The sequence below is a fragment of the Microcoleus sp. S36b_A4 genome (assembly GCF_036700645.1).
Taxonomy (GTDB): domain Bacteria; phylum Cyanobacteriota; class Cyanobacteriia; order Cyanobacteriales; family Microcoleaceae; genus Microcoleus.
In genome coordinates, this window is sequence record NZ_JAUBPI010000049.1 from 1 (window position 1) to 44857 (window position 44857).

At 44.6% G+C, this 44857-nt stretch carries 34 protein-coding genes; 15 read left to right on the forward strand and 19 right to left on the reverse strand.

Going from position 1 to position 44857, the window contains the following annotated elements; translation table 11 throughout:
• Nucleotides 1-71: 71 nt before the first annotated feature.
• Nucleotides 72-1589, forward strand: a complete 1518-nt coding sequence (locus QUA03_RS16785; RefSeq protein ID WP_333213391.1) for a polynucleotide kinase-phosphatase — start codon at nucleotides 72-74, stop codon at nucleotides 1587-1589.
• Nucleotides 1590-1865: 276 nt separating this feature from the next.
• Here QUA03_RS16785 and QUA03_RS16790 read toward each other — a convergent pair whose 3' ends face one another.
• Nucleotides 1866-3074: an argininosuccinate synthase gene (locus QUA03_RS16790; RefSeq protein ID WP_333213392.1), complete on the reverse strand. Its 1209-nt coding sequence runs from the start codon at nucleotides 3072-3074 to the stop codon at nucleotides 1866-1868.
• 308 nt (nucleotides 3075-3382) lie between these two features.
• Between QUA03_RS16790 and QUA03_RS16795 the strand changes: the two genes are divergently transcribed.
• The 3 genes from QUA03_RS16795 (at nucleotide 3383) to argZ (ending at nucleotide 10528) form a co-directional block, all read left to right on the forward strand.
• Nucleotides 3383-4321, forward strand: coding sequence for a glycosyltransferase (locus QUA03_RS16795; protein ID WP_333213393.1), 939 nt, complete (start codon nucleotides 3383-3385; stop codon nucleotides 4319-4321).
• A 562-nt stretch (nucleotides 4322-4883) separates the two neighbouring features.
• Nucleotides 4884-8036, forward strand: a complete 3153-nt coding sequence (locus QUA03_RS16800) for a PAS domain-containing protein (protein WP_333213394.1) — start codon at nucleotides 4884-4886, stop codon at nucleotides 8034-8036.
• Between the two features lie 377 nt (nucleotides 8037-8413).
• Entirely contained in the window at nucleotides 8414-10528 is a 2115-nt protein-coding gene (argZ, locus tag QUA03_RS16805; RefSeq protein ID WP_333213395.1) for a bifunctional arginine dihydrolase/ornithine cyclodeaminase, read from the forward strand.
• Nucleotides 10529-10937: 409 nt separating this feature from the next.
• Here the strand turns inward: argZ and QUA03_RS16810 are convergent, their stop codons facing one another.
• The 5 genes from QUA03_RS16810 to QUA03_RS16830 form a co-directional block, all read right to left on the reverse strand.
• The gene (locus tag QUA03_RS16810; protein ID WP_333082657.1) at nucleotides 10938-12083 is read right to left on the reverse strand and encodes a citrate synthase; all 1146 of its coding nucleotides are present in this window, start codon (nucleotides 12081-12083) and stop codon (nucleotides 10938-10940) included.
• Nucleotides 12084-12316: 233 nt separating this feature from the next.
• Nucleotides 12317-12811 carry a phosphohistidine phosphatase SixA gene (gene sixA, locus QUA03_RS16815; RefSeq protein ID WP_333213396.1) on the reverse strand — a complete coding sequence of 165 codons (495 nt, stop codon included), beginning with the start codon at nucleotides 12809-12811 and terminating at the stop codon, nucleotides 12317-12319.
• A gap of 67 nt (nucleotides 12812-12878) precedes the next feature.
• On the reverse strand, nucleotides 12879-16520 hold the full coding sequence (locus QUA03_RS16820) for a diguanylate cyclase domain-containing protein (protein WP_333213397.1): 3642 nt from the start codon (nucleotides 16518-16520) through the stop codon (nucleotides 12879-12881).
• An 869-nt stretch (nucleotides 16521-17389) separates the two neighbouring features.
• Nucleotides 17390-18664, reverse strand: a complete 1275-nt coding sequence (locus QUA03_RS16825; RefSeq protein ID WP_333213398.1) for a bifunctional oligoribonuclease/PAP phosphatase NrnA — start codon at nucleotides 18662-18664, stop codon at nucleotides 17390-17392.
• Between the two features lie 246 nt (nucleotides 18665-18910).
• Nucleotides 18911-19408 (reverse strand): HNH endonuclease, encoded by a 498-nt coding sequence (locus tag QUA03_RS16830; protein WP_333082663.1) that lies wholly within the window; start codon nucleotides 19406-19408, stop codon nucleotides 18911-18913.
• A 345-nt stretch (nucleotides 19409-19753) separates the two neighbouring features.
• Between QUA03_RS16830 and QUA03_RS16835 the strand changes: the two genes are divergently transcribed.
• Entirely contained in the window at nucleotides 19754-20218 is a 465-nt protein-coding gene (locus tag QUA03_RS16835; protein WP_333213399.1) for a COP23 domain-containing protein, read from the forward strand.
• Between the two features lie 74 nt (nucleotides 20219-20292).
• Here the strand turns inward: QUA03_RS16835 and QUA03_RS16840 are convergent, their stop codons facing one another.
• Nucleotides 20293-23067, reverse strand: coding sequence for an AAA-like domain-containing protein (locus QUA03_RS16840; protein ID WP_333213400.1), 2775 nt, complete (start codon nucleotides 23065-23067; stop codon nucleotides 20293-20295).
• Nucleotides 23068-23181: 114 nt separating this feature from the next.
• Between QUA03_RS16840 and QUA03_RS16845 the strand changes: the two genes are divergently transcribed.
• Complete coding sequence (locus tag QUA03_RS16845) at nucleotides 23182-23949, forward strand: 5-formyltetrahydrofolate cyclo-ligase (protein WP_333213401.1); 768 nt, start codon at nucleotides 23182-23184, stop codon at nucleotides 23947-23949.
• 196 nt (nucleotides 23950-24145) lie between these two features.
• Here QUA03_RS16845 and QUA03_RS16850 read toward each other — a convergent pair whose 3' ends face one another.
• Nucleotides 24146-26011, reverse strand: a complete 1866-nt coding sequence (locus QUA03_RS16850) for an AAA-like domain-containing protein (protein ID WP_333213402.1) — start codon at nucleotides 26009-26011, stop codon at nucleotides 24146-24148.
• A 276-nt stretch (nucleotides 26012-26287) separates the two neighbouring features.
• Here QUA03_RS16850 and QUA03_RS16855 point away from each other — a divergent pair, with 276 nt between their 5' ends.
• From QUA03_RS16855 to QUA03_RS16865, 3 genes are all read left to right on the forward strand, one after another.
• Nucleotides 26288-26461, forward strand: a complete 174-nt coding sequence (locus tag QUA03_RS16855; RefSeq protein ID WP_333040368.1) for a hypothetical protein — start codon at nucleotides 26288-26290, stop codon at nucleotides 26459-26461.
• A 40-nt stretch (nucleotides 26462-26501) separates the two neighbouring features.
• On the forward strand, nucleotides 26502-26834 hold the full coding sequence (locus QUA03_RS16860) for a hypothetical protein (RefSeq protein WP_333213403.1): 333 nt from the start codon (nucleotides 26502-26504) through the stop codon (nucleotides 26832-26834).
• Nucleotides 26835-27126: 292 nt separating this feature from the next.
• Complete coding sequence (locus QUA03_RS16865; protein WP_333213404.1) at nucleotides 27127-28458, forward strand: serine hydrolase; 1332 nt, start codon at nucleotides 27127-27129, stop codon at nucleotides 28456-28458.
• A gap of 86 nt (nucleotides 28459-28544) precedes the next feature.
• Here the strand turns inward: QUA03_RS16865 and QUA03_RS16870 are convergent, their stop codons facing one another.
• The 5 genes from QUA03_RS16870 to QUA03_RS16890 form a co-directional block, all read right to left on the reverse strand.
• Nucleotides 28545-28916: a DUF4342 domain-containing protein gene (locus QUA03_RS16870; RefSeq protein WP_333213405.1), complete on the reverse strand. Its 372-nt coding sequence runs from the start codon at nucleotides 28914-28916 to the stop codon at nucleotides 28545-28547.
• A 494-nt stretch (nucleotides 28917-29410) separates the two neighbouring features.
• Entirely contained in the window at nucleotides 29411-29908 is a 498-nt protein-coding gene (locus QUA03_RS16875; protein WP_333213406.1) for a cupin domain-containing protein, read from the reverse strand.
• Between the two features lie 59 nt (nucleotides 29909-29967).
• A complete protein-coding gene (locus QUA03_RS16880) occupies nucleotides 29968-30543 on the reverse strand; it encodes a TMEM175 family protein (RefSeq protein ID WP_333213407.1) in 576 nt (191 codons plus the stop codon).
• A gap of 306 nt (nucleotides 30544-30849) precedes the next feature.
• Complete coding sequence (locus QUA03_RS16885; RefSeq protein ID WP_333213420.1) at nucleotides 30850-31101, reverse strand: nucleotidyltransferase domain-containing protein; 252 nt, start codon at nucleotides 31099-31101, stop codon at nucleotides 30850-30852.
• A gap of 112 nt (nucleotides 31102-31213) precedes the next feature.
• Complete coding sequence (locus QUA03_RS16890) at nucleotides 31214-31345, reverse strand: hypothetical protein (RefSeq protein ID WP_333213408.1); 132 nt, start codon at nucleotides 31343-31345, stop codon at nucleotides 31214-31216.
• 590 nt (nucleotides 31346-31935) lie between these two features.
• On the opposite strand from QUA03_RS16890, the gene QUA03_RS16895 reads away from it, so the two are divergent.
• On the forward strand, nucleotides 31936-33207 hold the full coding sequence (locus QUA03_RS16895) for a transporter substrate-binding domain-containing protein (protein ID WP_333213409.1): 1272 nt from the start codon (nucleotides 31936-31938) through the stop codon (nucleotides 33205-33207).
• Between the two features lie 24 nt (nucleotides 33208-33231).
• Here the strand turns inward: QUA03_RS16895 and QUA03_RS16900 are convergent, their stop codons facing one another.
• Nucleotides 33232-33453 carry a DUF433 domain-containing protein gene (locus QUA03_RS16900; protein ID WP_333213410.1) on the reverse strand — a complete coding sequence of 74 codons (222 nt, stop codon included), beginning with the start codon at nucleotides 33451-33453 and terminating at the stop codon, nucleotides 33232-33234.
• A 295-nt stretch (nucleotides 33454-33748) separates the two neighbouring features.
• Between QUA03_RS16900 and QUA03_RS16905 the strand changes: the two genes are divergently transcribed.
• The gene (locus tag QUA03_RS16905; RefSeq protein WP_333213411.1) at nucleotides 33749-35674 is read left to right on the forward strand and encodes an ABC-F family ATP-binding cassette domain-containing protein; all 1926 of its coding nucleotides are present in this window, start codon (nucleotides 33749-33751) and stop codon (nucleotides 35672-35674) included.
• Nucleotides 35675-35850: 176 nt separating this feature from the next.
• Here the strand turns inward: QUA03_RS16905 and QUA03_RS16910 are convergent, their stop codons facing one another.
• Nucleotides 35851-36510, reverse strand: a complete 660-nt coding sequence (locus QUA03_RS16910; protein WP_333213412.1) for a DUF2290 domain-containing protein — start codon at nucleotides 36508-36510, stop codon at nucleotides 35851-35853.
• A gap of 77 nt (nucleotides 36511-36587) precedes the next feature.
• Nucleotides 36588-38702, reverse strand: a complete 2115-nt coding sequence (locus QUA03_RS16915) for an ATP-binding domain-containing protein (RefSeq protein WP_333213413.1) — start codon at nucleotides 38700-38702, stop codon at nucleotides 36588-36590.
• 35 nt (nucleotides 38703-38737) lie between these two features.
• On the opposite strand from QUA03_RS16915, the gene QUA03_RS16920 reads away from it, so the two are divergent.
• The 4 genes from QUA03_RS16920 to QUA03_RS16935 all read left to right on the forward strand — a co-directional run bounded on the left by QUA03_RS16920 (nucleotide 38738) and on the right by QUA03_RS16935 (nucleotide 41695).
• Nucleotides 38738-38887 carry a hypothetical protein gene (locus tag QUA03_RS16920; protein ID WP_333213414.1) on the forward strand — a complete coding sequence of 50 codons (150 nt, stop codon included), beginning with the start codon at nucleotides 38738-38740 and terminating at the stop codon, nucleotides 38885-38887.
• Nucleotides 38888-39206: 319 nt separating this feature from the next.
• Nucleotides 39207-39434, forward strand: coding sequence for a hypothetical protein (locus tag QUA03_RS16925; protein ID WP_333213415.1), 228 nt, complete (start codon nucleotides 39207-39209; stop codon nucleotides 39432-39434).
• A 129-nt stretch (nucleotides 39435-39563) separates the two neighbouring features.
• On the forward strand, nucleotides 39564-40784 hold the full coding sequence (locus tag QUA03_RS16930; RefSeq protein ID WP_333213416.1) for a hypothetical protein: 1221 nt from the start codon (nucleotides 39564-39566) through the stop codon (nucleotides 40782-40784).
• Between the two features lie 335 nt (nucleotides 40785-41119).
• Nucleotides 41120-41695 carry a TIGR04376 family protein gene (locus QUA03_RS16935; RefSeq protein WP_333213417.1) on the forward strand — a complete coding sequence of 192 codons (576 nt, stop codon included), beginning with the start codon at nucleotides 41120-41122 and terminating at the stop codon, nucleotides 41693-41695.
• Between the two features lie 351 nt (nucleotides 41696-42046).
• Here the strand turns inward: QUA03_RS16935 and QUA03_RS16940 are convergent, their stop codons facing one another.
• From QUA03_RS16940 to QUA03_RS16950, 3 genes are all read right to left on the reverse strand, one after another.
• Nucleotides 42047-42943 carry a pirin family protein gene (locus QUA03_RS16940; RefSeq protein WP_333213418.1) on the reverse strand — a complete coding sequence of 299 codons (897 nt, stop codon included), beginning with the start codon at nucleotides 42941-42943 and terminating at the stop codon, nucleotides 42047-42049.
• Nucleotides 42944-43099: 156 nt separating this feature from the next.
• Entirely contained in the window at nucleotides 43100-43315 is a 216-nt protein-coding gene (locus QUA03_RS16945) for a hypothetical protein (protein ID WP_333076209.1), read from the reverse strand.
• 379 nt (nucleotides 43316-43694) lie between these two features.
• Nucleotides 43695-44762, reverse strand: coding sequence for an IS110 family transposase (locus QUA03_RS16950; protein ID WP_333213419.1), 1068 nt, complete (start codon nucleotides 44760-44762; stop codon nucleotides 43695-43697).
• Nucleotides 44763-44857: the final 95 nt, after the last annotated feature.

The following is a 44857-nucleotide window of genomic DNA, read 5'->3' on the forward strand; positions in this document are numbered from 1 at the left end:
CTGACCAGTTTTTTTTCAACAATTCTCTAAAAGCCTCTTGACAAAAGACTTACAGTCTTAACTTGTCACCAATGGTTGTTTACGGACACACCCCCGTTCCCGAAACAGAATGGTTGAACAATACTGTTGATATTGACACCGGCTGCGTTTTCGGAGGCAAACTAACAGCTTTGCGGTATCCGGAAAGAGAATTTGTCAGCGTTCCTGCTGCAAGAATTTACTGCGAACCTGCCAAACCGATCCTCTTTCAAGACAGCCCAACTCCACTTAACAAGAGAGACATGAATTCACCCGCGATCGATAGCGGTTTGGCTGCAGTGAATCTCACCGCCCAACAGCAGTTTGATGACGTACTGGACATTAGCGACGTACTCGGAAAACGCATTATTTCAACTCGCCTGCAAAGTAACATTACGATTAAAGAAGAAAATGCGATCGCAGCCCTAGAAGTAATGAGTCGGTTTGCCGCCAATCCCAAATGGCTGATTTATTTGCCGCCCACAATGTCTCCCGCCGCTACCTCCAACGAACCAGGACTTTTAGAACATCCAGCCGAAGCATTTAGCTACTACCAACAGCAGGGCATACCGACAGTTGTGTGCGAAGAAAAGCACATGGGTTCCCGTGCAGTTGCGATCGTGTGCCGCGACGCACCGGCAGCTTTACGCCGCTTTGGCATTCTCAGCGAGAGTATGGGCATTTGCTACACCCGCACGGGACGGCATTTTTTCGATAATTCTACCTTAGAAACAGAATTTTTAGCGCGGGTAAATGTCGCTCTCACTGCCAGCAATTTTTGGGATAAATTTCAAACCGATTGGGTGTGTTTGGACTGCGAATTAATGCCTTGGTCAGCCAAAGCTCAAGGTTTGTTGAAAGAGCAATACGCCGCCGTGGGAACAGCATCTCGTCACGGGTTTGCGGAGGCGATTAAGAACTTAGAACAGGCAAATCAGCGGGGAGTTGAAATTAATTTTTTGCTGACTAGCTATCAAGAGCGAGCCGAACTAGCCGATCGCTATGTTAAGGCCTATCAGCGCTACTGCTGGCCAGTGAAATCGCTCTTGGACCTCAAATTAGCGCCTTTCCACATCTTGGCAACCGAGGGAACAGTTCACACTGACAAAAATCACTGTTGGCACATGGAACAGATTTCACAAATTTGTAAAGCTGACCCTGAATTTCTGTTAGCTACTGAATACAAAATAGTTGAAATTGCCGATTTTGACAGCAGATCTGCAGGGATTCAATGGTGGGAAAAACTGACGGCGGCGGGAGGCGAAGGAATGGTTGTTAAACCAATGGATTTTATTGTGAAAAATAGCAAAGGACTCGTACAGCCTGCGGTAAAATGTCGCGGTAAAGAGTATTTGCGAATTATTTATGGTCTGGAATATTCTTTGCCGGCACATTTAGAAAAACTGCGATCGCGCGGACTTTCCGGCAAGCGTTCTTTGGCGTTGCGAGAGTTTGCTCTCGGTATAGAAGCATTGGAGAGATTTGTTGCGGGTGCTCCATTGAGACAAGTTCACGAGTGCGTTTTCGGAGTTTTAGCGATGGAGAGCGAACCTGTCGATCCGAGGCTGTAATCTAAAGGTAGAAAGCAGGCAAAAATCTCGATTTGACAGTAATCTGGCAGGGGTTTAAACCCCTGCCTCAAAGCTAAATTTGTCTGAAGACAGTTTAACAAATTATTAGGATAACCACCAATTACCAATTACCAATTATTACTGTATCTTACTAACTCCTAACTTAGGTAATTGGCACAGGTTGGGCGATTGCGGGAAATAAGGTGCGTCATGTACACCCTACTTTAATTCCACGAATCGGCGGCTTAACATCAGGTTTTTAACCCTAATTCTATCCTATTTGTAACCTCTATTTTTCTCCGACCAAATGCGGGTTGGGAGTCCCCAAACATAGACAAATCCTTCGGCAGCTTTGTGATCGAATTCGTCCTCTGCGCCGTAGGTGGCTAAGTCGAAACTGTACAGAGAATTCTCAGATTTGCGGCCGACAATAGTCGCATTTCCTTTGAACAGTTTGAGGCGAACGGTTCCAGTTACTCGCTTTTGCGTGTCCTGAATAAATGCGTCTAAAGCTGTTTTCAAAGGATTGTACCACAGACCGTTGTAAATCATTTGGCTGTAGGTTTCTTCGATGCCTCGCTTGTACCGCGTTACATCTGCTGTCAAGGTCAAACTTTCTAAGTCTCGGTGCGCGTGCATCAAAACTAAAATCGCTGGTGTTTCGTAAATTTCCCGCGATTTAATACCTACAAGGCGGTTTTCAATCATGTCAATCCGGCCGACTCCGTGGTTCCCAACTATTTCATTTAGCTGGGAAATTAAGGCGACTGGTGATAAATTTTTGCCGTTTAAACTGACAGGATTGCCGCAATCGAAACCGATTTCTATGTATTCGGGTGTGTCGGGAGTTTGTTCGATCGCCTTTGTCATCAAATAAACTTCCTCTGGCGGTTCCGCCCAAGGATCTTCCAGGATTCCGGCTTCAATTGCCATTCCTAATAAGTTGCGATCGATACTGTAAGGGGAAGACTTTTTCACTGGCGACGGAATGCCGCATCTCTCGCCGTATGCGATCGTTTCCTCGCGGCTCATTTTCCACTCCCGCGCTGGTGCTAAGATTTTAATCTTGGGGTTGAGCGCGCCGATCGACACATCGAACCGTACCTGATCGTTTCCTTTACCTGTGCAACCGTGGGCGATCGCATCTGCACCGTATTTTTCCGCAGCTTCTACTAACAATTTAGCAATCAGCGGGCGAGCCAGGGCAGTCGAAAGGGGATAACGGTTTTCGTAAAGTGCGTTAGCTTGAATCGCTGGAAACGCATAATCTTTGACAAATTCTTCGGTAGCATCAATAACTAAAGATTCCGAAGCACCGGATGCTAAAGCTTTTTTGCGGATCGGTTCTAATTCGTCTCCCTGTCCCAAATCAGCAGCCAGAGTAATTACCTCTTCCACACCCCACTCATTTTTGAGGTAAGGAATGCAGACGGAAGTATCGACTCCGCCCGAATATGCTAGCACAACTTTTTTAGCGCGACTCATTGCTCTTTACATCCTGAATTTAACTGACATCTTGCACCATTGTCACTAAGCTTTTCAGGGCGGGCAAGATGCCCACCCCACAAAAAAATATCATTTTTGTGGAACAGGCATCTTGCCTGTTCTTGAGAATGGTGCAAGATATCCGATTTAACCGACTTTTCATTATGCACCTAATTGAGATCGATTCTTGTCAGAAATAGTACAGATTTATATATTCTTTTTTTGCTAAACTTGGCTATTTACCAGGGGAGTTGCTGGGGAAAATCTGCTACCGTGGGATACGGTAACTGTGGCGATGAGGAAAAACCGTGTTTTTTAGTGTTGTGATTCCGACGTATAATCGTAAACCGATTTTGGCAAAATGTCTACTGGCTTTGGAAAATCAGCAGTTCGGTGAGATTGTCAGAGAGTATGAAGTAATTGTGGTGGACGACGGATCGACGGACGGGACGCTGGAGTGGTTGGCGGCAAATGCTGACTTGTTGCCTCATGTGCGATCGATCTGTCAATCTCACCAGGGCCCGGCGGCGGCCCGGAATTTGGGCGTTGAAGATGCTAAGGGCGATACGATTATTTTTATTGACAGCGATTTGGTGGTAACAGAGCATTTTTTGCAAGCACACGCCGATGCTTTACTACAGGGTTACAAAGATACTGATGCTGTTTTTACTTACGGCAGCGTGATCAATACTTGCAATTTTGAGAATCCTACCTCAGAACCTTACAAAATCACCGATTTTTCGGCGGCTTATTTTGCTACGGGAAATGTGGCAATCGCCCGCCACTGGCTGCTGGCTGCTGGACTGTTTGACAATCGCTTTCAACTGTACGGATGGGAAGATTTAGAGTTGGGAGTTAGGTTAAAACAATTAGGTTTGAAACTCATTAAATGTCCGGCTGCTGTCGGCTATCACTGGCATCCACCTTTTAGTTTAGAGCAAATTCCGGGCATGATTGACCGAGAAATTCAGCGCGGTAGAATGGGAGTTTTGTTTTATCAAAAACACCCAAGTTGGGAAGTAAGGATGATGATTCAAATGACTTTTCTGCACCAAATCCTATGGGGAGTTTTATCATTAGGTGGGATGCTGAACGAACGAACGATGACTCCTTTTTTGCAGTGGTTGATTGACCAAGGCAAACCGCAGTTAGCTCTAGAAATTGCTCGGATTTTTCTGAATTGGTATAACGTGAAAGCCGTGTACGCCGCTTGCGGGGAATTGCAGACCGAGACAAAGATACCATAAATCGGCCCGACAGCGCAAATAAAATATAAGATATTGTAGGAGTATTTCAGGGCCCATTGGTGTCAACTTAAGCTCAAATGTAGTAAAAGCCTACTGTTTGACAATTATGCCTACACTGCCCTAGCGCTGCTAAAGAAGGGGGATTTAGGGAACTCAAGACTTGGATACAAACCAGAAAAACAAATAATTTTAGTCTTAAGTTGACACCCATGTTCCGGCCTGTTTGAATTAACCTTTCCAGTGAGGATATCTACTGAAAAAAAAGCCACAAGATAAAGGCAGGCAAAACTGGTTGATAGAAATTGTACCAGCTTTACCTTTAATCAAAATTGCTTGCTTAGCCTGTGATTTGAGCAATATAGGCTGTTTTCTCACTCGGCTCCGATCGTTTTATCTACCAACATTTTCCAACGCTCATTACTTTTGATATAATGACAGATAATTTAGGAGCGTGCTATAAAGCCAATAGTTGTGCTGGTTGATCTGAGAGTGTTACCTAAAAGTGGTTAATGATTTTGAAAATATTCCCACATATACAACTTGAATAGTGTGAGGGTTTGCTATGAATACAACTGACAATAAAAATCCAAGACTAGAAACACTTAGACTTCAAAACGCTGCCTTACAAGAAAATATTTTAATGGTGGACGACCATCCAGAAAGCTTGCGGCTTTTATCCCAGCTTTTGTCTAAGCGGGGATATAAAGTGCGGCCGACACGAGATGTCAAATTGGCTCTTAACTTTGCTCTGTCGAGTCCACCAGATTTGATTTTGCTGGACATCATGATGCCCGGTATGGATGGCTATCAAGTCTGCGAACAGCTAAAAGCTTGTCCGCAAACCAAAGATATTCCTGTGATTTTTATTAGCTCTTTAAATGAAGTTTTTGATAAAGTCAAAGCTTTTTCGGTGGGCGGGGCCGACTACATTAGTAAACCATTTCAAACAGAAGAAGTGGTGAGCCGCGTCGAAAATCAACTGCTTCTGAGCCGTCTTTATAAACAAATTTTAGCACAAAATGCGCGGCTGCAAGCAGAAATAGAAGAACGCAAACGGATCGAAGCAGAACTCCGAGACAGCCAACGCTGGCTATCGGCAGTAATTCAAACACATCCTAATCTTTTGTACGTTTCCGATTTGATAGAACAGCGAACTCTGTATATCAACCGCGAAATCTATAGCGATATTGGCTACACCCTTGAAGAAATCCAGAAGATGGCAGGAGGATTTCTTCCTAACTTAATACACCCTGACGATTTACCAGGATTCTCAGAACATCTGAGCAAAATTGACGCAGCAAAAGACGGGGAAAGCTTTGAGTTTGAGTACCGAATTCAGCACAAAAATGGTGAATATCGCTGGTTTGTTAGCGTGGATACAGTGTTTGCCAGAACAGCAGACGACAAACCTTGGAAAATTTTGGGGACGGCTACTGAAATAAGCGATCGCAAACAAGCAGAACTAGAACTTAAAACAGCTTTAGCTGCTTTGGAACGGCAAATAAAACAAAAATTTCTGCTAGAAACAATTACTCTCGAAATTCGCTACAGCTTAAATCAAGAGCAAATTTTTCAAACAGCGACTGCTCAAATAGGTCGAATTTTTAATGCCGATTGCTGCTTGATTCACACCTATACAGAAGACCCAGTTCCCAGAATTTATAATGTTGCTGAGTACAGAAAAACAGCCTCTCAATCGCTTTTAGATTTAGAAATTCCCATACAGGGCAATCCTCACGTTGAGTTTTTATTGTCCCAAGATCAAGCTGTAGTTTCTGACGATGTTTTTTCCGAACCCCTGCTAGAAAATGTCCGAGATTGGTGCTGTCAAATAGGTTTGAAGTCGATGATATCCATCCGCACTTCCTATCAGGGAAAAGCTAACGGAATGATATGCTTACATCAGTACGATCGCCCCCGCCACTGGACGCAGGATGAGATCAGATTATTGAGCGCTGTGGCGGCACAGATGGGAATTGCGATCGCTCAAGCAAATCTTCTGGAACAAGATAAACAACAGCGGCTTAAACTTCAACAAAGCGAAGCTAGTCTAGCAGCAGCCCAGAAAATTGCCCATATCGGCAGTTGGGAATTTGATTTAGTCACCAATAGAATTACTTGGTCAGAAGAAGTATTCCGCATTTTTGGTCTTGACTCAAGTGCAACTGAACCGACATCTGCCAAACTTTTAAAGATGTGTCATCCCGACGACAGAGAATTATTTCAACAAACCGTCAGCCTGACTATCTCACAAGGCATTGCCTACAAAAGAGAGTTCCGATTTTTGTATCCTAGCGGTCAAATTATATACGTCGAAGGAAGGGGAGAAGCTGTTTTTAGCGAAACTGGGGAAGTAATAAAACTGTTGGGAACAGTGATGGATATTAGCGATCGCAAAAAAGCCGAAGCAGCTTTGCTTCTTAGCGAAGAACGTTTTTATCTGGCATTTGAAGGCAGTGCTACGGGATTGTGGGATTGGAATTTGACCACGGGAGAAGTCTATTTTAATCCGCGGTGGAAAACGATGCTGGGATATGAAGTAGAGGAGGTAGAAAATAGTTTCGCCACCTGGGAGAAACTGGTACATCCAGAGGATGTTCCTCCGGCTAAAGCAGCGCTAAATGCTCACCTGGAAGGCAAAAGTCCTACTTACGAAGTGGAATTTAGGATGCTGACAAAATCCGGCGAGTGGAAGTGGATTTTAGCTCAAGCGAAGGTGATGGAACACGACGCTTCGGCAAATCCTTTGCGGATGACGGGCACGCATATCGATATTAGCGATCGCAAACAAGCCGAAGCAGATTTGCAATTTAGCGAACAGCGAGAACGAGAAAAAGCGAAACAGTTAGAAAAAACTCTGGCAGACTTACAAAAAGCTCAATCTCAGCTTATTCAAGCAGAAAAAATGTCAAGTATCGGGCAAATGGTAGCGGGAGTAGCCCACGAAATTAATAACCCCATCAGCTTCATCTACGGCAATATTATTCCCGCCGCACAGTACGCTCGCGATTTGGTAAAATTGATCAATCTCTACCAGCAACACTATCCCGAACCAGTTGCCGAAATTGAGGAAGAATTGGCAGAAGTCGAAGTAGATTTTATTGCTGAGGATTTTCCGAGAATGCTGGCTTCCATGCAAGAAGGTGCTAACCGAATTAAGCAGATAGTGCTGTCTTTACGAAATTTTTCGAGACTGGACGAAACAGCTCGCAAAGTAATAGATATTCATGAAGGGATAGAGAGCACTTTGGTGATTTTGCAGCACCGATTTCAGCCACAGGTAAAACGTGGGGAAATTCAAGTTATTAAAAATTACGGCGAACTGCCCAAAGTCGAGTGTTATCCGGCTCAATTAAACCAAGTATTTATGAATTTGCTGGTGAATGCGATCGACGCTATGGAAGAGTCATCAGCAAATTGTACTTGCAAAGTTAATCAGATTCGCATTGTTACTGAAGTCAGCAGCGAAAATCAAGTGTGTGTGCGAATCTCTGACACCGGGCCCGGTATCCGTCCCGAAATTCAGTCAAGGATGTTTGACCCATTTTTTACTACCAAACCGATCGGCACCGGCACTGGTTTGGGGTTGTCGATTAGTTACCAAATTGTGAAAGACACCCACGGCGGTAAGTTGGAGTGTCATTCAGAAGTTGGCCGGGGAACAGAATTTGCGCTCCAACTGCCGATTTCGCAAAAGTTGAAAGTTAAAACTTAGGATAAGCTGTTAAATCAGGGGCGGTAAATTAACCATAATTTTTGTAGGGGCCAGTTCACCAACCATCTATAATATCAGCCAGAGATGAGCCTAAACCCACCCCGACCGTCAGATGGGGGGGAATTCAACGGATATTATATGAATCGTCTATCAGAACCTATTTTAGAGTGCGTCATAACCTGACATTTTCTCCCGTATTTGCTGCGAACGGTCTGTCATTTAGTTTAATCTTATCTTAAACATGATATAATAAAGAGTTACCCTTTTGAGACTCCAGACGTTGCGCTGCTAAAATTAGTAGTGAATATTACAGTTGCTATTATACAAACTCTGTCAACATACGTCTGCTGTAGCGTCTACCACATTTTAACTGAATTATGACTGACTCAATTCGCTTCCTCATGTGTGCTCCCGACCACTACGATGTGGATTACGTGATTAATCCGTGGATGGAGGGAAATGTCCACAAATCATCGCGCGATCGCGCCGTCGAACAGTGGGAAAAACTTTACCACGTCCTCAAAGAAAACGCCGTGGTAGACCTCGTACCGCCCGCAAAAGGCTGGCCGGATATGGTTTTCACCGCCAACGCAGGCTTACTTTTAGGCAATACCTTCGTCCTCAGCCGTTTCTATCACAAAGAACGCCAAGGCGAAGAACCCTATTTCAAAGCATGGTTTGAAAGCAAAGGTTTCACCGTGCACGAACTCCCGAAAGACTTGCCGTTTGAGGGCGCTGGCGATGCTTTACTCGATCGCGAAGGACGCTGGTTGTGGGCCGGATACGGCTTCCGTTCCGAACTCGACTCGCACCCGTTACTAGCAAAATGGCTCAACATAGAAGTGCTTTCGCTGCGTTTAGTTGACGAACGTTTCTATCACCTAGACACCTGTTTTTGTCCTCTGACAGGCGGCTATTTGCTCTACTATCCAGCAGCATTTGACTCCTACTCCAACCGCTTAATTGAAATGCGAGTTGCGCCGGAAAAACGCATTGCCATTGAAGAAGCAGATGCCGCCAATTTTGCCTGCAATGCGGTCAATATTGACAAAGTTGTGGTAATGAACAAGGTTAGCGAAGCCTTGAAAACGCGCATTACTAAGGCCGGTTTTCAAGTAATTGAAACGCCGATGAGCGAATTTCTGAAAGCGGGCGGCGCCTGTAAGTGTTTGACGCTGCGGGTAACGGAACCGGTGCAAGAAGATCGATCGGCAAACGTGATGGTAGAAAGCCGCACAATTCGCATGGACGGTCACTTGCTAGATGCTGGTTTAATCAGTCGCGCTTTGGACTTAATTGTCGATCTCGGTGGCAGTTTCCAAGTGCTCAATTTCAATCTAGGAGAGCAGCGGCAAAGCACATCATCTGCCGACGTTAAAGTTTCGGCTCCTTCCCACGATGTGATGGAAGAAATGATGGGAATGCTGATTGACTTGGGTGCAGTGCCGCCACCACAAGAGATTTGCGACGCTATTTTAGAACCCGTAGTCCAAGATGGTGTCGGACCAGACGACTTTTATGTGAGTACAATTTATCCCACGGAAGTGCGGGTAAATGGTCAGTGGGTGAAAGCGCAAAATCAGCGGATGGATGGTGCTGTTGCTATTACTGAAACTGCTGATGGCCCAGTGGCTAAATGCAAATTATTGCGCGACTTAAAAGTAGGTGAAAAAGTCGTTGTAGATGTAGTGGGTATCCGCACCATCCGCAAAACAGAATCCCGGGAACAGCGCAATTCTCAAGAATTCAGCTTTATGTCCGGCAGCGTTTCTAGCGAGCGCCGTGTAGAATTGGTGGTGGAACAAGTAGCGTGGGAATTGCGCCAAATTCGCGATCGCGGTGGCAAAGTTGTAGTTACCGCAGGGCCTGTTGTTATTCACACCGGCGGTGGCGAACATTTAGCGCATTTGATTCGCGAAGGTTACGTGCAAGCGCTGTTAGGTGGAAATGCGATCGCAGTTCACGACATGGAACAATCGAATATGGGAACCTCTTTAGGGGTTGACATGAAACGCGGTGTTGCTGTGCGGGGTGGACACCGCCATCACTTGAAAATAATTAACAGTGTGCGACGTTACGGGAGTATTGCAAAAGCTGTTGAAGCAGGCTTGGTTACTAACGGTGTGATGTACGAGTGCGTGAAGCATAATATACCGTTCTCTCTTGCCGGTTCGATCCGTGATGACGGGCCACTTCCTGACACACAAATGGATTTAGTTAAGGCTCAAGAAGAATATACTGAGCTGTTACGCGGTGCGGATATGGTGTTAATGCTGTCGTCTATGCTGCACTCAATTGGTGTGGGAAATATGACGCCGGCTGGTGTGAAGATGGTCTGTGTGGACATTAATCCGGCGGTGGTGACGAAATTGAGTGATCGGGGTTCGATCGAGTCTATTGGAGTTGTTACCGATGTGGGATTGTTCCTAAGTTTGTTGGTTAATCAATTGGATAAATTGACCAGCCGCCATCATGTAGCTCAATCTGTTTAGATTTAGCTAGTCTACTCGTTACCAGGCTCTTCCTGGTAACGCAGATGCGGAGGCTGTGGAATTAAGAGATTTAACCGCAGAGGGTGCAGAGAACGCAGAGGGAGATTCCAGAGAGATGAATAATTCCGATGAAGCGCGGATTTGATATTGATATTCCCATAAAAAATATTCCAATAAAAAGCCTCAGACCCGCAAGTCTGAGGACCGGAGTTCCTGAAAATCGTCACTTCTTACTATTGTCGCCAACAAACACCACAACATACAAGAGGGGTGCAACCCAGCACGGCAGTTTTTGGCAGATAGAGATTGCTTCCTGACTCGGAAGGCGAAAGCAATTTTTAATTCAACACTTCACGAAAGCAAAACAATTCTTCTCGCCATTTTCAGATCTGAGTTGATAATTATTGCTTTAGGATGGCAGTCTGTCCTCGATCGCAATATAAGGCTCACCGTGAGTGCCCGTATATATTTGAGTCGGGCGGTAAATGCGGTTTGCCTCTAGCTGTTCCTTCCAGTGGGCCAACCAGCCAGCAACACGGGCGATCGCAAAAACTGGTGTAAATAAGTCGATCGGAATTCCCATTTTTCGGTAAACTAGACCCGAATAGAAATCTACATTTGCATAAATTCCTTTGTGACCCAATTTCTCCTCAACCACTTCTTCCAACTCGACAGCAATGTCGTAATAATCGTCGTGACCGAAGTTCTCAAATAACTGTTCTGCTAACCCTTGGAGAATAGTTGCTCTCGGATCTTTCACCTTGTAAACTCGGTGACCGAAACCCATGATTTTGTCCTTATTTGCAACGCACTTCTCGACAAAAGGCCGCACGTTTTCTACCGAACCAATTTGCTCCAACATATCAATCACTTCTTCATTAGCTCCCCCGTGCAGTGGCCCCGCCAAAGTGCCAACTGCTGAAGCAATAACCCCGTAAGGGTCTGTCAGCGTCGAAGCTGTTACCATTGCCGAAAATGTAGAGGCATTAATTGTATGTTCAGCATGGAGAGTCAGACAAGTGTCAAAAATGCTAGCTAACAGTGGATCGGGTTCTTGCTCGTTGAGCATATAAAGAAAGTTAGCCGAGTAGTCCAAGTCATCCCTCGGCCGCACCGGGTCATTTCCCCGTCGCATTTGCTGGAACGCTGCTACCATTGTGGGAATCTTAGCTAGCAGTCGCACTACAGCTTCTCGAATGTATGCTGGGTTAGCCAGGGCTCTGCGAGAGTAGAACAAGCCCAAGGCGGCCGCTGAAGCTTGCAGGGCGTCCATGGGATGTCCTCTTTCTGGAAAGCATTTCATCATGTCCCGGATGCGATATTTGATCCGGCGGTGATAGCGAATTTCATGCTCGAAAGCTTCTAGTTCTTCCTTTGTCGGAAGTACCCCCCAGATTAATAAATATGAAGTTTCGAGAAAGGAGCTTTTGAGTGCCAGTTCCTCGATGCTAATCCCGCGATATTCCAGCAACCCTTTTTGTCCATCGACGTAGCTAATGCTGGACAAGGTGGCGGGAACACCTTCTAAACCTGGTTTGAATTCGCCGACGACCATTGCGATACCGTTTTGTGTGAGTTCAATCTACTAAAAGTACATTACCAGAAACCAAGATAGTGTCACAGTCTTGACAAATAATCATTTAATTGGGGTTCAGAAATCGGGTTTTTCAAAAGACAGCCCGATCGCACCGCTGCGTATTGTCGCCCCTTTTCTCCGGTTTCGCCGTCCGAGAATGCGGTTTTAAGAGGGCTGGCGCGTCCTGTTAATGTCGGGGCGGTTCGGTGTTTCTAGGGGAGCAAAAACTTGGGCGCCGTTAGCCAAAACATTTGGCTGCGGCCCACTGGGGAGCCTGTTTCGGGGAGGATTAAGCCGATGATACCTGCTTTTTTGAGAATCAGGGCGTCTTGCGATCGACCCCAAAGCAAAGTTTCTGCCCAGTTGCCTAAGTCTGGTTGGTGGCCAACCAGGGCCAAGCTGTGGCTACCTATTTCCTGCCACTGTTTGTACCACTCCAGCCAGTTCCCGATGTCTCCTGAAGGGGCGAGGGTGGCGGATTCTTCTATTTGGGAACTCAAACCGACTGTTTGCAGGATTTGGGCGGTTTGCTGCGCCCGCAGTAGGGGACTGGTGAGAATTAGGTCAAACTGAATTTCGAGTTCGTACAGGCGTTGGGCAATTTTCCGGGTTTTACGATCGCCCTCTTTAGTCAGGGGGCGTTCTGAGTCTGTATCATATTCTTCGGGTGCGGCGGCGATACCGTGCCGGATTAGATAAATAACCATATCTCAATACTTCCAGGCATTGGGTCCCGTTTTTCTAGGAGCTGTCTAGGATATACCTACCTTTTGCCTATTCTACAACTGTATTGAAATCTGGCGCTGTCATCTGGTTGGCGCTTGTGTAGCGATCGCGCCCTTGTCGTTTCGCATCATATAATGCTCGATCGGCGAGGGCAACGAGTTCATCCGGTGATATTTCCGCAGTGGGAATCACAGTTGCAATTCCCATGCTAACGGTCACGATCGCGCTCACATCAGATTGCTCGTGAGGGATTCCCAAATCTCGGATTGCCTCTCGGATCGACTCAGCAACAGCGATCGCGCCATCCGCATCCGTATTCGGTAGGATAGCCGCGAATTCTTCGCCCCCGTAACGTGCCAACAGATCCGATGAACGTTTAACCGCTTGTGCAGCCGATGAAGCCACTTTTACTAAACAAATATCCCCAGCTTGATGTCCGTAGCAATCGTTATATCGCTTGAAATAATCTACATCCAACATAATCAACGAAAGCAGTTGTTTCCCCTGTATCAGTCGGTGCCATTCCGACTGCAATCGCTCATCAAAACAGCGGCGGTTTGCTACTTGTGTTAACCCATCTGTCGTAGCAATTAATCTTTCTTGTTCCGCCCGGTGTCTGAGCATCTCCTCGGCCCGCTTGCGTTCTGTAATATCAGCAAAAGTCGTTACTACTGCATAGGGTTGAGACTGATTCATTTGGAACAGCGGTTGCGAATTAATCGAAATCCAAGTCAGCGTTTTATCCGATTTGTGAATGCCCATCACCACATTTGATACGGGTTTTCCCGTCCGTAGGGTAATCATTGCCGGATGCTGTTGGCAGGGGAAAGGAGAGCCATCTTCCTGAACGGTTCGCCAGTCTAAATCTATGGATGTACGCCCCATAAGTTGTTCGGGGGTCAGTCCGAGAATCCTTCCGGCACTAGCATTACAGGTAGTAATTTGTCCGTCTGCTAGCTGAAGTACGACGCCTTCAGTCATGCTTCTAATCACAGAACGATACCGTTCCTCGCTCTCCTGTAATTGACTCAGGAGAATGTTTTTAGCATCAAACTCTGAAGCCAGATGCAGGCTACCCGCCAAAAACCCCGCCATCAGTTGTAAGGTATGAATATCTGACTCTGTAAAGGCACAGGGTCTAGCGGAAACAACTTTTAAGACGCCAACCCGATCGTCCTGATAGAACAAGGGAACAACCACCAGTGACCGGATACCAATGCGCTGACAGACAGACTGCTCCACCCGTGAATCGGTTTGTGAATCATCACAAAGCATAATTTGGCCGGTCGCAATACATTTTCCCGATAAACTTGTCCCTACTTTCATCCGTAATCCAACATAGGTGCTGGCGATACCGCTGGCTGCCCGATAAACCAACTCATCCCCTTCCAAGATTTCAATCACGGCCCCATCGGCACCGATCAATTTTTGAGTTCGATCGTTAATCACCGCCATCACTGCATCCAGGTTAGGATTGCGGATGGCGATTTCCTGTTGGGTGGCAATCACCACAGCCAGACGCCCGAACTCTTGCTGTAATGCTGCTTCTGCTTGCTTGCGATCGGTGATATCCTTCATAAAGCAGTGATGCCCGATCGATCGCTCCTGCGAGTCGTAGGCTGCCAACATCACCACCTGCTTGTAAAAAATCGAACCATCTTTCCTGATACCCCGGGCCTCAACTTCCACTCGGCCCTCGGCTAGCATTTTTTGATAAGCCGTCATCATCTTGTAGCAGTCGTCGGGATGAACTGTTTTCTGCCAATTGATACCAACCATTTCTTCAGGCTGATAACCCGCTATATTGGCGTAGGCTTGATTAACGGTGAGGTAGCGTCCGAAAACATCCAGTCGCGAGATGCCTTCCACAGCATTAGCAAGAGCTGTACTCATTTCTCTGAGTTCTGTTTCCGCCTGGACAATATCCGTAATGTCTTGGGATGTACCAAACAACCGAATGACTTTTCCCTCTGCATTGAGTTGAACCTGTCCTCTGGCTTCAGTATGGCGGATAGAACCATTCCGACTCACGATTCTAAGGCGCAATAGATAAGGCTCTCCGTGAGTGAGCGCTCGTTGAACTACCCGGTGTAGCTGTTTGGCACTTTCGGGATGGTAAAGCCGCAAGTTTTCTTCATAAGTAGGTTCGCCTAGGGCCCTAGATCGTCCCAAAATCTCGAATAGTTCGGGAGACCAGGTAATTTTACCCGTACTCACGTCCCATTCCCAGCTACCGATGTGGGCAACCCGCTGGGCTTCTGACAACCGGGTTTCACTCTTTTGCAGGGCTGTTTCTACTTGCTGGCGGTCGGTAATGTCTTTTTCGTTCACGAGCAACATCGGGTTGCCTGTTACCGGGTCGTTGGTACACCGCACGTCCATCCCATGCCAGCGAATCCCCGCCAGAGTAATCACTTGAGCCTCCGTGCTAAATACTTCACCAGACTTAAGAACTGCCATTGCTCGCTCTCCTACCTGAGAGTCAACAAAGCGACTCACAAAAGCATTATCTGTCGCAGAGCCACGGTGCAGCGCCTCCCCGTAACAGCCCAAGGCCGCCGGGTTTTGCAGCAGCGGCACACCTTCGAGGGTGTAGAGCGAAACCATCAGCGTGGTGTGTCGGATTGCCTCGATCGATCGCAGGGTTTCCGGTTCGATGTGAGGAGCGGTTTCGACCTTACCCTCGACCAGGATTGCCAAACGCCCGCTATCAATCCTGATGCCAGAGCACCGACAGCCGACAGAAACAGCCTCACCGGCCGGGTAAAACGTCCACTGCTCAGACAAGGTTTGGCCTTGCTCAAACTGCTCCAGATAGCCCTGCAAGCGAATCCGAGTACACTCTGACAACATATCCCTAAAGTTGTGGCTCGCGAGTTGCTGCCGCGTCGAAGCATTCCACAGGTACAAGGAAGCTTGGTTGGCCCACCGGATTTGCCAATGCTCAATATCAAATATCCAGATCGGGTTTTGCAACAAGTCAAAGGCTTTGAGGTGGACAATTTCCCCGCTCAGGGAACAGGCTAACTCTGGTTGTAGACAATTTTGATGATTGACTCTTGGCGCGCTTTCTGTATTGGGATCAGTTTGATTTGGTTCTGTTTCGAGTTCCGGCGGTTGATTTGGCCCGATCACCGGGCGGTGAGATTCCAAGTGCCACATCCTCAACCCGATGTGCATTGCAACCTGTTGCATGATCTCAACGTCGAGAGGTTCCCACTGACGCGGACTTCGGCATTGATGAGCAATCAACAGTCCCCAAAGCTTCGGAGATTGCTGTTGTTGGCCATCTAGCAAGATTGGCGCAACTAAATTTGCCTGAACTTGGATGCGATCGAGCAATTCGACATCACAAGCTTGAAGATCACCAGCGTGAATATCAGAAATGCTGCTCGTTTGTCCCTGGCTGTAACGATCTACCCAGGTGGCTTCAAAGCAAGGATCATAAATCTGTTTTCCTAGGGTTGGCGGCCACTGGGCATCAACCGATTCTGCAAATACTACGCCATCTCTATGCGATAGGAAGCGATAAATAATTACACGATCGGTTTGCAGCAGCACCCTGGTTTCTTCTAGCGCACATTGCAAAATTGTCTCCAGAGCCACGAACTCGTTGATTTTAAGTGCAATTTCTGAAACTTTTTCTATGCTTTTCTCTAACGACCAAGAGAAAGTCTGTTTTGTAGACATCTCCGTGTTCCTTGTTTTTTTTAGCTATTTTCTACTATCCTAACCCGCGGCAAATAAATATAATAATTTGTTTGAAATTCTAGGAATTGCTGCCTGGGCTTAGAAAAAAAACATCTTTATGTGACAAGCAAAACTTTTTTGACTGCTACAATTACTTTTTTCATATCATTTAGCCAATGGTTTAGGTTGTTTGGCATCTATTTTGATTCTTTTCAAGCGTTTTTTTACTAATTATTATCGAAAGTTTCCTGCACCAACTATAACAAATTATGATTGATTTAGCGAAAAAATACTAAAATGTCAAAAAATCAACCTTGTATAATTGTTAAAAATCAAGAATTATTATGGATTTAGTAAAATAGATAAAACTAAATTTGCTCCGCCACCTGGTTTTTTTGAGCAAAATACTTCGTTGCCTCCCTTGACAATAGTTAAAATACCCAGTTTCTTTGGTGTGTATTTTGGGGAAATGGGGATAAAATTTATTAGTGTTAGTCCTGGAGAAGTCAACCGGGTTTTTTAACCTCCTTACTTCGTTAAAAGTGACATCTTGCAGGATTTTTAATAAACTTTTTATGGGCGGATTTTCCTGCCCAACCCCTACTACCCACAAGAAAATACAGTTGTTGTGGAACAGGCCGGAAAGCTTGTTGATGGCAGAAGCGCACTAGGCGTGAGTTCAAACCCTCAATAAAACTTAAAAAAGCCGGTTGATGAGAGTTAGAGTGCGGGCAAGACTGATTATCAAGTTAAGATTTTGCCCGGACTGAGAAAAAAACACGGCAACACCTGGTAGCAAGCGGAGGTCAAAAAGTGATCGCATTCCCAGGCGGTTGCTGGAATTAATACCGCACCTAAAAACTCCAGAGTTAATGATCGTAAACAGGATTGTCTTTAGGACTAATTAAATTCAGCAATTTTTGCTTAATCTGAGCATCAAATACTTCCCATTTCAGCCTTGCATAATCGCTCTTCTCATTCCCGCCGGAAAGAAATCCCACCGGAATTTCAAAACCTCCAGCTTGACTTCTGCCGCCGCCAAAAAAGCGTCCTTGAGCATCTTGACCGAAGGCTTCTTTAATAAATTCGTCGGGGTCGAGAGTAAGTTTATTAGTTCGCAGGGAGCCAATTACTACTTCAATTTCTTCGTCTTTGTCGTGAACAATTGCGTAGACAACTGCTGTGTGTACGTTCTCTTCTGTTACTAAAAAGTCCGCCGCTTGGGGAATAGAATCCCGATCGTCATAGCGGAGGTAGCCGATGCCGGCGATCGAAAAATTGTTCTGGACGGTGCGGTGTTTGAGCGATCGCTCGATCGCGTCCATCACCCACTTAGAACGAGACGACTGTAACACGGCATTCAGCAACTGCGGGTCGTAAAACCTGCTCAAATAAGCCGCAGCTAAAAAGTCCTCCTCCTGAGCTTGTCTGAGGGCGATCGTATCCGATCGCAAACCGTGCATCAAAGCTGTAGCACACTTGATGTGCAGACTGACGCTGGCGTCGAGAGCTAACATTCCCGACTGTAAATACTCGGCAAAAATCGTGGCTGTAGCGCGGATTTGAGGGCGCAAATCGATAAATTCTGCGTTCATTTCCCCCTGCAAATTGTGATGATCGATGACGGCGGCGATCGGAACTCCAGCCGCTAAAATATACCCGGTTAAGTTACAAGTCGTCCCTTGGTTGTCAATGAAAGCGCAGCCCTGAAACACCGACAAATCCTTAGTTTTTAGTGTTTCCACCGTCCAGCGCTGCAACGGCAACCCTGTCAATTTAACTAAGGCAATATTTTCTTGGTGGCTGAGGGCGCCGGCGTAGATAATCTCGCATTGGATATCGTATTGTTCGGCGATTAATTTGTAAGTCCAAGCGCTGGAAAGTGCGTCGGGATCGGGAAAATCTTGCAGCAAGATTAACTGGCGAGTGCCTTTGTGCCGATCAAACATTTGGCGCAATTGCTCGACTTTGCGATCGTGCAATTCCTCGCGGAGACGGCCGCGATTCTCTTCGGAAGCAACTTCGGCTTTGCTGCGCCGTTTCCCAGGCCCACTCACTCCGGGTACAACCTCGCTGCTGGTCTCAAGTTCACCTTCGCGCTTGCCGGATGTTTCATCGGAATTGTTAGGGGGATGGTCTTTCATCGTTAAAAATTAACAATTTAACTATTTCAGGATTTGCGCGACATTCTATCTTAAACCCGGTTTCTTTGTAGATGCCTTGTTGTCAAAGCCCATACTTCTTACTAGAAACCCGATTTAAGTGCGTAAATTCTCTCTTTAACTGTTTAACTTTTTAACTCATGTAGAGAGTGTGCGTTCCCAGGAACGAAGCAATCTCAGGACTCAGAACTTCCGCAAAAAACCCCCGCGCTTGCGCTGACAGGGGTTTTAAAGACCAATTACATATTTTTGCCATTCTTTGTGCATACCGCTCTTAACGTGTTTAGTCACTTCAAAATAAAGACCGCTGTGAGGTTTCCTAGGTGGATAGCGCAGCGACATTCCCGCTTCTTTTGGCGTGCGGCTGCCTTTATTGACATTGCAGCGGACACAAGCGGTGACGAGGTTTTCCCAACTGTCGCCTCCTCCGCGCGATCGGGGAATTACATGATCGAGGGTTAAATCGTCCCCCGCATAACTACAGTATTGACAAGAGTGTGCGTCCCGGTGCAAGATGTTCCGGCGGGTCAGCGGAATATCCTTATAGGGAACTCGGACGTAATGCCGCAGTCGGATCACAGTTGGTAGCGGGAAGTTTGGCGCAATAAATTTCCCGTTATGCTCTACCTGTTCTGCTTTTCCTTTCAGCAACAAAACTACCGCCCTTCGCCAATTGGTGATGTTAAGGGGTTCGTAGGAGGCGTTCAGCACCAGAACATTGCCCATTGTTGATTATTAAAGAGAATATTTTTTTCGATGTTAACACAGGTTCCCCTTTAGGTGGGACAACCTCAGAAAGAGCGAGGGGAGCGCAAAAAACGGTGCAAAACCACTCCTTTACCCTATACCTTTGCGCTTGCGCCCCTTGTGGCTGCACCTGTTTTCTGCCTTTGGTGTTTGTCAGCGAGCTTTTTTCCCTGAGTTTTGGCTTAGATGAGGCCAGTGTGTGCGATCGCAAAAATTTGCAGAATAAACTTTATTTTTTTCTCTAAATGCCTAATCTTCCCGGCAACAAACAGTTTAACTTTTTAGACTATTAGTAACCTTAAATGAAAAAGCTTATTACTGCTCATGAAATTTCGGCTCTTAAAGTCAGCTTTTAGCGCGTCAATTATTGCCCTTGTTGCTCCGATTTTAGCAAACAGTCCAGCCTTTGCTCAAACGCCTTCATTCTTCTGTGGCGCTGCTGGCGGTCGCCCAGCTACAATTGCTGTCCAACAAGGCAAAAATATTCCCGTTATTTTGTGGCTAGCTGATAACTATTTCAATGAATCAGGAGAAGACGCGATTACTCGGTGCACCAGAGTATCGGGAATTCTCAACAACTCACAACCGCAAGGAACTTGGGAGAATATTGTCACAGCAGGTGCATCGCCCACCGGTCAACTAATTATTTGTGCAGCTAATCCTCAAGACGGTTCCTGTAGATTATTATATCAAGTACCCAAAGGTCAAAATCCAGAACAAGCTCGACAAGAACTCTTAAGAAGAGTCACAAATCCTAATGTAAGTGTTTCGCCTGTTAAGGTAAATTGATAGTCATAAGTTATTAGCTACGGGTAGGGACAAGGCATTGCCGTGTCCCTACTTGCTAAAGTAATGTATGCACCCTACTTGCAGATAGTTGAAACTCTGGTAAAATACTTCGGTTGAGTGGCGAAAAAATTGCAGCTTTGCTTCAGCAATTCTTCTAACCCTTCAACCTGCCTCAACCATACAGTGCCGTTGCTTCCAGCTACAGCAATTTGCTTTCCGTCTCGACTCCAACTGACACTAACAACATTCTCCTCGAACTCAAATTGAGCAACCTGTCGCCCCGCTAAATTCCACAGCCGTACAGTCTTGTCAATTCCCACTGTAGCAAGCAGTTCTCCGTCGGGGCTAAAACTAATTGATTTCGCATCAAAATGCAAGGTTTGAAATTCCTTAACTAATTCTTTTTCTGAGAGATTCCACAGCCCAACTTTGCCATTCAATGTTACTGTAGCAAAGCGATACTGGTGTTGAGCTGGAGTGAAACTAATCCCTATTGCCTGAACAGGCAGTGTTTTTTTTAGCTTGCCCGACAAATTCCAAAGTCGCACTGTAGATTTGCCATCTAAAGTCGTTATGAAATCGCCCTTTGGGCTAAAATTTACGCTTCTCACTAAGCCGTTGTGACCTGGAAGTTTCTGGCTAGGTGATACTAATTGTGGCAGTTTAGACAAATCCCAAATTGCAGCATAGCTGTCTATCCCTGCCGCGGCTAATAACTTTCCTTCGGGACTAAAACTGATGCTGGTAACAGAGCCTTGGATTCCTTTCAAAGTAGAAATATTTTTACCTGATAAATTCCATATTTTAACAGTGCTATCCCTTCCGGCTGTCGCTAAAAAATTACCGTTTGGGCTAAAATTTACCATATTAACTGACCGCTGTAAAGCTTTCCATTCAGCAATTTTTTTCCCGGAAGAGTTCCACATCCTAACTGTATCGTCTATTCCGGCGGTTGCTAAGATTTGCCTATTTGGGCTAAAAGTGACGCTGGTAACTGCACCTTTATGAGCTGACCACTTAATCTTTCTTTGCGGAGTTAATGAGGCTTTGACCTGCTGTGTTTCACTAATTTCATCGAGAATTATTTGTAAGGCTAACAGCGGTCTTGTTGCCGGGTATTGTTCTAGCTTAGGTTTGTTTTCAACCAAGGTTTTTAATTTTTTACCGGAGGCGATCGCCCTCAGTAAAGCTTCTGATAAAGCTTCGGTGTTTTCGGTTTTTTGAGATACCGCTAACAATAAAGCATCGCTGCCATTTTGTTCAATTTCAATACTTGCTTGTGCTAGTTTAAACCGCTGGTAAGCAAGAGTTGAAAAGCCGATCGCTGTCAGTAACGATGCTGCCAGTACCGCAGAACCGATGCCGATCCACTGTTTGGCTTTTTGTTTGGCAGAGTCAGCTTCACTCAAAGCTTTTTCGGCATCACAGACAGCTTTTTTGGTTTCGAGTGTAGCTGAACGCAGCAGTTGATTTTGGTCGCTCAAAATAACTTTCTGGCTGGCAGTCAAAAACTGAAAATCTTCGTTTCTCAAACTTTTTCCTGCCGCCCAAACTAATGCTGACTGCAAATCATCTCCTCGCAACAGTTGGGAATCATCTTCACAGCTAGAATTTAGCCAGAGTTTGATGGCTTCGGAGTAAGGCGAGAGTTTTTCTAATTTTTGTTCAATTAAGTCTTGGTTAAATACAGCTTGATAAATAGGATTAGAAATTGTTAATTTTTCCCTGCGCTTAACGATTAATCCGCTTAATCGTAATTCCATTTGTTCGGCACTACCATCGGGGACAATTTCAGCTTGTTCTAATATTTGCTGATACAATCCGAGTCTCCTGACAATCCGTTGGTTTTCTCTGAAAAGCCGATCGCGAATTGTGGACAAATGTTCGGGCACATCTTGAGTTTCCCAATTCTCCACGATTTTCAAGCGCACTACTTTCTCCACCCACTCTTGAGAAGTGTGAATTTTATCTCTCTCCCCCTCTTGGCAAGCGGTGGCAGCATCTTTCTCCCCCTCTTGGCAAGCGGTGGCTGGGGGGGGTAAATTCGGGATTAATTGTGGATTTTCCAGCAGAAGTTTGCACAGCTTTTGAGTCAAAAAAGGCTGCCCGCCCGTCCAATACAAAACCTCTCTCAAAACTTCATGAGGGCTATCTGTCAGGTCTGCCAACCCTGCTGCTAGCGGTTGAGCTTCTGTTTCGTCAAAACCAGTTAATTCGATCGCCTTGCCAATATTAAAAGGGGTATTGCTGGTGGCATTTTGCTCGCGGCACAAATCCGTCGGCGATGCTACGCCTAAAAGGGCCCAAGTTAGGCGATCGAACTCTGAATTGTTGGCGCGCTTGTTGTAGCACGATCGAATTAAAGCTAAAAAATCGTCGGCGGGAAAATCTAGGGCGAGAATGCTGTCGATTTCGTCAATAAAAATGACAATATTGCTGGTAATGTTGGGTAAAAGTACGGTTTCGATGAATTCGCTCAATCTTTGAACCGGAGTTAAAAAATTGCGATCGCGCCACCAAGTCCGCACGTTGACAATATCCGACAGGTTAAAGTTATTTTCGAGAATGCGTAGCAAACCAGCATACCACTGTTCGGGAGTGACGCCGCGGTTGCCAATTTCCGAAATGTCGATCGCAGCACAAGCAATTCCTTCATTTCTCAGCCGCTGAATTGTCCGCACCTGCAAGCTAGATTTGCCCATTTGCCGGGAATTCAAAACATAGCAAAATTCTCCGGCTTTCAATCCGTTATATAAATCGTCGTCGGCTTGCCGCTTCACATAATTTGGAGCGTTATTTGTCAAACTCCCACCGACTTGATAATAACTGGGTTTTGTGGTAAAATTCATATAATTTATTCGGTTGAAACCGCTACTACATAAACAAAATCCGTCTTCGCAGACTGAAGAAGTGAGGCGGTATTAAAGCATAATTATGTATGATAAATTGTAGCACAATAGAGCATGAAAACTGATTGGACTGGATATAACGACGACAAAGACAAGTTAAGAGATGAAATTTGGTGTTTGCTGAAACAGCAAGCCGCATCTATTGGCGATCCGTTTGGTCATATTCCAAACTTTGTCGGTGCACAGGTGGCTGCCGAAAGATTGGCAAATTTACCAATTTGGCAACAAGCAAAAACGATTAAGTGCAATCCTGATTCGGCGCAAAATCCGGTGCGGATGCAAGCTTTGCAAGATGGAAAACGCCTGTATATGGCAGTACCGCGATTGACAGACGATCGCTGTTTTGTAGAGTTAACTGCTGAGGATTTGCAGAGACAAAATATATCAATTGCCGAAAGTGCGATCGCCCGCCAAGCTCTCGATTGCGGAAAATTGGTAAGTTTTGCAGAAATGGAGCCGATCGATTTAGTAATAGTCGGTTGTGTAGCGGTGGCGCGCAACGGGGGAAGAACCGGGAAAGGTGCAGGATTTGCGGATTTGGAATTGGCTATGTTGCAGGAATTCGGGTTAGTACAAATCGATACGCCTATTGTAACAACAGTGCATCCTTTGCAAATAGTCGCAGATTCGCGTTTACCAATGCAAGCTCACGATTGGGCGCTGAATTGGATTGTTACTGCCCAGGAGGTAATTGATACTAATACAAGTTATCCGCGTCCAATGGGGTTAAACTGGGATAGTATACGGCCGGAACAGTTGGAAAAAATTCCAATTTTGCGAAAGTTCAACGAACCGCGAAGGCGCGAAGGACGCGAAGAATGAAAGAAGAAGAAGAGGAAGAAGGTAATTTCATGATATATCTACTTTGTGGTGAACACGCGCCATGCAATGAAAGCAGTAAAACCTAGATAACCAAACACGGCTATCCAGTCTAGCCAATTATCGGATGTTATCAAAAAAATATCGTTCATGGGTATCATTCACCTGATTATTACTTGCCGCAGTTACGCATCAAATTTTACACGATCGCGCTTAAGTGCGATCTAAAATATTGTCGGTATAGTTCGCACCTCGGCACGCACTCGTTACCCTGCAACTTCACCAACCCCAAACTGTCTAATTTAAACGCCTGCATCGCCTTTAATTGCACCGGAGAGTCGGCCGCCACAATCTCTCTCATACCCTGCGCTAACTCAGGATATTCTTCCAAATTCCACAACTGCCGACGCAAATGGTCGCTGTAAATTCCCGCATCTGCGATCGCAGTTTCTTTTAATTCATCGAGTGTCAAATCCGATCGCGAAATGTGATATAATGCAACTCGCACTAAATACGGATGACCGCCGACAATTTTCATTAAGTTTTCAACTTCTGCATCCGACCAATTCAAATTATGGCGCTCTGCTAAATCTTGTATTTGCTGAGAGTTGAATTCGGGCAAATCTACAGGCAGTCCGACGTTGAAAGGCGATTGATTGATGTTCATTGGGATGTAAACTTCGGTGGAGTGAACTACAATTAATCGCAGTTTTTTCCAGATTTCTCGCCGCTTGGATTCTTCGTGCCACGCCCGCAGCAGTCCTAAAAAGTCTTCGGCAATGTCGGGATATTGGAAAACGCGATCGATCTCGTCTAATCCTAAAATTAAAGGACTGTCGATTTGCGGCAAAATGTATTTTTCAAAGTAATCTTTGCAGTTGACTTTGCTGCCAAAAATCTCGTCCCAATAATCGTCTAATTGATTGGGTAAGTGCAACTCGCGGCCGACGTAAGCGCAAAACCATTTTAAGAATTTATCTAAGTTGGCAAAGACGCCTTTATCTACTAACTGAAAAGTTAGCGGCACGGTGCAATAGCCTTGACGAGCTCCGTGATGCAAAATTCTTGCCATCAATGAAGTTTTGCCCATTTGTCTTGGTGCTTTGATTCTAATTAAGGCGCTGGGCTGCACAATAGTTTGATAACAGCGTTCTTCGATGGGCGGGCGTTCTACATAAAATTGAGAAGCAACATCGACTTGTCCTCCCGGTAATTCCGGTTCAGCGGCGGGTAGAGGTATTTCGTCGCTGCTAATTTCTAATAGCTGTTTTTGTGTTAAATTGTCCGTTTCTTCGGTAACTGGTGTGGGTTCTTCTGCTAGTAAATTCAGAACCTCTTCGATAATAATTGGAGTGTCGGCGGTGGTTTTCCATTCCCTCTGTTTGATGCGGTAGAGATAGCCCCGCAAGTCGTGATTTAGAGGCGCATTTAGCGGAAAACCGACGCGGATGGGGAGAATTATTGGTTTCTTGTCAGGGCGGGAGTCTTGCAGTTCTTTTGCTTGCTGAACTTGATATGTTATCAGTTCGCTTTGATTTCCCGTTGGCGGCAACAGTAGCAGCAAATAATCGCATTCTTGGAGGAATGAATTAATGCGATAGAACCAATTATCTCCTAATCTAATGTTATTTTCTGCTGTGAAAACTGTATGCCCGATCGCGCTTAAGGCCGTTTCTAACTCTTTTCCTAACTCGCGATCGGGTTCGGCGCTACGATAACTGACAAATACTTTAACAATTCTGTTGCTGGCTGTATCTTCCGCTGCCGGCGAATTGTCCAGCTCGTCTAAATTTGTCGGTTCCTCAAGTTTAGCCGATCGATGGTCGCTAGCAGCCAGAGTCATTTCAAAAGCCGCGAACAACTGTCGAATTTTACTCAAATCCGCACCTTCTCTACCCTGCTTAATTTTGCTGACTGTATCCGCACCGACGCCAGATTCAGCCTCGATTTCAGTCAGAGTACCTCTAATGTTATGTCGGTCAGACCATTCTTGGAGCGCCTCGTTAAGTTTCTTTAAGCCAGAGGCAGTGAGAATGCGACCGCGATCGCGTTTTGACTTGAGCACTTCGCTTGCAGTGAAAGGGGAACGAATCTAGAAATTTTAACGCCTTAAGTTCCTATTTTGGGCGATTTTAAGGAAGATAATCAACCAGCCGGAATTTAAGGAATTTTACTGCGAGAGGGTTTTTGGGCGATCGACTCCTGAAACTCTGTCCTGATAACGGCTTCAACAGTTGAATATATTTGAGGATAAAAAGTTTTTCTTAACTCCCCAATCTCCGCCACTAATCACCACTTAACTTTTTAGAGTAGATACACCAAGCAAAAAAGGAGCAGCCAAATGAGCAAAATCTTACACAGGCTGGCAATGGCCGCTTTGGGAACCGCCGCCATTTTCACAATTAATACACTTAATAATTTAACAGAAGCATCAGCGGCTGGTAAATTTGACGAACCAGAAATTTATCAAAACACAGTTTTTCCACTCGGCGTACCGGGTCAGTTCCATAAATAGGCAAATTCATTGATTGATTTAATTTAATTAAGGAGAAATTATGAAGTCTACACTGTGTTCGCCACAACCTATAGCTACCAAATCTGACTCGGTTGATGCTGAGGCGATCGATGCCTGCACTGCGCTTGCATGGATGGAATTGGTAGCATTAGATGCTAGCGCTCTCACAGGGGATGATTGGCTGGCTTTGTGCGATGATATAGATAGCGGGGAAATCTACCGCTGCTGGTTTTTGTGGCGCGATCGCGAAGTTAGCGGTAATTGGGAAGCTTACGATCCTTTGAGCGATCGCCGATTTGTTGCTAAAGGAAAAGTTTTTCTCAAAGCCGCGATCGACTCCCTCGAAGATGCTAGAAATCGCGAACTCGCCTAACTTGAATTCATCTCACGCGAATAAAATTTTTGTCTGCAAAACAAGAATTATGCCAAGAGAATCCACAACTGTACAAACTTTCGTCCGCCTGGGCGAGACTGGAAAAAAAAGAGGTAGTAGAAGCGGATTTGAGATCAGTCCCGGAAACCGACTATTCTCAAAGAAAATAAAAAAAATTACGGCTGCAGGCAAAAGTTGACTGTATGATGCTAGGTGCTTCGTCTCGAAAGCGGTTGATCAGGTTTTTTCAGCCGCTTTCTCGTTGCAGCCGTTAAACTCTTTCTCTTCACACATGACTCCTAAACTGCGATGGCTGTTGCCGGCCGCCCTTAGCCTTTTCTCGATCGCCCTGCCCGCAAAAGCTGATACACTAACATCTTGGCACTTCGATCCCAGGGAAAACCAACTCAATTTAACCACAGATTCAGGAGTTCAGCCGGAAGTTAAACTAATCGCCAATCCCACCCGCTTAGTAATTGACCTACCGGGAATAGTCTTGGAATATCCCGAAAGCCCTCAAAGTTACAACTCAGCTATTCAACAAATTAGAGTTGGGCAGTTTGACACCGGAACTACCAGGTTAGTAATAGAATTAACTCCCGGTTATAAGTTAGACCCGCAACAAGTCCGAGTCATTAGAGAATCTGCCACGCGCTGGTCGTTTCAGTTGCCAAATCCCCAGCAAATAGCTGGAAATGAGTCTTTTATCCCCACAGCTATTACCCGCATAGAACAAGCAGCAGGTCAAGTTAGACCCACTGTTTCGCCGGGAAATCAGAGAAACTATTCCACTGATTTGGCAATGTCAGCAGGCTCGGAAATGACAGCCATCAAGCCTCAAATCGAAAGTGCGATCGAACAGTATAGATCCCTCAGCGCCGGAATGTTTTTTCTGGATTTAGATACAGGAAACTATTTGGATATCAAGGGCGATCGAGTATTTCCGGCCGCGAGTACCATCAAACTACCAATTCTGATTGCTTTTTATCAAGATGTAGACGCAGGCAAAGTTAGCCTCGACGAAACATTAGTTATGAAGTCCGACTTAGTTGCCAGCGGTTCTGGAACTATGCAAGACGAACCTGATGGAACTCGGTTTAGCATCAAAGAAACCGTAGATAAAATGATTACCATCAGCGACAATACAGCCACCAACATGATTATTGAACGTTTGGGGGGAATTGCTAAACTCAACGAGCGTTTTCGCAGTTGGGGATTAACTGATACGAGAATTCGCAATTGGTTGGGAGATTTTCAAGGAACAAATACCACAAGTTCTGTGGATATGGTAAAGTTGCTGGCGATGCTGTCTCGCGATAAATTAGTCTCTGAATCGAGTCGGGAACAAGCTTTAGAATTACTGCGGCACACAACAACTAGAACGCTTTTGCCTTCCGGTTTGGGCCCTGGCGCAGTTATTGCTGACAAGACTGGAGATATCGGCTTTGTAGTTGGCGATGCAGGAATTATTGATATGCCCAACGGCAAGCGTTATTTAGCCGCAATCTTTGTCAAACGTCCTTACAATGACCCGATTGTGAGAGATTTTGTCCGTCGGATTTCGCGCATTGTTTACAATTATTTAGACCAACCTGCGGCGAGAGTACCGGATAATTTGCGTTGATCTGACAATTCGGCGATTGAAATCGCTACTAAACAAACAAAGTCCGCCTTCGCGGACTTGAAGAGAAGATTTTTAATTACTAAGGACTATTCTTTGCGCTCGATGGCTACAGTCAAGTGAGCTGCAACTGCCCCAACTGTAGCCAGTACAGCAGCAATTGGAAAGACTACCGATCCTGCAACGCCGCCTACCAATCCAGCCATCAGCGGAATGTCTGCCAAAGTCCGCCCTTGCGAGTTTTTGATGACGAGGCGGCGGAGTTTTCCTTGCTGAATTAGTTCTTTGACTTTAGCAATTAAACTGTCGGCGCTAATCTTAAATTCTTCCACTCTGACTTTTTCCTCTGTTGCAAATTCTGAGGCGAATACATGAGTTTCAACTGTTGGGTTGGCTGAATTCTCGGCCGCTGCTGTTTCGTCTTGTAGAATTGTTACTTGTTGTTCTAGTTGTGAGTTCATTTTGTGTAAGGGCGGGTGAAAACCAGCCGTTTAATTTCTATACTCTTATCTTCGGCGATCGCACTTGGGAATGACAGGCAAGGAAACCCTACAATCTGCATTCGTACTTTCCACCCCCGCCTTTTTACTCAAAACCTTATTTTGGTCTGGTTAGATCGAGGCGGGTTTATCTATTCCTAAAGGTAGAGAAGCTTTTGTTGAAACAACCAGTCTCTAGATATAAGTCAAGTAATATCAATTCGGATTGCGCTCCTCATGATTGTTGAGTGTTGACTAAAATTATGATTTTGGGACAAATGACAGTTTGGACATTTGAAAAATACCGATGCAACCGGAAACGATATCAGTTGTCTTTACGACTTGACCGAGATTTGAGACGAGCGCTTTTATCCTGGTGAACAAAGTGAATTAATAGACAATTCAGAATCGTACAAACTGCTTTAAAATATTTTTAGTCCCAATATTTCTACCATGACTTCAAGAGTGATTGCTATCTAGGCACACTCCTCAGAGGGTGGAGGTACGATCTCGATACCGTACTTGGGAGCAGTAGTAAGAATTTTGTCAAGGTCTTCAGGGCTCAAGGATGCTCCAAGGGTAATCTCACCATTGACGGCCTTTCCAACTTCGGCAATAAATTTCTCAAAGCCAGCAGGAGTGACCCAAACCAGCATTTTAGCGGGTGTAGCGGTGGTATTAGTAAATCGGTGAAGCTGGCCTTTCGGTGAATGAAGGAAGGTTCCAGCCGTCACAACGAAAGTACGATCGTCAAGCTGGAATTCAATCTCTCCGTCTTGAACATAAAATGATTCATTTTCTCGGTTGTGGCGATGGGTTGGCGTACCGCCACCAGGTGCAACAATTACCTCACAAAGCGCATAGGCTTCCCCTGTCTCTTCACCAACGGCCTTGAAGGTATAGAGGTCTTGACCAAAGTAGTAAGAACGACCTTGACCGGGTTCAATAAAAAGTCCGTTTTGATGAATTGTCATTTGTTAATTCCTAAAGCGAAGTGTTAGCTGGCTGGCGATGGCTTTTTGTGGAACATTGTTCACGAATTCAGAGTTCTCTCAATACGCCGATCGGGGATCAGCCACATGATTGCAACTAAAACATACAGCATGAAAGCAAACCATGAGTTCACAAAGGAAAGCAGGATTGCTACGGCATAAATCACCACTGATACCTTCCCCTTAAAGTCTCGCCCAAGTGCAATTGCCAGAGTGGAATCTTTACCGTGGTAAGAAATAAGGACACGAGTAAGAATGAAATAAGCGATCGCAGCCAACAACAGCACTGTGCCATAAAGCGCAACTGGCCACGCAGCGAAGTGATTCTCGCCTGTCCAGGCAGTGACAAAGGGAATGAGTGACAACCAGAACAGCAGATGCAAATTAGCCCACAAAACATTACCATTGACGTGCCGAGCCGCTTGTAACAAGTGATGGTGGTTGTTCCAGTAGATACCAAGATAAATAAAACTGAGTACATAGCTCAGAAATACTGGAACTAGGGGACGCAGCGCAGCTAAATCAGCTTCATGGGGCACTTTCAATTCCAGCACCATAATGGTGATGAGAATGGCGATTACACCATCGCTGAATGCTTCTAACCTGCCTTTACCCATTTTTGTACATCCTCCTTTTTTGCTGGCGCGGTCGATCGCTTCTCATTCCAAAAATAACTTAGCATAAGGTCGGTTGCAGTGATGTGTTATACCTCGATCGGCGATCGCTGGCACTTACCAACCAAGCTAACGATTTTGCTTGCCTAATCTCGGCTGAAAACAGATAACCTTAACGGACTTTTCGCTGATCTGTTTAAGCAGTCGATCGGGACGATTTCTTATAAATACCCGATCGCGCAACGGGTAAAACGGGAGAAGCAGTTGTTGAAATAAAAAGAGCGATCGATTAGGGAAGCGCGATCGCGGCTATTGGACATAAATAGTTTGAGCGGTAGAGAGAATTTCTTGACGGCGAATCCAGTTGGAACTGCGATCGATCGCCCGTTTACTGATTAGATCGACTCGTCTACTTAGCACTGCTTCGAGTTCTTCCTGCATTTGGGCGCGATCGAGTAAACCCCAGTTGGCTATGGAGGCAAAGGCAATTAGGATATCGATGTCGTTGTCTGCATGAAAGTTGTCGTGAAGGACAGAACCAAAGAGGGAGAGTTCGATTATTTACCACTGTTGGCAGAATTTGGTGATTTGTTCAATTGGCAGGGCGATCGGGCTTTTCATTCAGCCTCCTCAATCTTTCTCTAGAGCCATTTCAGCAAATAGTTTCGGTAATTTACAGGTATGACACCGAGAACTTATAGAGCGAATTGAGCGATCGGGCTTTTGTACAGTAAGATCGCGTGGCTCGATCGGAGAGCGCGATGGTGAGCAATGCTGCGGCCGCTGGATGGTCAAAAGTTGTCATAAAATTTCTTGCAATTGCAAATCCGGTTTGAATACTCCTTTTATCTCTTGGTCTTGAAAGACTAACTTTGTTTGTTTAGTCGCGATTTAAATCTCATAATTATCGAGGGGAAACAACCCGGATATGATTTATTTACCGCCTAGCAGCTTTTTAGCACCTTGTGTTAGTGTATTTTTAAGCATGGTTTGGCGCTTTATGCACTCTAAATAATTTCCCAATGTGGGCATCTGATTCTTGAAACTCATGTTACTAATAAAACTGTGTTTTTGCGGTTCATTGTGAGTTGCTCCGGCGGCGACTGCTTTGCGAATTAGGAGTTATACGACTCGGTGCGATCGGCAGAATCTAATTTAGAGTTTTGTACGGAATAATGTAAAATAGCGCTGTATATAATTGTAAGAGTTGTTCAATAACTACTTAGAACGCACGAAAAAGCCGTCAGATTTCACTCCGGCAGCAGATGCTGTATCAACAGCTTTGAATCCGTCGGTCTTTTCTACTACGTAAATAGCCTTGTAACGACTGAGACGCTACTTAATCAAGTAGAGCGTCATCTCCGTAACACTTATTTTTTGGGAGTACACAATTTTATGACCACAATAATGCAGCTCTTAATCCATATTAGAGGTGGAGTTTCTCTTGTTATGAGTTCTGTACTTGCGGTTGTCAAAAATTTTCGACTTGGGATAATTTTGGCTTTAGCGTGTCTTGCTTGTATTTTGAGTTATGTTCCTGCTGTTTCGCAAACTTCGCCAACTCAGTTACCTAATCCGCTCAAACTGGGAGTTAGGACTTCTGTTTACCCGATCGGAAATAATATTAATGTAAATTTTTTGAGTCAATTTTTTCCCGAATATAATTTTATGAGAGTTTTTTTTGAAAATAATATTTATAAACCAAATTCTGCTGAAGGGTTTTGCGGCACTTTTGGTAAAGAGCTACAGAAGGAGTTAGCTAGTAAGGGTCAACAAATCAAAGTTAAATACATTCCTATTGTGAATCAACATAAAGGATTCGTTGCACCTAGATATTATGGCTTGAAAAAAGGTATAATTGATATTGAATGCGGTCCAAATTCAATATCATCTGGTAAGCTTCCAACTGGTGAAGGTATTGAATTTTCACAGCCTTTCTATAAAACAGGTGTGAAGCTTTTATTAAAAGAAGAATTAGCTGACAAGTTGAATTCAAAACTTATAGAGCTAAAGGAGATTAAAATTGGTGTGGTTAAAGAATCTACTACATTAGAAGTCTTAAGTAAGAACAACCTTAAATTTGTTGAGTATGATAGTGGTCGTGAAGCTTTAAATGCTCTTGAGGTAAATGATGTAAACGCATATGCTAGTGATGCACTTATTGTCGCGAATCTCCTTAAAAAGGGAGTCGATCAACCAGAACAACCAAAGAGAGAACCATACGAAAATTTGGAATACACTATCTACCCAAATAGCTCATCAACAACCAGGTATTTAACTGGCAACAAGCCAACAGAAGAGTATGCTATGGCAGTTCTGGGACGTACGCCGTTTTCCAAGGATTTACTTAATGTGATTAATAACACTTTATATAAGTCTAAATTGTCCAGCTATCAGCAGATATTAGAAAATTATGAAACAAGAGCAGATAATTTTTGGTGGAATATCTTAAAAAAGACAGGGCGTTTTTCTAAAAATTATTTATGGGTAATATTTGTGCCAATTTTTTGGGAGTTATTAATTGAATATTCAAGTTTAAATGTGCCAATAAAAGTGCGGAAAAAAATGAGATCAATAGCAGCAATAATAGTAGGTATATTAATCATTTTTATACTAATTAATGTGTTTTTAGTATATGTGATTCCGCTGGTTATCCCAGGTTACTAATGCCACTGAATAGGTGGCAATTCCTCAATCAATTGCTGCTAATAAAAATGGGTCTCGGAAAGCAACAACTTCATAGCGATCGGGTAGCTCAATGATGCGAGCGTCAAGGTAAGAGGGTACAAAAACTAGAGCTTGTCGGATATCTTCATCCTCTAGTTCTGGAAACTCTTGATGTAGTTCTTTTTGATCGGGATAAGTTGCTAGCAGCTCAATCACCCGACGAACAGCAATCCAAAGCGAATACATGGTTGCCCATTCATCCGCTTTGGATTGCTGGTAATACGATCTATTTTCATTTATACTAATCTCAACTCTTCATTATTATCTTATCTCCCCTATTGCCAGTTCGGAAACTTAGCAATATAAATCTCTATGCTAACTATTTTTATGAGCCTTCATCTTTAGAAGAGCAACTAATAACGAATGGTTAGCCCTTTGTTTTAGTTATTGCATCGCAGATCCGGTACAATACATGATATAACCTAAAGTACCGCAATTCGCTCATCTATGTCAAAAGTTAGGTGAATAATTTTATATACTCATGACTATTTTTACTCTGCGATCGATCAAAAAAGACTTCGGCATCAAGGAACTCTTGACAGATGCCAGCTTCAGCCTCGATGAAGGCGATAAAGTCGGACTCATCGGCACCAACGGTTCCGGCAAATCAACCCTGCTGAAAATGATTGCCGGTATGGAGTCGATCGACTCTGGCGATCGCTGGGTCAATCCAGGGTCTACAATTGTCTATCTCCCCCAACAGCCGGATTTAGACGAAAATCACACTGTCTTAGAGCAAGTATTTGCCGACAGTGGCGAACAAATGGCTTTAGTGCGAGAATACGAGGAAATTTCCGCTCAATTGTCCCACGGCAAAGGCGATACAGACAAGTTGATGGCGCGTCTGTCTGCAGTGTCTGAACGCATTGATGAGGTGGATGCGTGGGATTTGGAAACCAAGGCGAAATTGATTTTGACCAAGTTGGGGATTGAGGATTTTGATGCGAAAATTGCCGATTTGTCCGGCGGCTACCGCAAGCGAATTGCCTTAGCAACAGCCTTGTTGTCCGAGCCCGATGTGTTGCTGATGGATGAACCGACAAACCACTTGGATGCGCTGTCAGTTGAGTGGTTGCAGAACTATTTGAACGGCTATCGCGGTGCTTTGCTGCTGATTACGCACGATCGCTATTTTCTCGATCGCGTTACCAATCGCATCCTAGAGATCGATCGCGGCGACCTTTACAATTATGCTGGCAATTACGCTTATTACTTGGAGAAAAAAGCCTTAGCTGAAGAATCCGCCGCCAGCAGTGTTCGCAAACACGCGGGTGTATTGCGGCGCGAATTGGAATGGCTCAAACGCGGGCCGAAAGCGCGCAGTACCAAGCAAAAAGCTCGGATCGATCGCATTAAAGATATGCGAGCCCAGGAATTCAAAACAGCCAACGGCAAAGTCGAAATTGCCACAGCCGGCCGCCGGATTGGTAAGAAGGTGATTGAGTTACTGAATATCTGTAAAGCTTACGGCGATCGCACTTTAATTAAAGATTTTACCTACAATTTCACACCCGAAGACCGGATAGGAATTATTGGCTGCAACGGTGCGGGAAAATCGACGCTGATGGATATCATCACCGGACGCATTCAGCCGGATTCGGGTACTGTCGAAATTGGCACAACCATTCATATCGGTTATTTTGACCAGCATTCAGAGGATTTGACGCCGAACGAAGACCAGCGAGTTATTGAATACTTGAAAAGTGTGGCCGAGTTGGTGCAAACGGCGGATGGGGAAATCATTACCGCTTCTCAAATGTTGGAAAAGTTTCTGTTTCCACCGAACCAACAGTATTCACCAATTAGCAAACTTTCGGGCGGGGAAAAGCGCCGATTATTTCTGTTGAAAGTGCTGATGAGTGCGCCGAACGTGCTGATTTTGGACGAACCGACAAACGACCTGGACGTGCAGACTTTGGCTGTTTTGGAGGATTATCTCGAAGATTTTAACGGCTGCGTGATTGTGGTGTCCCACGATCGCTATTTTCTCGATCGCACGATCGACATGGTTTTCGCCTTGGAGCCTGGGGGCAATTTGCGCTTGTATCCCGGCAATTATTCCGTGTATTTAGACTACAAGAAAGCCGAAGAAGCAAAGGAAATAAAAGGACAAAAAGAAAAAGAAAAACTTACACGCACGGCGGCTGAATCTAATAATTCAAAATCCCAAAGCTCCACTCAAAAATCTACCAAAGTTTCCTTCAATGATAAGCGAGAATACGAACAATTAGAAAGTCAAATTCCGAAGATGGAAGCTGAGAAACAAGAGATTGAGAAGAGGTTGTCTAACAATGCTCCGAGCGGGTTTGCGGAGGTAAAGAAGTTATCGGATCGTTTAGCTCAGTTGACGCAGCAGATCGATCATGCGACTGAGCGCTGGTTGGAGTTAGCCGAACGGGTTGGTTAATTTAGGTTGTGCTGTAGAACATCACGAAAAAACAATAATATATTGTAGGGTCTTGTAGGGCCTGGTTTAACGTAGCTTCTATACTAGAATCGAGTTTACTGTGGCAAAACCAGCCCTCCCCACGTGATGTTTATTTGTACCCACTTACTTACAGTTAAGTATGCTAATTTATTTTGTCATTCAATAGCTATGTGCAATATCTTTTTTTCTCCGGAAGTTATAGTTTTCTGAAAAAGCTTACTGGAAAATGTAAGTTGAGCTGTGAATTTTTTAAATGCGGTGTTGTAAAAACTACGAAGAATAAAAGATATGAATGTACTGGGTGCTATGGGAGAACAAACAGGTATTCTACAATTTTTGAATTGTCCCAAAGTTAGATGGGATTTCGGGTGATCTAATTCCTGATGGTTGTCTGGATCGTAATCAAATCTAATTGGTACTGGCAATATATTTTTTGCTATTATGTCTGCATATATTTCGTCCTTTTCATAAATCTCCGGATCATTCTGAAAGTTTTCCAAAAATGGTGATGGAAAGAAGGCTAATCTATGTGAAATTAAACTAGAATTTTCATAAGTATACATTAACTGGATTAACGCACCATCAATCATTTTGATATTATAGTTGTCATTTCTATCTAATTCCTCATACATCTCTTTGTAATCAACATTTTTCAATACTATTGAGAGATCCTGCATTCCAGAATATGCGATTTTATAACTACCTTTACCAGTCTGTGTAGATGAAGGAAAATTTTGTTTATCCGATAAACCAATTAATATTAATTTTTGAGTGATTTCCTTAATTTCTTTGAAAATTTCTTGAGGGCTAGTCATTAAACGTATTCATAAATTAGATTTTACTTTATCCAGGACAAGAGTTTTAGATTAGTTGCTGAGTATGTTCAAGATTCTCAAAGCTTGTCTTTGAGTTTATTTACTAAATCTAGGGGTAAGTCTTCTTTCTGGATTTCACCTTTTTCAAGAGCTTGAAGCAGGTCTTGTAGGCTACTACGTGACTTAGCTATAAGACCGCCTCCCTGTAGGTTTATCTCTCTATTAATAAGGTTCATTTCTTTGCGCTCTTCTTCTGTAGGATAAGTGAATTCAAGAACAAACTTTTTTTCCCGAATTTTATTAAATTCTTCTACTAAACCTCTCATCTTTTCACCATAACCTAATACTCTTAGCCAAGCTTTGCTTCTTGTCATCGCAGTAAATAAGATATTCCTTTTTATGGCAAGTTCATAACCTGAAAAGCATTCCTGAGCATTGATCACATATATCATTGCAGCTTCATTTCCTTTAGCTCTATTGATACTCGTAAAAGTGATCGTTTCTTCACGAAAAAAATCATCTGGTGAAGTTGTTACTCCAGCAAGGTTAGAGTTAATCCCCTTTTCAAATAGTAAAGCTCTAGCGTCTCCAACAGCCTCTCTAGTTGTAAGTGGATTAGAGTGAATAACCATTATGTCGTCACCTTTCAATTCATCTTCCTTAAGATTTTTTTCGATTTCATTTATTAGCCATTCTATTTGTGTTTGGTTACTATCAAAAGATTTTAACATAATTAAGTCTTCAATAGGTGAATGAGATTCCAGGAACTTAGGACTGGTATTGTTAGTCCTAGAAAGCTTAACAAATTTTCCATCTTCCAGGCTTCCTGCCTCTACTTCATAACCAATATCTCTCCATAATCCAGCATTTTCAAACATCTGGATTAATCCTTCATTTCTATATATACCAAAACCTAAAGCGTGTGCTGAAGTTAGGATAGGACGAGAATTCCTATAGCATTTTTCTAAAATAATGTCTTGTTTTGGCTCCCCTGGTTTGTTCTGAAGTTGAACCACTGGTTTACCGTGAGCATCTTTTCCAAAGATGACTTCCGGTGATTCCATTGTCTTTTTATTGAGATTTTGAAGCTCATCATAAGCATAAACCATTCTTTTTGGATCTTTTAAAATTCCATAACAAAGTTGCAGAAAATGGTGAGAAAAATCCTGGGCTTCATCTATTAATATAGCATCATAATAGCGCTGATAACTTTTAATGGAGTTGAGAGCTTCTTCACAAACTTTATCAAATTCTTGACCATATTTCGCAATCGTTTTTGCTGAATTTAAATCTCTATATTCAATGTTGTGTTTTTTGCAAAATTCATAATAAATCCCTTCTATGAATGGACTCCCCCAAGCATGAATAATTTTGATTTTATCCCAGTCAGGCTCTTCGCTTATATGTTCAATAGTAAAAGTATTAATAAGCTGTTTAAGTTGGCCTTTCAGTGACCGGGTATTAAAAGTGATAGCAATATTCCAATCGGGATGTTTGGCGTGTAGATATGCAGCTTTAAGGGCTAAAACTATGGTTTTACCTGAACCAGCAAGACCTCTAATTCTCTGTACACCTTCCACTGTTTCAATTACAGCAGCACTCTGATTTCTATCTAAGTTGGCTATAGATTCTTCTAGTTTATGTAGTTTTGCACCCCTAGAGTTTTCTTGCTGAACATAGCTACGCTGCTTTCTTTTCCTTATGGAAGTCATAGCTTGTATTACTGAGTTAAGCTTCTCAAAATATTCACTGGATTTCCAAATTTGTTCCTTCAAATACTTTTCTAGTTCTGATTTATTAGTTATGATAGGATAATCATCCAAAGAACTATTATTTGGTTTAATCCTCCAAGCTGGTGCAAATGTTACCACCCCAATTTCCACCATTAAGGATCTTTTGTTAGTAAGGAATTTATGTTGAAGTAGTTTAGATTGAATTTTATTTATGCTCTCATCTTGTGCTTCTTCTATGTTTAGGCTGGTGTCAGTTCCTTCGACAATGTTGAAAATAACAACACCCTGCTCTCTGGATACCAAAAGAGCATCAATCTGATAGCCGCCCTGAGATGTTCCGATTATTGGGTATCCTAGATATAAGTTGCCATCGATATCAGCTCTATTCTCAAAGAATTCAGCTAGCCTTCTAGATGACTCTGGTTTATTTATTACATCGCCTCGGATAACGTTAACCATGAGATGTTGCCTTACCTAATGTATGTACCTTTATTATGCCTCAATTCGGAGCGATCGTCCAACCTGTATTTTTAATGCGAAAGCCGGAACTCGCCCTTGGGATGCTGCACAAGTTTCGCTGGATATTCCCCTCAGCTTTTATCCTCTGTCAAGCTCCAGCAATGACAATTTTCTTGCTGCGCTGAATCAGGCAAATTTAGAGTTTGCTATTTTCTGCAAAAATTTGATCGCGCGCTCCCAATTATAAGTTAAGCTTATATTTAAGATTAAGGATTTTTTTTATTGTGATATTACAAATAATAATGTTGTAAAAAAATCTAAAAAAAATATTAGGAATAATTCTTATTTAGCCGACGATTTTGCAACTTTTGACAATTTATTACCTAATTGTGATGAAGTTATGGTACTATTAAAGTTATAAAATCTGCAGCTTTTTATAACTGTCAAGCAAACTGACCAAAAACTTAAGACGGATAAAAGTCTGAAATCCTTGTCAAAACAGCAATGCAAGCGGAAACAGCGGCAAAAAAGCCGCTTTTTTTGCGATCGCCTCAAGTAAAGCTGTGTGTCAAAAACTGGGAAGCCCCGGAGGGTGGGGTTGACAAAAGCAGTAGAATGTGGTGTAAAAGTCTGGGTAAGCAAATAAGACTGGCAGCAGAAAAGAGGGGACGGAAAGGCCCAAAACAGGTAAAACAAAAGTCGATCGAGCAAAGTAAGTTGGCCGAGGACTAAAAATATGGTGATGGGTAAGATACAATTGACCTGTTCTTAACCAAGAATTGGTCAACATCACAAGTATCCTGTAGAAGTCTGAAGTTGAGAATCTCAGGGTTGTCGAGGAGCGGGAGCAAACAGAAAACTATGCCTCAAAAAGTAATCGCCAAACAGATGTCTTTGGAATCAGCGTCAGAGCCGATCGCCGTGAGGGCGACGGTGGAAACAGTGCCAGCCGAAGCAGTGGCAGTAGAGTCCTACGCCGATCAGTTGATGGACGAACTGTTTGAAGGAGTCGATCGAGCATTCGACGCTAGCGGCGGACTGCCATCCGAACCCGTGCAGCCAGAATTCGTGGCGCTCAAGTCGATCTCGGTACCTCAAATAGTTTTGTCGCAGTTGGCACCCCCCCAGCCGCAGCGGGGCGAAAAAGACGTAGAAGCGATCGCCCGCCAAGTCGCCCTAGAAACAACCAAAAAACAGCAGTCCAAACAATCATTCGACAGAATGCTGCTGGGAGCAGCATTTGGGTCGCTGCTGCTAGTCATGGGGTTGTGGCTCGCAAGCAGGTCGGGACTCGTGCGCTTGCCCGCTGCCCCCGCACCAGAGACACCCGCAGCAAGTGGCAAAACAGCACCAGATACTCCGTTTGTGGAATATGTGCAGCGATCCCTAGATGCGATCGAACAAAAAAAAGCACCCCCAGCTAACCCCCAACTTGCAGGAGTTCCCGGAGCCCCCACCCCAGGGACGCTGCCGAGCATTCCAATTTCCGGCGCGCCGCCCGCGACCGCAGGTCTTTCGACAGCAGTCAACCGCATTGCTAATGCCCTCGAACAAGCTGCCTCGCAGCCGGGAGCACCAGCACCCCAAGTCGTAGTCATCCCTCCCCCCGCTCAGGTGACTGTGGCTCCGGCTGCCCCGGTAGCTGCGGCTCCGGCGGCTCCTCAAACCAGCGCAGTTTCCCCCTCACCTGCTGCTCCAGCCTCCGGTCGTGCGATCGCCGCTGCGGGAAATCGAGATCCCCTCGCCACTTCCCCTTCCCCCTCGGAGTCTCCCCAGCCAAAGATTTTGGCTCGCGAAACCGAACCGGCACCTGCGCCCCCAGCCCAGCAATCTGCCCCCGCGCCCGATCAATCGGCACCGGCCGTCAGCAGCGCCCCAACTTCCGCGCACACGCTGGTTGGGATTTTGGAGTTGGGCGATCGATCGGCTGCTTTGTTTGAAGTAGACGGCGTAGCCCGCAGAATTTATGTCGGCGAAAGCATCGGCGCTAGCGGTTGGACGCTGGCAGAAATCAAAAATCAAGAAGCAGTGATTCGCAAGGGAGGAGATGTGCGATCGGTTTTTGTCGGCCAAAAGTTCTAATCAATCATCAGTTATGAGTCATTAGTCATCAGTCATTAGTTATGAGTTAGGTCATCGGTAATTGGTAATGGGCAGCGATCGGGCTGTATATGACGAGCAGTGAAAACAGTTATAATATAGGAACCGCCAAGACGTTCTTAATTGCTGAAACCATTGCTCTTATTGCTTCTTGCTTCTATCCGTTAAATCGCTTCCCCAATTCGTTACCGAACTTTCTTCTGCTATAACTAACAACTCAGGATCGATAATCGATCGCCAGTGACTAAGAACCAATGACTAATAACTAATGACCAATGACTAATGACTCATAACTGATGACTGAGGAATTATAAAAAATGGGCTTATTTGATGATTTCAGCCGCTTTCTAGAAACCAGATTAGAAGAATTTTTGCGTAGCAATCCCCATCTCGAATTGCAGGCAATAGAAGAACAACTGAAGGAACAAGAAGAAGACACTCTGCGGCTGATTCTTGATATTCAAAAACAAGAGAAAAAACTGCAAGCCGAAATTCTCTCCGCCGCTCAAGAAATTCAGCGCTGGAATGATCGCATCAACAAAGCTAAAGCTGCTAAAAGGCTCGATTTAGCTCAAGCCGCCCAAGAGCGGCAAGCAGCTTTGCTGCGTCAGGGAAATCAGCGCTGGGGTCAAATGCAAGGCTGCAAAGAACGGATTGAAAAAGCAAAAGAACTGTACCGCCAAATTCAAATACGCCGAAAAGAAGTCCGAGCAAAAGCGGCAGAAGCTGCAACTCGAACTACCACTAAAACAGAGCCAAATTGGGATACAAAGGGTTGGAATCAGAGTTCAAATTATAATAGTTTTAATGCGGCAGATCCTTTAGAAGAAAAGTTTCAACGCTGGGAAGCAGACGAAGAACTCGATCAAATGAAGCGGAATATAGGCCGATAGTTACGAAAGCATCCCAATCCTTTAGGGACGGGTTCACCCGGAACTGGGATTCCTGGTGCAACTATTAGTCAAGCCTCCAGAGTCTCAGGTATTGCGATCGCTCGCTCAGACTTGATATAATTACCATCCTAAAATTCTAGGGCTAATTAATCAATCATCCCTACAATATTCTCACCTACTTAATGAGCGTTGCATATTTATGGTATAAACAAAAGCTCTAATCAAGTAAAAAAAAATTATGATTTGTCGCGGCTGTCAATCCACCAATCTGACAGGGTGACAACCCCGTCAGGTAAAAAAGACGAATTCTGAATCAAAAAACAGTTTTTTAATTTAAATCGCTGCGGTTATTCACAACGGTTGCTCTGCTTGAGAAGGTGGCTCTTCTGGCAACGGAATAAACTCTGTCTCTTGAGGAACCTGAGCAAACCGTCCCTCTCTCCAATCGAGTTTAGCTTGCTCAATGCGCGAGTGCCGACTCGAAACAAAATTCCACCACTTATGGCGCTCACCAACAGGTTCACCGCCAATCACAATACAACGAGCCTTGCCTGAAGCAGAAATGTTTACTTCAGTGCCGGAAGTGAGAACAGCTAATCGATGTTGTTCCAGAGGCACTCCATCGATCAAAAGCCCCTCTGTTACGCTGTAAACTGCCTGTTCGCTGTAATGACCCGGTAAGGTAAATTCTCTTCCAGCAGTTAGTTCCACGTCCAGATAAATCATGGGTGAAAATATTTGAACTGGCGAAGTACGACCATAGGCCTCACCCGCAATTAGGGTGAACGAAACTCCTGCATCCTCCCAAACAGGCAACTCAGAAGCCGGATGATGCCGAAACCAGGGGTCGGTTTCTTCGTATTCATCGGGAAGTGCTATCCAGGTTTGAATGCCATGCAGGATGGCTTCTTTGCTGCGATCGTCGTCAGGCGTGCGTTCAGAGTGGACAATGCCTCGCCCTGCTGTCATCCAATTCACCGCACCGGGACGGATTTCTTGAACGCTGCCGACACTATCACGATGCAGCAAAACACCTTCAAACAGGTAGGTGACGGTTGCTAAGTTGATGTGCGGATGCGGCCTGACATCCACGCCCCGGCCGGGTGGAAACACCGCAGGGCCGAGATGGTCAAAGAAGATGAACGGGCCTACCAGTGCTAAAACGTCTGAGGGAAGCAAGCGACGGGCTTGGAATCCACCCAAATCTTGAATGTGTGGCTCAATGAGATGCTGGATGGTATCCGTCATAATGTTTATGAAGTTGGGAAGGCTAATCGTCTATGTCAAAAGTGCATTATACAAAAAAGCTATCCTTGTAGAGGCCGATCGCAATATCAGTAACTAATCTAAACTTTCCCCATCGAAAGCTGTTGTAGAGTGTCGAGTTCTCAACGAGCTTTCTACTTACGAGATGATGGAGAGTTCATCACTGACTTGAATCCGACCTTTGACCAGGGAGCGAATCAGACGATCGAGTGAGCCACGTTCTTCTTCACTGATAGACTCATCAAGGATGGCGGCCATCATGCCGTAGCGGTCAGCTTTGGTAACGCGGTGAGTATCGGTGACAGTGGCAATTAATTCGTTGATAGCGCCGGGGAGAAGATTAACTGGAGACATGGGATTGTTTTGAACTCGACACCTTAATCATCTCGTGGTTTCTCCTAAGAGCAAGTGATGGTGCTGGTTTTTTTCCGTGATAATACTGAAAATATTGAGTGAACCAAGTCCGTGTTACCAGTGATCGAAGTCACTACATTGAAACCAATGCAGCGGTGGAACAACTACAACCCACCTTCCGCCCTTTGACTATCACACCGTAATAATTTTCACTCTAACAATTCTAGATTTTAAAGCGACAAAAAATTAAACACTACCAAAATATACTAAGGTGTCCTACCGGACGGGTGGCGGAATTTTTGCAGGGGCCGAATTATATATTTGACACTTCGCCGGAAATCTTGCGGCCCCTGACAAAAACCCCGCTGGAAATTAGATTTTAGATTTTAGATTGAACAAGCTCAAGCACAAGTTCCTTGAACAACAACTTAACAGCTTTAGCCGCCACACGCGATCGCACTAACCGCACCGGCCGACCGCTGAGTTTTTCCTCATCCATAATTGCACCGAGCCGATCGCCAATATCGTTGGCAAGACGACTGCGGGCTGGTTCAATTCTGGTAAAGACCCACTGCCACAGCGCAGTCCGACAAATATCAGAACCACCAGTAACTTTAGATTTTTGCAAATCACCGCTAGATTCTTGAGACGGAGCATAGCCCAAAGCCTTGATAAATCGGCGGAGAGACAAGTGACGCTTAGTAGGTTTACCAGACTTGCGACCTTTACGAATCTTCACATCTGGTTTACCGTCCAACAAATAATTTTCAAACGGGTATATTTGCGACAATAAAAGAGCCTCAACTCTGCGACCAAATCCAAACCGGGCAAAAACCTTGCGGTACGGTAAAAACTGAGGCTCAGAAACAAGTTTGGACAGTTGAAACTCAAGCACCATCTCTTCCTGCTGAATATCACAGATGCGGGCAGCATGGCGGCGCAGTTCATCAGTCAAACCAAATCCAATCGACTTTTCCAACATCAAATCATACTTAACCGAATCTCGCTGTTCGCATAACCATCCCCACAACAGCGGCACTTTTTCTCCAGTCCGCACCGATCGCACAAGCGCAACTTCTGGAAACTGCCACGCTAAATCTTGGCGAGCACGGTTAATGATGGGTGACTGTACACGATTCAAATGAGCAAGTCGAAGTACAAGGCGACGAATTTCGACAATCGTTTGAGATCGCACTTGGACAAATCGCCGGGGAACTTCAAGAAAATCCCAACCGTAAATCGCCAGGGCAAGAGCATCCGCATCGTCATCTTTATCAGGTAATCCCAAATGATGCTCACGAAAACTCCTCAATTCCTTGTGACCAACTAAACGCACTTCTACACCAGCCCGTGCAAGTTGAGTTCCCCAAAGCCGAGAATAATTTACCCCCGTCGGCTCCATCACTGCGATCGTATTATCGGTATCGCCACCAATTAATGCAAGCAATCCAGTAATTCCAAAGGCTAGACCTCTTGCGAAAGTCTCAGACGAGCGCTAGTTTGTCTTCAAAAAAAGTTCATAATTATAAATACCAGCGATCA

Bases quoted from the DNA above. Each gene is read 5' to 3' on its own strand.
- QUA03_RS16785 (WP_333213391.1), top strand. From the start codon at position 72: ATGGTTGTTTACGGACACACCCCCGTTCCCGAAACAGAATGGTTGAAC.
- QUA03_RS16790 (WP_333213392.1), bottom strand. From the start codon at position 3,074: ATGAGTCGCGCTAAAAAAGTTGTGCTAGCATATTCGGGCGGAGTCGAT.
- QUA03_RS16800 (WP_333213394.1), top strand. From the start codon at position 4,884: ATGAATACAACTGACAATAAAAATCCAAGACTAGAAACACTTAGACTT.
- argZ (WP_333213395.1), top strand. From the start codon at position 8,414: ATGACTGACTCAATTCGCTTCCTCATGTGTGCTCCCGACCACTACGAT.
- QUA03_RS16810 (WP_333082657.1), bottom strand. From the start codon at position 12,083: ATGGTCGTCGGCGAATTCAAACCAGGTTTAGAAGGTGTTCCCGCCACC.
- sixA (WP_333213396.1), bottom strand. From the start codon at position 12,811: ATGGTTATTTATCTAATCCGGCACGGTATCGCCGCCGCACCCGAAGAA.
- QUA03_RS16820 (WP_333213397.1), bottom strand. From the start codon at position 16,520: ATGTCTACAAAACAGACTTTCTCTTGGTCGTTAGAGAAAAGCATAGAA.
- QUA03_RS16825 (WP_333213398.1), bottom strand. From the start codon at position 18,664: ATGAAAGACCATCCCCCTAACAATTCCGATGAAACATCCGGCAAGCGC.
- QUA03_RS16830 (WP_333082663.1), bottom strand. From the start codon at position 19,408: ATGGGCAATGTTCTGGTGCTGAACGCCTCCTACGAACCCCTTAACATC.
- QUA03_RS16835 (WP_333213399.1), top strand. From the start codon at position 19,754: ATGAAATTTCGGCTCTTAAAGTCAGCTTTTAGCGCGTCAATTATTGCC.
- QUA03_RS16840 (WP_333213400.1), bottom strand. From the start codon at position 23,067: ATGAATTTTACCACAAAACCCAGTTATTATCAAGTCGGTGGGAGTTTG.
- QUA03_RS16845 (WP_333213401.1), top strand. From the start codon at position 23,182: ATGAAAACTGATTGGACTGGATATAACGACGACAAAGACAAGTTAAGA.
- QUA03_RS16855 (WP_333040368.1), top strand. From the start codon at position 26,288: ATGAGCAAAATCTTACACAGGCTGGCAATGGCCGCTTTGGGAACCGCC.
- QUA03_RS16860 (WP_333213403.1), top strand. From the start codon at position 26,502: ATGAAGTCTACACTGTGTTCGCCACAACCTATAGCTACCAAATCTGAC.
- QUA03_RS16865 (WP_333213404.1), top strand. From the start codon at position 27,127: ATGACTCCTAAACTGCGATGGCTGTTGCCGGCCGCCCTTAGCCTTTTC.
- QUA03_RS16870 (WP_333213405.1), bottom strand. From the start codon at position 28,916: ATGAACTCACAACTAGAACAACAAGTAACAATTCTACAAGACGAAACA.
- QUA03_RS16875 (WP_333213406.1), bottom strand. From the start codon at position 29,908: ATGACAATTCATCAAAACGGACTTTTTATTGAACCCGGTCAAGGTCGT.
- QUA03_RS16880 (WP_333213407.1), bottom strand. From the start codon at position 30,543: ATGGGTAAAGGCAGGTTAGAAGCATTCAGCGATGGTGTAATCGCCATT.
- QUA03_RS16890 (WP_333213408.1), bottom strand. From the start codon at position 31,345: ATGACAACTTTTGACCATCCAGCGGCCGCAGCATTGCTCACCATCGCG.
- QUA03_RS16895 (WP_333213409.1), top strand. From the start codon at position 31,936: ATGACCACAATAATGCAGCTCTTAATCCATATTAGAGGTGGAGTTTCT.
- QUA03_RS16900 (WP_333213410.1), bottom strand. From the start codon at position 33,453: ATGTATTCGCTTTGGATTGCTGTTCGTCGGGTGATTGAGCTGCTAGCA.
- QUA03_RS16905 (WP_333213411.1), top strand. From the start codon at position 33,749: ATGACTATTTTTACTCTGCGATCGATCAAAAAAGACTTCGGCATCAAG.
- QUA03_RS16910 (WP_333213412.1), bottom strand. From the start codon at position 36,510: ATGACTAGCCCTCAAGAAATTTTCAAAGAAATTAAGGAAATCACTCAA.
- QUA03_RS16915 (WP_333213413.1), bottom strand. From the start codon at position 38,702: ATGGTTAACGTTATCCGAGGCGATGTAATAAATAAACCAGAGTCATCT.
- QUA03_RS16920 (WP_333213414.1), top strand. From the start codon at position 38,738: ATGCCTCAATTCGGAGCGATCGTCCAACCTGTATTTTTAATGCGAAAG.
- QUA03_RS16925 (WP_333213415.1), top strand. From the start codon at position 39,207: ATGCAAGCGGAAACAGCGGCAAAAAAGCCGCTTTTTTTGCGATCGCCT.
- QUA03_RS16930 (WP_333213416.1), top strand. From the start codon at position 39,564: ATGCCTCAAAAAGTAATCGCCAAACAGATGTCTTTGGAATCAGCGTCA.
- QUA03_RS16935 (WP_333213417.1), top strand. From the start codon at position 41,120: ATGGGCTTATTTGATGATTTCAGCCGCTTTCTAGAAACCAGATTAGAA.
- QUA03_RS16940 (WP_333213418.1), bottom strand. From the start codon at position 42,943: ATGACGGATACCATCCAGCATCTCATTGAGCCACACATTCAAGATTTG.
- QUA03_RS16945 (WP_333076209.1), bottom strand. From the start codon at position 43,315: ATGTCTCCAGTTAATCTTCTCCCCGGCGCTATCAACGAATTAATTGCC.